Genomic DNA, 42,091 nt, shown 5'->3' on the forward strand with positions numbered 1-42,091 from the left:
CGTTCGTGTCAGGAGCACGGTTCGTCGTCCCGGAGGTAGTTGGGCCCGGGCGGGCCGTAGTGCTTGTTGATGTCGGCGGCACCCGTGCGGGCCTTGTCCACGAGCGTTCCCGCGGTGACCATCGCCTTGGTGGGCAGCCGGTCGGCGTCGAGCGTGCGGGAGCGCAGGAACGCGTCGTCCGGGCCCAGAGCGGCGTCCAGCCGGTCCCGGATCATCGCCAGGCCCGTCCGCAGCGGCAGCAGCCCCCGTTCGGCCAGCCCGAAGGCGGGGGCGGCGGCGCACAGGTGCAGGGTGATCGTGACGAAGACGCGGGCGAGGGCTTCGGGGTCGCGCGTGGTCATGCGCGGGTCTTCGAACCCGGTGGCCGCGTCGGCGGCGGCGGGGCCGAGGGCGCCCGCCAGCCGGTCGGGGTCGACCAGGGCCCCGTCGTTGTCCTTGAGCAGCAGCGACGGTGGTCCGTCGCCGTCGATGACCAAGGACACGTTCTGTTGGTGCGCCTCAAGGGCGATGCCGTAGCGGAAGAGGGTGACGTTCCAGCGCAGCAGCACGTCCAGGTAGGCGCCGAACAGGGCCGGGACGTCCCAGCGTTCGATGACGTGCCCGCCGTCGGGTGTCCTGGCCAGCAGGGCCGCCACGGGCACCACGTGCGCGTTCGCCGCGGCCTCGGGGAGACGGCGGACAAGGTAGGCGAGCATGGGGGAGCCGGCGTGGCCGAACGTCTGCTCGTCGGCCAGCAGCACCGGCAGGTCGGGTTCGCGGTCGAGCACCCGGCGAAGCAGGCGTTCGGCCAGTGCCCCGTCCGGCAGCGTGCGGGGGACGATGGTGCGCCGGTTGCGCAGGCCGAGCGTGCTCGTCGGCAGCGGCATCTTCACGTGGGTGAGCGGGTCGACGGCGACCGTGCGCATCGAGAGCGTGGGGGCGGCCTCTATCCGAGGGTGGGGTGCGATGGTCACGTCCTTGTGCTCGGACAGGTGCCCCACCGAGAGAGGGTGCACCGGGAACAGGACGCTGTCTGCGTGGGCACCCACCTCGTCCGGGGTCGGCCACCACGGGGGGAGGGCGCCGGTGGTCGTGGCGAGGCCCCGGGGGACCGCGGCCCAGCGCAGGGGGAAGGACGGGGCGAACTCGGGGGCGTAACGGCGCTGGTCGGCTTCGGTCAGGCCCGTCCGGGCCAGGCCGGTCGGGTAGACGGGGTGGTCGTTGTAGGCCGCGAGCGTGTCGTAGTACGTGCCGGGGCCCAGGCGGTGCCCGTCGGGTACACGTGACAGCCGGGCCATGACCTCGGGGCGTGCGTGCTCGTGCAGGCGCAGGGTGGCGAGTGCTGCGCGGCACTCGCGTTCGAAGGCCGGGATGTCGTCGCGCGGGTCCGCCACGTGGCGGGCGATGCGCAGAACGTCGTCCAGCGTCAGGGGCTGCCCCGGTTCCACCGCCAGGTCGCAGAGGAAGCGGTCGCGGCGCAGCCTGACGGCCGGTGCGCCCGGCACCGCCAGGAACCGCCGCCCGCTGTCGATGAAACGGCGCAGATTGCCGTAGTCCTCGCGCAGCAGGGTGTCCAGGACGCGCGTGGCGAGTGCGTGCTCGGTCACGTGACCGTCCACGTGTGGGCGGCGCGGAAGCGGGCTATGGCGGCTTCGACGTCGTCCCGGGCCGGTCCGATGGCCCGGATGGTGCCGAGGTAGTCGCGGTTGGTGCGGGTCAGCTCGAACGTCTCGCCCACGGTGCGCTGCGGCAGGTACGACAGGCGCACCGCGCCGTCGGTCAGTTCGACGGCGCCGGGGGCGGCCGTGAGCGTGCCGCCGCGGTCGGCGATGACGACGTCCGCCACGGCGTGCCCGTCGGCGGCCGCCGGGGTGGCCGGCAGCGGTTCGCCCAGGTGCACCCGCAGGATCAGCTCGTGCAGGGGGACGCCCAGCAGGTCCGCCAGCAGGAAGTCGCAGTGGTCGCCGATGAGCCGGTAGTTCACCTCGATCAGGCGCGCCCGGCCCTCGTGCACGACGAACTCGGTGTGGCAGACCCCGAAGCCCACGCCCAGGGCCTGCAGCTGCGCGAGAACCTGGTCGGTCTCAGGGGGCGGCGGCGCCCACTCCAGGCGTTCCTCGATGAAGTGCGGGGGAGGGGACAGCCGTGTGCGGAACGAGCCCAGCACCCGCAGTTCGCGGCCGTCGCCGAGCGTCTCCAGGGTGTGCAGCGCCCCCGGCAGGAACTCCTCGGCCACCAGGGGGTCGGACCGGCGTGCCCGTATCTGCGCGCGCCGCGCCGCAAGCTCGTCGGGGCCGTCCACCAGGTAGACGTCCTCGCTGGCCACGCCTTCACGCGGCTTGAGGACGAGCGGATAGGGGGCGTCCGGGGGGACGTGGTCGGCGTCGGCGGAGAAGACCGGGTCCAGCTCGGCCAGGTGGTGGCGCATGAGCGCCTTGTTCTTGGCGCGGGTCGCGGCGCGCCAGTCCTTGCCGGGGAGCCCGAAGTAGGCCGCGGCCAGGGCGGTGGGGGCCTGCAGGAAGTCGCTGTTGGAGAAGACCGCGCGAGGCGCGCCGTCCAGGGCGGCGATGCACGCGACGATGTGCCGGTAGTCGGCGACGTCACACTCCACGACCCGGCCCGGGTACACGTCGGCGTGCTCGGCGGGCCGGTCGGTGAGCAGCACGACATCCAGGTCGTGCGCCTTCGCCAAGCGCAGGGCCGCGGGCAGGAACCCGTGGGTGACCGAGTCGGTGGTCTTGCCGGCGACGATGTAGAGCGAGGCGGCCACGGCGCCCCTTCCGTAAGTGAGGTAAGCCTTGCCTAACTCCTTGATCACCATAGCGGCGGGGCCCTACCCCGCGTGCGAGAAACGCCGTCGCGGCCCCAAGATGGGCGCATGGATCTCCTGGACCGGTGGACCGCTCTGGCCGGGCCGCAGACCCGCGTGGTCGGGGAACAGCTGGCCGCCCGCTATGCGGAGAAGCACCGCCGCTACCACACCGGCGACCACCTCACCGCCGTTCTCGACCTGGTCGACGAGCTGGCGCCCTACGCGGCCGACCCCGACCTGGTACGGCTCGCGGCGTGGTTCCACGACGCCGTCTACGACCCCGCCCGCGCCGACAACGAGAAGCGCAGCGCGCGCCTGGCCCGCCGCATGCTCGCCGACACCGACCTGGCGCCGGACGCCATCGCCGAGGTGGCCCGCCTCGTCGAGCTGACCGAGTCGCACGCCCCCGGCGAGGACGACCGCAACGGCCAGGTCCTGTGCGACGCGGACCTGGCCGTGCTGGGCTCCGATTCCGAACGCTATGCCGCCTACACCGCCGCCGTCCGCGAGGAGTACTCCTTCGTCCCCGAGGAGCTGTTCAGGGCGGGCCGGGCCGCGGTGCTACGGAACCTGCTCGACCTGCCCGCGCTGTTCCACACGCCGGTGGCGCGCGAACGGTTCGAGGAGCGTGCCCGGCACAACATCAGGACGGAGCTGGCGCTGCTGGACGGCTGAGGCGGCCCTCACGACGCGCGGGCGGTCTTGCGGCGGCGCAGCCCCGCGCGGGTGAGGCGCAGCACCAGTTCCTGGCAGCCCACGGGGCTGGCCCCCAGGGCGATCGCGGCCTCGTACAGTTCGGACGGGACGTCGTAGTGGTCGCGTTCGAACGCCCTGGGCGGCAGGCCCAGTTCCGCAGCGAACGTGTGCAGCTCCTCGAAGGACACGTCGCTGACCATGTGGGACCACACCCGGCCCCGGGCGGGCCACAACGGCGGGTCGATGAGGATCAAGTCACCTCCACGGTGCACCGGCGGCGGATCCCCTACAGTGCCAGACGGAACGACGTGCAAGGGGGCATGGTCCATGGACGTAGCCGGGTACATCCAGGCCAACAAGGCCGGATTCTTCGCCGACCTCAAGGAGTGGCTGGCGATCCCCTCCATCTCGGGGCACCCGGGCCACACGGAAGACGTCCGGCGCTCGGCGCAGTGGCTCGCGACGTACCTGCGCACCATGGGGTTCCCCACCGTGGAGGTGTGGGAGACCAAAGGCCTGCCCGCGGTGTTCGCGGAATGGCCCGCGGACGATCCGGACGCTCCCGCCGTCGTCGTCTACGGGCACCACGACGTCCAGCCGGTCGAGCCCCTGGACGAGTGGGACACCGACCCGTTCACCCCCGTCGAAGACGGCGACCGGCTCATCGGACGAGGCGCCTCCGACGACAAGGGGCAGGTGTTCTTCCACACCCTGGGCCTGCGCGCGCTGATGGCCGCCGCGGGCACCGCGGCCCCGCCCGTGACGATCAAGCTGCTGGTGGAGGGGGAGGAGGAGTCGGGCTCGGTCCACTTCGCCGAACTGCTGCGCGAGCACCGCGACCGGCTCGCCTGCGACGCCATCGTCATCAGCGACACCACCATGTGGTCGGCCGACGTCCCGTCCATCTGCACGGGCATGCGCGGGCTCACCGAGGTGGAGCTGTCGCTGTACGGGCCGGACACCGACCTGCACTCCGGGTCGTTCGGCGGCGCCGTGCCCAACCCCCTGCACGCGCTGGCGGACCTTCTGGCGGCCCTGCACGACGCCGACGGGCGCGTCACCCTGCCGGGGTTCTACGACGACGTCCTGCCCGTCACCGACGAGGAACGCGAGCTGTTCGCCCGGCTGCCGTTCGACGAGGCCGCCTGGCTGCGCACCGCCGGGAACAGCCGCGCCGCCCACGGGGAGAAGGGCTACACCACCCTGGAGCGCGTCTGGGCGCGTCCGACGGCCGAGGTCAACGGCATGTGGGGCGGGCACACCGGGCCCGGCGGCAAGACCATCGTGCCGCGCGAGGCGCACGCCAAGATCTCGTTCCGCCTGGTCGCGCACCAGGAGCCGCACAAGATCCAGGAGGCGTTCCGCGCGTGGGTGGCCGAGCGCACACCGCCCGGCATCAGGGCCGAGGTCACGGTCCCCGGCGGCGGGGTGCGGCCCTGCTTCTCACCGATCGACTCCCCCGGAGTGCGGGCGGCGCAGCGCGCCATGGAACGGGCCTTCGGCAAGCCGGTCCTGTTCACCCGGGAGGGCGGCAGCGGCCCCGAGGCGGACCTGGCCGACATCCTGGGGGCGCCGTTGATTTTCCTGGCCGTCGGCCTGGATGAGGACCGCATCCACGCCCCCAATGAGAAAGTGGAGATGCCGCTGCTGCTCAAGGGGGCGGAGGCGGCCGCCTACCTGTGGGAAGAGCTGGCCACCGCCCTGCGTTAGCGCTGCCATCGGGGCCCCGGGCCCCCGCCGATCCGCCTGCTGGAAGGACGCACTCGTTGCCGGAGCCGTACGAAACCCTGGAGTGGCTCGCGCTGGCGCGCGGCGACGTCGACCGCATGGCCGAACGCCGCCGCGACGACGCCTGGCTGCGGGAGGCGTGGGCCGACCCGGGGACGCGCGTCCTCGTCGTGGAACGTGGCAAAACGCTCGTACATGACGACGGGGACCCCCGGCTGCTGCTGTTCACCCCGGAGACGGCGCCCGAAGGGGACCGCTACCTGCTGGGGGTCGATGACGACGGCGTCGCCTACTTCGCCGTGGCCGCGCCCCTGCCCGTCGTGGAGGGCACCCGGCCGGCGGGCCTGCGGCGCGTGGGGGCCGTGCTCGAAGACCGCGACTCCGGGCTGCTCACCCACGCCGTCGCGCTGGAGCACTGGCACGCCACGCACCGGTACTGCCCCGGGTGCGGCGGCCCCACCGAACTGGCCGCCGCCGGACACGTGCGCGTGTGCCCCGCCGACGGCAGCGAGCACTTCCCCAGGGTGGACCCCGCCGTCATCATGCTGGTGCGGGACGAGCGGGACCGCGTGCTGCTGGCCCGCGCCCCCGAGTGGCCGGAGGACCGCCGCTCGATCCTCGCCGGGTTCGTCGAACCCGGCGAGTCGCTGGAGCAGGCCGTGGCCCGGGAGGTGCGCGAGGAGGTCGGCCTGCCCGTCTGGGACGTGCGCTACCTGGGCAGCCAGCCGTGGCCGCTGCCGCGCAGCCTCATGCTCGGGTTCTTCGCGCGCACGGACGGGGGCCACCCGCTGCGCCCCGACCCGGAGGAGATCGTGGACGCCGCCTGGTACACGCGCGACGAGCTGCGGGCGGCGATCGAGGCGGGCGAGGTGGTGCCGCCCGGCCCGCTGTCCATCGCCGCGCAGCTCATCATGCGCTGGTACGGCGGGCCGCTGCCCAAGATGCCGCAGTTCTGAGTGCCGCCCGGGGGCGGGCGCTCACTGGCCGTTCAGCTCGGCCAGGTGGCGCTTGACCTCCTTGGCGCTGGGGTTGGTCAGCACGACGCTGTCGCCGATGGTCACGGTCGGAACGGTCCGGTTGCCGCCGTTGACGCTCATCACGAACTCGGCGGCCGCCGGGTCGCGCTCGATGTCGATCTCGATCATCTCGATGCCGTCCCGGGCGAGCTGGCTCTTCAGCCGCCGGCAGAAGCCGCACCACGACGTGGTGTACATGGTGAGCTGCCCGGTGGACCGGGGGGTCTGGTCGGCGGTCGGGGTGGCCATCGGTGCTTCCGTCTCCTTCGGTCGGCTTGTCCGGCTCGTCCGGACGCGCTGACCGCGCCGGACGCCGTTACTGCGAACACCGAGCTACGGCGCCGCATTCCGGAGGTTATCCACAGGTCGCGCGGACGGGCCATCCGGTCCGCCGCGGCTGCCACGATGGGAGGCATGTTGGCAGACGGGGTTCTGGAAGGGCTCGATCCGGAGCAGCGCGCCGTGGCCGAGGCGGTGCGCGGCCCGGTGTGCGTGCTGGCGGGCGCGGGCACCGGCAAGACCAGGGCGATCACCCATCGGATCGCCTACGCCGTGCTCACCGGCGTGGTGACGCCGCAGCGGGTGCTGGCGGTGACGTTCACCAACCGCGCCGCCGGCGAGCTGCGCTCGCGGCTGCGCCGGCTCGGCGCGCCGGGCGTGCAGGCCCGCACCTTCCACGCCGCGGCGCTGCGCCAGCTGGTCTACTTCTGGCCGCGGGTGATCGGCGGCGAACCACCCAAGATCATCGAGTCCAAGGCCGCGCTGGTGGCGGACGCGGCGCGCGCCCTGCGGCTGTCCTACGGCCGCACCGAGCTGCGCGACCTGGCCGGCGAGATCGAGTGGGCCAAGGTGACCCAGACCCGCCCCGAGGACTACACCGCCGCGGTGGCCGCCGCCGCGCGCCGCCCCCCCGCCGACGCGGCCGACATCGCCCGCCTCTACGACATGTACGAGACGCTGCGCCGCGAACGCAACCTGCTCGACTTCGAGGGCATGCTGGAGCTGACCGTCGCGGTGCTCACCGAGCATCCCGAGGTGGCCCGGCAGGTCCGCGACCAGTACCGGTACTTCGTGGTCGACGAGTTCCAGGACGTCAACCCGCTGCAGATGCTGCTGCTGGAGGCGTGGCTGGGCGACCGCGACGATTTGTGCGTGGTCGGCGACCCCAACCAGACGATCTACTCGTTCACCGGCGCCACCCCCTCCTACCTGCTCGACTTCACCAAGCGCTTCCCGAACGCCAAGGTCGTCGAGCTGGTGCGCGACTACCGGTCCACGCCCCAGGTGGTGCGGCTGGCCAACGGCGTCATCGGCCAGGCGGCCGGCGAGGCGGCCCGGCGGCACCGGCTGGAGCTGGTGGCGCAGCGCCCCGACGGGCCCGACCCGGTCTTCGTGTCCTACGACGACGAGGTCGCCGAGGCCGACGACGTGGCCCGCCGCGCCCGCAAGCTCATCGACGAGGGCGTGCCCGCCCGCGAGATCGCCGTCCTGTACCGGGTGAACGCCCAGTCGGAGACCTACGAGGCCGCGTTCGCCGCGGCGGGCGTGCCGTACGTGCTGCGCGGCGCCGAGCGGTTCTTCGAACGGCCCGTGGTCCGCGAGGCGGTGGTGCGGCTGCGCGGCGCGGCCCGGGCCGGGGCCGACGCCGAGACCGACGGCATGGGCCTGGTCGAGACGGTCCGGCACGTGCTGACCGGCGCGGGCTTCACCGAACGGCCGCCCGAGGGCACCGGCGCGGTCCGCGAGCGGTGGGAGTCGCTGGCCGCGCTGGCCCAGCTCGCCGAGGACATGGCGGCCGCCGACCCGTCCGCCGGGCTGCCCCAGTTCGTGGCCGAGCTGGAGGAGCGCGCCGCGGCCCAGCACGCCCCCGCGCTGGAGGGCGTCACGCTGGCCTCCCTGCACGCCGCCAAGGGCCTGGAGTGGGACGCGGTGTTCCTGGTCGGCCTGGTCGAGGGCACGCTGCCGATCGTCTACGCCGAGACCCCCGAGCAGATCGAGGAGGAGCGCCGCCTGCTGTACGTGGGGGTGACCCGCGCCCGCGAGCACCTCACCCTGTCCTGGGGGCTGGCGCGTTCCCCCGGCGGCGGCCGGCGCCGCCGCCCGTCCCGCTTCCTGGACGGCCTGACGCCCGGCACCCAGACGCCCACCCCGGCGCGCGCCGACCGCTCCAAACGGCGCGGCGGCCGGGGCCCGCAGCCGTGCCGGGTGTGCGGCCGCCCGCTGACCGCCGCGATCGAACGCAAGCTCGGCCGCTGCGAGGACTGCCCCGCCCAGATCAACGAGGAGCTGCTGCTCGCCCTGCGCGAGTGGCGCGCCCGCACCGCCGGCGAGCAGCGGGTCCCGCCGTACGTGGTGTTCACCGACGCCACCCTGCAGGCCATCGCCGAGCACGACCCCGAGTCCCTGGAGGACCTCGCCCGCATCCCCGGCGTCGGCCGGGTGAAGCTCCAGCGCTACGGAAACGACGTGCTGGCCCTCTGCCAGGGCGCCCCGCCGCCGGGGGCGATCCGGACGGTGCGGGGTGAGATCCCTGCCACACCGGGGGGTTTGGGAGACTATCGGCCGTGAAGGAGTCCCTGAAGGAGCTGCTCGATCTGCTGGACCTGGAGCAGATCGAGAACGACATCTTCCGCGGCCGCAGCCCCGAGGCGCGCCAGCAGCGGGTGTTCGGCGGGCAGGTCGCGGGCCAGGCGCTGGTCGCGGCGGGGCGGACCGTCCCGGTCAACCGGCCGGTGCACTCGCTGCACGCCTACTTCATCCGGCCCGGCGACCCGCTGGTGCCGATCGTCTACACCGTGGACCGGGTCCGGGACGGGCGGTCCTTCACCACCCGCAGGGTGCTGGCCATCCAGCACGGCAAGGCGATCTTCAGCCTGTCGGCGTCGTTCCAGATCGTCGAGGACGGCCCGACCCACCAGGCGGCCATGCCCGAGGCGCCCGACCCGGAGACGCTGCCGAACGCGCTGGACCGGCTCACCCCGATCTTCGGCGAGCGGGCCGCCGCCGAGTTCGTCGGCCGGCGCCCGTTCGACGTCCGGCACGCCACCCCGCTCACCTGGGAGGCCGCCAAGGACCCGGCGCTGGCCACCCCCGAGTCCAAGGTGTGGCTGCGGGTCGACGGCGAGCTGCCCGACGACCCGATGCTGCACGTGTGCCTGATGACCTACGCCTCGGACATGACGCTGCTGGACACCGTCCTGCTCAACCACGGCCTGGCCTGGGGCGACAAGCGCACGATGGGCGCCAGCCTGGACCACGCCATGTGGTTCCACCGCCCGTTCCGGGCCGACGACTGGCTGCTGTACTACCAGGACACCCCGTTCGCCGGCGGCGCCCGCGGCCTGGCCCGCGGGCAGGTCTTCACCCGCTCCGGGGAACTGGTCGTGTCGGTGATGCAGGAGGGGCTGATCCGGGTCGGCGACTCCTGACGAGCCGGCCTCTGCCGTCGTCCTCAGACGCGCGGACGGGCACCGCGCGGTGTACCCGATCATCTGCCGGGCACGGACGGCCGCGCTGCGCGGACACCGTCCCCCCTTCCCATCGGCACCCGGCGGGAAGGCCGGCACGCACCCCGGCCCGGAGGGCGGCGGCCGAAGCTCCGCGGCCGCGAGCGGCCGGTGGTTTTCGGGTGAAGGGCGCCGGGTATCCCGGTTCCGGCCAGTGCGGTGCCTTCGGCATCCCCTTAGACGATCGCCGCGCCGCACCGGTTCTGTCCGCAACGGGTGAATTCACCCACAAAACCGCAGGTCAAAAATACCTTGATTGGTTCGAGCGAGTACCCGTACGCTCGAACGCGAGCATTCAGACGGCCCTGCCGACCGGATCGTGTTCCGGGTCGGGGCCCCGAGGAGCCAGAGAGGTGGTGTGCAGTCCGGTGATCTCGACGACCTTCCGCAACGCGAAGCCGGCCACCCGGACCATGCCGCGTCCTGGCGCCCTGCCGGCGTATTCCGGCGTGTTCGCCGGCGCCGCCTCGGGCTCCCTGCCCGGCGGCGAGGCGGCTCTGGTCAATGGCGGAGCGTGGTCCCTGCGACTGCGCGCATCCGCCGATCAGCGCGATCTGTGCCGCGTGCAGCGCGTCCGGAACAAGCAGGGGTGGAGTGTCTTTGAACGGCTTCTCGAAGGCGACGACCTCATGGTTCCGGCCCCGTCCCACGTGGGCGCCTCCTTCATCGCCATGAAGGGTGGCGTGTCGGGTCCGCATCCCTGGAGGCGACCGGTCTAGCAGCACCGGAGAGCCCCCAGGGCCGCGGATCCGCACACCGGATCCGCGGCCCTTCTCTTTTGCCCAGACAACCCACCGACACGACCGTTGAGATCCAACGAGAGGAAGCAAGGGTGACCGTGATGCAGGGGGCGCTCGCGATGAGCGAGGAGGACCTCACGCTTCCGTGCCGGACCGACCCGGAGCTGTTCTTCGCCGAGGACCCCGCCGACGTCGAGCTGGCCAAGTCGCTCTGCCTGGAGTGCCCGCTCCGCAAGGCGTGCCTGGCCGGAGCCCTGGAGCGCAAGGAGCCCTGGGGCGTGTGGGGCGGCGAGCTGTTCGTCCGCGGTGTCGTCGTGCCGCGCAAGCGGCCGCGGGGGCGTCCGCGCAAGAACCCGCTGCCGGACGGAGCCGGGGTGTGACACCCGGGGCGGCCCGCACCGGGCCGCCGAAGACCGCAATGCCGACACTCAGCCGCGTAGGCCGGGGAGTGCGGCTCCCACCAGGGGGCCGCACCCCCGGCCACCAGGGGGACATCATGACCATGGACGTCCGGGACCGGGCACCCGCGCCCGCGGTGCGGGGCCGGACCCTCACCCTCGACGAGGCGGCGCGCCGCCGGGCCGCCGCCCGCGAGCTGGCCGTGCGCCGCGCCCGCCGCGACGACCGCGTCCGGCCGGCCCGGGTCCGCCGGGCCCTGCTCGGCTGACCGCGCGCCGGAGTCCGCGGCCCACGGGGGCGGCCGTGGACGGACGGCACGCGCCAGGCGTTACCGGAGCCCGCCGGTCGCAGGCGCCCGACGAGCCCGTTCTTCGGGATGGTTTGACGGGCGGGGCGCCTCCCGGCGGGCGGGGAGAGCGCCCGGCGGTCCTACGCCTCCGCCGGGCGCTGCGAGAAGCGGGGCCCCGCGCACCTCGTCAGTGCGCGGGGCCCCGCTCCGTGCTCCGGGAGGCCGGCGGTCAGCCGGCGAGTTCGTCGTCGTCCGGCCGGTCTGCGTCCACCGCGTCCGCAGCGTCGGGCGCCTCGGAGCCGTCGGCGAAGCCGGGGATCCAGCGCAGCGACTCGGCGCGGGCCGGGATCTCGCACTCCAGCTGGCACAGCACACCGGTGCCCGCCGACAGGACGCGGTGCACGATCACGTACTCGGGCGGCAGGTTCAGCTGGCGGACCACATTGGTCGGCCGCAGGTCGGTGACGCGGGCGGCCATGTCGCGCAGCCACTCGCGGGTGAACTTGAACGTGTCGGTGATGAACGGCTCGGTGATCGGCGCCAGGAACGCGTGCAGCGCCTCGGCGTCGATGGTGACGCCCTCGCGGATGAAGTCCTCGCGGCGCAGCGCGTCCTCGATCTCGTCGATCCCGGCCGTGGTGCCGATGCGCAGCAGCCGCCCCAGCCGGTACTGGAACTCCGGTGCGATGCGGTCGACGGCGCCGAAGTCCATCACGCCGAGCCGGCCGTCGTCCAGGATGCGGAAGTTGCCCGGGTGCGGGTCGCCGTGCAGCAGGCCGCTGCGGCGCGGGCCGGACAGCAGGAAACGGCAGTACAGCAGGGCCGCGTGGTCGCGTTCCTCCTGGTCGCCGTCCGTGATGATCTTCGAGAGGGGGACGCCCTCCATCCACTCGGTCACCAGCACGTCGTCGGCCTGCGCGACCACGGCGGGAATGTAGAAGTCGGGGTCGTCGGCGTACGCCTCGTGCACGATGCGCTGCGACTCGGCCTCCAGGGCGTAGTCGAGCTCCTCGGCGACGCGTTCGCGCAGCTCGGCCAGCATCGACTTGACGTCCAGGCCCGGCATCAGCACGGCGAACAGCTTGGCCAGCCGCGACAGCTGGTTGAAGTCGCTGAGCAGCGCCTTGCCCGCCCCCGGATACTGCACCTTGACGGCGACCGCGCGGCCGTCCTCCCACACGCCGCGGTGCACCTGCCCGATGGACGCGGCGGCCGCGGGGGTGTCGTCGAACTCCCGGAAGCGGTCGCGCCAGTCCTCGCCGAGGCCGTCCGCCAGCACCCGGTGGACGGTGGCGGCGGGCAGCGGCGGCGCGGCCTCCTGCAGCCGGGTCAGCGTGGCCCGGTAGGGGCCGGCGATCTCCGGCGGCAGCGCCGCCTCGAAGATCGACAGCATCTGGCCGAGCTTCATCGCCCCGCCCTTGAGCTCGCCGAGCACCTTGAACAGCTGCTCGGCGGTGCGCTGCTGGATCTCGACGGCGACCGCCTCGGCCGGCTTGCCGAAGGTGCGCTTGCCCACCCCGAGCGCGGCGCGTCCGGCGAAGCCGAGGGGCAGGGTCGCGAGTTTTGCGGACCGCGTCACCGCGCGGCGGGGGAGATCGCTCACGGTGACATTGTCGGGGATGGCGGTCGTTCGCGCCACAACGATTGCCGGGACGGGCCGTGGCCGGAGCCGCTCACCCCCGCGTGAACTGCGCCAATGAAGTAAGTGTGCGCTTTCTCACGTGGCGGTCCGGGGGCGGCGGCCGCCGCCTCGGGACGGGTCGCCGCGACCGCCGAGACGGACGGGGCCGGGTGGTTCACCGCTGTGCCGCGGCCCGTGCCCCGATCCGGCGCGGGGCCTGTGGTGGCGACGGTCCGTCCCGTGCCGCGGCGCCGCGCGTCCGCCGGGGGCATGGCCCGCGTCGCGGTCGCGGCGGCTCCTGCGGACGGCCATGCGCTCGGCCGCCAGGGACGCCACCACCGGCGCCGCCGTCTGCACCAGCCAGGTGACGGCCCTGGGAGGCAGTCCGAGACGCCGGGCCGCCCCGCGCGCCAGCGGAGCGAGCATCCGGCCCGCCATCCTGCCCAGCGCGGCCCCGGCGACGCCGCCCCCGATCCGCGCCACCGTCCACCGCCTGCCCGCCGACCGCTTCTCCGCGCGCCGCGCGCCCTTGCGGACGGCCCCGTGCGCACCGTTGGCCCCGTGCCGCGGCATGCCCGCGGCCCCGGGAACGCCGTGCCCGGGCGCCGTCCGTCTTCTCCGCCTGTACCTGATCACTGTGCCCCCCGAAGTCCGGTCCGGTGGAACGAGCCCGCACCCGCGGACCCCACCGACTGTGACCGATCCGTTACGTACCCCGTCGATCGCGGCGGAACGCTCCGGCCGGTCTCCGGCCGCGGAAGTGACGTTCGTCACGGGCGGCGCCGCCCCGCCGACCTCGCGGAACAGGGCGCAGGCCCCTGGGGGCAGGCCGCCGCGGGCCTGTGGACAAGATCGTCTTCCGCTGTGGAAACAGGGCGCGGACTGGTAAAAACAAGGGCCCTGACCTGCGGTGTTGCTAAACACCCCCTGTGGAGGACGCAAAAACTTAGGTACCGTTCTGGCGTGCCGCCAAATGTTGAGGTCCGTCGTAGCAGCCGACGCCGGCGGACGGTGTCCGCCTACCGAGACGGGGACAAAGTCGTGGTGATGCTCCCCTCGCGGCTCTCCAAGGCGGAAGAGGAACAGTGGATAGCCACCATCCTGGAACGGCTGGCGGAGAAGGAACGCCGCCGCCGTCCCACCGACGCCGACCTGCAGGCGCGCGCCTGTGAGCTGTCCCGCCGCTACCTCGGCGGCCGCGTCGAGCCGGTCAGCGTGCGATGGGTCGGCAACCAGCGCAGCCGCTGGGGCTCCTGCACGCCGGACGACGGCACCATCCGCCTGTCCACCCGGCTGCGCGGCATGCCCCCCTGGGTGGTCGACTACGTCCTGGTGCACGAGCTGGCCCATCTGATCGTCCCCGGGCACGGCCCCGGCTTCTGGGAACTGGTGGCCAACTACCCCAAGGCCGAACGCGCCCGCGGCTACCTGGAAGGCGTCGCGGCGGCCGCCCACCTGCCGCTGGAGGCCGAGGACGAGGAGCTGCGCGAGGTCGCCGGGTGACCGAGGCCCCGCCGCGGCGCGACCCGTACGTGGCGGTGCTGGCCACGCGGCAGGACGCCGGCGCCGGCGCGGCCCCGCCGGGCGTCGACCCCGGCGAGTTCCGGCTGGCGCTGCTGGAGGACACCTACGAGATCGCCGCCGGGCTCGACCTGGTCACCCCCGCGCTGGTCCTCGACCCGCCCGACCAGCCCGACGCCGAAGCGGTCACCTGGCCCGGCACGCCGATCGTCCGCGAACCCACCCTGACCGGCGCGTTCACCGCGCTGCACGCGCTCGGCGCCACCGAGGCGGTGCTGCTGGCCGCCGACGCCCCCGACCTTCCCGGACTGCACATCGGCAAGCTGCTGCGCGCCCTCGGGCACGCCCCGGCCGCCGCCTGCCGGGCCGACGGCGGCGGGCTCGTCGCCCTGGCCGCCCGGCTGCCGCTGCCGGACTGGCTGGCCGCGGCCCTGCGCGAGACCGGCCTCGACACCCCCGACGCGCTGGCCCGGCTGCGCGCCGCCGCGCCGCGTCCCGGCCTGGTGCCGCAGGGGCCCGCCTGGCACCGCCTGCGCACCCGGGACGACCTGGGCCGCCTCGACCCCGGCCTGGAAGGCTGGGAGAACACCCGCGCCCTGCTCGAAGGCCGCCCGCTCAGCCGCTGAGCGCCCGGGCGACCAGGCGGCGGACCACCTCGTCGGCCGTCTCGGGCAGCGCGTCCGGCGCGAACCACCGCAGATCCGCCGACTCCTCGCTGATCCGGTGCCGCGCGCCCGGCGGGGCGACCGCCGCGTACTGCACGTCCAGATGCCACGAACCCTGCGGATGGCAGCGCACCGCGTGCCGGTCGAGCTGGACGGGCCAGGGCCGCGTCAGCCGCAGCCCGGCGATGCCCGACTCCTCCGTCGCCTCGCGCAGCGCCGCGTCCGCCAGCGTCGCGTCGCCCGGCTCGCAGTGCCCGCCGAGCTGCAGCCATCCGCCGATCTTGCGGTGCAGGGTCAGCAGCACCCGCGAGGCGTCTGCGTCCAGCACGATCGTGCTGGCCGTGAGGTGGCCGGCCGCGCACTCCCGCCACATGCCGTCGCGGTGGCTCTCCAGGTGCCGCAGGAACTCGCGGCGCAACCGGTCCTGCTCGGAGTCGGGCGCCCGCCAGGCGTCCAGCACCCGCATCGCGTCCGCGCGCAGCGCGGCGCCAGGGGAGACGGAGGTCATGGGGCGCCGATCACGTCCTGCCCACGCGCGGATACCGGGAATTGGCCGGATGCCACCGCCGCCGCTCCTGGTCGAGCGGCCGCTGCCAGCACAGCCCGGCGGTCCGCGCCGCCCGGCGCCGGATCACGGCCGTGGCCGCCCCCGGCGCGTACACGCATCCGTTGACCCGGTGGCCGCCGCCGAAGCCGTGGCCGAACCCCCACCTCACGAGCGGGACCCGGAACCGTCGTCGCCGGCGCCCGTGCCGCCGGGGCCTTCGCCGCCCTCGTCCTTCTCGGCGTCCTTCGCGGCGTTCTTCCCGTCGGCCGGGCCTTCGGGGGCGTCCTTGCGCAGGTGCTTGGTGAAGGCCGAGATGTCCAGGTCGGCCAGGCCCTCCGCCTCGGGACGGCCGTGCACGTACCCCTGCGGGTCGTCCAGGTCGTCGGCGGTCGGCAGCAGGTCGGGATGCTCCCACACCGCGTCGCGGCCCTGCACCCCGCGCACCTCGGTGAGCATCCGCCACAGCGCCCCCGCCTCGCGCAGCCGCCGCGGCCGCAGCTGCAGACCGACCAGCGTGGCGAACGTCCGCTCGGCCGGGCCGCCGGTGGCGCGGCGCCGCCGCACCGCCTCGGCCAGCTTGACCGCGTTCGGCAGCCGGCCCCCGGCGACCTCGTTGACCACCGTGTCGACCCAGCCCTCGACCAGCGCCAGCGTCGTCTCCAGCCGGGCCAGCGCCGCCTTCTGCCGCGGCGTCTCCTCCGGCTGCAGCTGGATCTCGCCGCCCAGCGCCCGCTGGATCGCCTCCGGATCGCTCAGGTCCAGGCCCTGCACGGCCCGCTCGATGCCCGACAGGTCGACGGTGATGCCGCGCGCGTACTCCTCGACCGCGCCCAGCAGATGCGACCGCAGCCACGGGACGTGCGCGAACAGCCGCTGGTGCGCGGCCTCGCGCAGCGCCAGGTACAGCCGCACCTCGTCGGCCGCCACCTCCAGGCCCTCGCCGAACGCGGCCACCCCGGCCGGCAGCAGCGCGCCCACGCCGTCCGGCGCCAGCGGCAGCCCAACGTCGGACGAGCCGACCACCTCGCGGGCCAGCGCGCCGAGGGCCTGCCCGGTCTGACCGCCCACCATGGCCCCGGCCATCTGCTTGACCATGCCGATCAGCGGCCCCGCCATCGCCTGCACGTCGGCGGGGATGCCGCCCGAGCCCAGCGTGCCGCCCATCGACTCGACCATCCGCTCGGCGATCGGGTCGCACACCTGCCCCCACACCGGCAGGGTCTGCTCGATCCACTCCGACCGGCTCCACGCCTGCGGCTTCTGCACGCCCGCGGGCAGCGTGGTGCCCTCGTCCAGCCACAGGTCGGCCAGCCGCAGCGCCTCCTCGACCTGGCGGCGCTCGGCGTCCACAACCGAGGGGTCGCCCTGCTCCACCACGGAGTGGCGGGCTATGTTCTTGGCCAGATCCCAGTTCAGCGGCCCGGCGGCCCCGGCCCCGGGCTGCACACTGCCGATCATGTCGGCGAAGCGGTGCAGCATGTCGGCGAACTGCCGCATGTCGCCCATGGCCTGGAACGGATCCTGGGGCTTGTCCTTGTCGCCTCTGTCGTCGTCGCCGTCGCCGGGACGGTTGAAGCCGAAGGGAGTGCTGCTCATCGGTTCGCCCCTGGGATGCATGATGGGCTCATATCCGCAACGTTAGCCGGTCCCGGCGAACTCGCGTACACAGGGAAGGGGGCAGCTCCGTGGCAACGGGCAAGGTTCGCCCTCGGCGTAGCACCGGCCCGGTCGTCGCCGTGACCGGGGCGGCCGCCGGCGCGGGGCGGCTGCTGGCCGCCCGCCTGGCCGAGCGCGCCGAGATCCGCAAGGTGGTCGCGGTGGACGCGCAGCGCGGCGACGTCCAGGGCGCCACCTGGCGCGTCGTGGACGTCCTCGACCCGCTGCTGTCGCACCGCCTGTCGGACGTGGACGTGCTGGTCCACCTGGACGTCGACGCGTCCCCCGACACCGACCCGCGCGAGCGCCGCACCCACAACGTGCGCGGCGCGCAGACCGTGGTGACCGCCGCCGCGGCCGCCCGCGTGCGCCGCGTGGTCCTGGTCACCAGCGCCATGGTGTACGGGGCGTCGCCCGACAACCCGGTGCCGCTGCCCGAGGACGCCCCGCTGGCCGCCGAGGCCAACAGCAGCATCGCCGGCGACTACCTGGAGATGGAGGAGCTGGCCGGCACCGCCGCCGTCAGCCATCCCGGGCTGCGCGTCACCGTGGTGCGGCCCGCCGCGCTGGTCGGCCCGGGCGTCGACACCGTCATCACCCGGCACTTCGAGGCGCCCCGGCTGCTGTCGGTCAAGGGCTGCGCGCCCGGCTGGCAGTTCTGCCACATCGAGGACCTGGCCGCCGCGCTGGAGCTGGTCGTGGTGGAGGACCTGGACGGGCCGCTGGCGGTCGGCTGCGACGGCTGGCTGGGCTCCGACGAGGTCCAGGAGATCACCGGCAAGCGGCGCTTCGAGCTGCCCGCCGCCGTCACCTTCGGCATGGCGCAGCGGCTGCACCGCCTCGGCATGACCCCGGCGCCCGCCACCGACCTGCACTACGTCGCCTACCCCTGGGTCGTCGACTGCGCCCGGCTGCGGGCCGCGGGCTGGAAACCCGCCTACGACAACGCCTCGGCGCTGCGCGTCCTGCTGGAGGAGACCGCCGGGCGGCGCGCCGTCGTCGGCCGCCGGGTGGGCGGCCGGGAGGCCACCATGGCCACCGCCGCGGGCGCCACGGTCGCCGCGATCGGCGCCGCGGCCGCCATCCGCCGTGCGCGGCGCCGCCGCCGCTGACCGCCCGGCTCCCCGGAAACGCGAGGCCCGGGGCCGCCCCCAGGGGCGGGCACCCGGGCCCTTTGCGCGCGTGGAGGCAGGCGGGGTCAGCCTCCGGCCGACGGCGACGCCGACGGAGACGGACTCCCGGACGGCGACGGGCTCGACCCCGACGACGGGCGGGAACCGGCGGACGCCTGCTCCGACAGCGTCCGCTGCGCCGCCTGGATCCGCTTGTACGCCTCGCCCATCCCGGCGAAGTCGCCGTTGCGCTGCGCCTTGTCGAAGTCGGCCACGGCGTCCCGCAGCTCGTCGATGGCGCGCTGCGCCTCCGCGCTGAGCTGCACGTCGCCCTGCTGCTTGCCGTCCTCCCGCTGCTTGCGGTCGCCCTGGTCGGACGGCGGCGCGGTGGACCCGCCGCTGTCGCCGAACAGCTTGTCCAGCGCCTCCTGCAGCGTGTTGGCCGAGGCGATCCGGTCGCCGTAGCGCACCAGCACCAGCTGCAGCAGCGGATACGGCTGCTGCTCCTCGCCGCCCGCGGCCATCGCGTACATCGGCTCGACGTACAGCATGCCGCCCGCGAACGGGATGGTCAGCAGGTTGCCGGCGATCGTCCGGGTGTTGGCCAGCCGCAGCTGGGTCAGGATCTGCTTGACCTGCTGGTCGGTCTCGAACGAGTTCTGCACCTGCCCGGGGCCCTGCGACGGCGGGGTCCGCGGCGTCTGCAAGATCGTGATCTTGCCGTAGTCGGCGCCGGGCTCGGAGTTGACCGACATGAACGCCGCCAGGTTCGGCGTGCCGCGCGGGTTGAACACCGTGGTCAGCGCGAACTCCTCGGTGCCGCCGCCCGGCATCCGCAGGCTCTGGTAGTACGGCGGCTGGCGGCGCCCCTTGGCGCCCGGGTCCTCCGGCACCTCCCAGAAGCCCTCGGCGTTGTAGAACGCCGCCGGGTCGGTGACGTGGTACTTGGCCAGCACCTGCCGCTGCACCTTGAACAGGTCCAGCGGGTAGCGGAAGTGGCTCTCCAGCTCGGCCGGGATGCTGCCGCGCGGCTTCACCGTCCCCTTGAACACCTTCATCCAGGTCTTGGCGACCGGGTCCTGGGTGTCCCACTGGTACAGGGTCACCGTGCCGTCGTAGGCGTCCACCGTGGCCTTGATGGAGTTGCGCATGTAGTTGACCTGGTCGTTGGCCTGCCGCGCCACCGCCGACCGGGTGTCGGTGATGGTGTCGCGGGTGGCGTCGCCCAGGCTCATGCGCTCGGAGTACGGGTAGTTGTTGGACGTGGTGTAACCGTCCAGGATCCAGATGATGCGGCCGTTCACCACCGCCGGGTACGGGTCGCCGTCCAGGGTCAGCCACGGCGCGGCCCGCTGCACCATCTCCCGCGGGTTCCGGTTGTAGAGGATCTTGGCGCCGTCCTTGATCCCCCCGGACAGCAGCAGGTTCTTCTCCTGGAACTTCGTCGCGTACAGCAGCTTGTGGAACAGCGAGTCGATCGGCACCCCGCCGCGGCCCGCGTAGGTGGTGCTGGCCTGCCCGTCCTGGCTGTTGTCGGGGTAGTTCAGCTCCTGCTGGCCGCGGCCGCCGACCACCGAGTACAGCGGCGAGTACTCGCCGAAGTAGATCTCCGGACGCTCCACCTTGATCTGCGAAGCGGCGTTGACCGGCATGTCCTTGGTGAGGAACTCCGGCATGCCGCCCTGCGCGAACCGGTCGCCGTAGGCCGACACGAACCCGTAGCCGTGGGTGTAGACCATCCGGTCGTTCACCCAGCTGCGCTGGCCCGCCGGGGCGCTGGACAGCTCCCGCAGCGCCACCACCGCGGCCACCGTCTGGTCGCCGATCTTGTAGCGGTCGACGTCCAGCGAGTCGGGGAACCGGTAGAACGGCCGCACCCGCTGCAGCTGCTGGAACGTCGGGCCGACCACGGCGGGGTCGAGCAGCCGCACGCCCTTCAGCTCGTCCTTGGCCTGCTTCAGCTTGTCCGGATCGCTCTCGGCCTGCCCGCCGTACGGGACGACCTGCGCCTTGTCGACGCCGTACGCCTTGCGCGTGAACTCGATGTTGCGCTGGATGTACTGGCGCTCCTTGGCCAGCTCGTCCGGCCGCACCTGGAACTGCTGGATCAGCAGCGGGTACACCCCGCCGACCAGGATCGCCGACAGCACCAGCAGCGTGAAGCCCACGCCTGGAAGCATCATCCCGCGCCGGACGATGTTCCCCACGAACAGCGCCGCGCAGATCAGCGCGATCACCGCGAGGATCGTCTTGGCCGGCAGCAGCGCGTTGACGTCGGTGAACGACGCGCCGGTCGTCACCCCCCGCTCGGAGTGCACCAGCCCGTACCGGTCGAACCAGTACGCCACCGCCTTCAGCAGGATGAACAGCCCCGCCAGCACCGACAGGTGGGCGCGCGCGGGCGGGCTGGCCTTGTCGCCCGGGCCCTGCAGCCGCAGCCCCCCGTACAGGTAGTGGACGGCCACCGCGGCCAGCAGCGACAGCACCACGGTGGCGAACACCACGCCCAGCACCAGCCGCACGAACGGATAGGTGAAGACGTAGAACGACACGTCGCGGTGGAACTGGGGGTCCTTCACACCGAACGACGTGCGGTTGAGGAACGCCAGCACGACCGGCCACTGCCCGGCCACCGACGACCCCGCCAGCAGCCCCAGCAGCCCCAGCAGCCCCCCGGTGATCAGCCGCCGGCGCGGGTCGACCACCGTGCGGTAGCGCTCCAGGCCCTGCTGCTCCACCGACAGCGGCCGGTACGGCGGGCGCAGCCGGTAGGCGATCACCATGTTGGCGCCCACCACCAGCGCCACCAGCAGGCCCGACCCGACGAACAGCAGGATCCTGGCCCACAGCTGGGTGGTGTAGACCTTCGAGAAGTCGATCGAGCGGTACCACAGCAGGTCGGTGTAGACCGACGTGAAGATCAGATACGCGACCAGAAGCACTGCCAGGGTCACCAGGACCGGCAGCACCAGCCGGGTCCGGCCCGTGCCGAGCCGTCGCCCGAACCCGGGTGTCCGGAACGTCAAGGGCGGCCCCTCCGTTCAAGGTGTCGTCCCCACCGGCAGACCTGCCGGTGCTGTCTATGCAACTTATCGAGTCGGCCGGGGGTTCCCGCACGTGTACGCGAGGACCGTCGAGGAAAAGCGCGGTGCGTGCCCGCGGGGTCGCGGAAGGTGACCGGTGTCCGCCGTGGACGCGGGCGCCCCGCGCTCGCGCGAAGATGGACCCGTGAGCAGTCTTCTCGAAGAAGTCGTCCTGGACCTGGAACGTCACTCGGCGCAGGAGGGATGGGACGCCCCGCCCAAGCTGTACGCGCTGGTGCGCAGCTCCGAGCTGCGCCGCGCCGAACCCGACCTGGCCGACCGGCTCGGCCTGGCGCCCGACGTGGAGACCCTGGCCGCCCTGGAACAGGACCGGCTGCCCGACCGCGGCACGGTGGAGGAGTCGCTGGCCGCCATCGCCTGGCCGGACGCGGTCGAAGGCTGCGCGCTGGTGATCGAACGGATGGTGCTGCCGCCCGAGGCCGAGCAGGACATCCCCGAGGACGAGGCCGAGGCCGCCGCCTGGGCCGCCGAGCACCCCGACCGCGAGGACGTGCGCATGGTCGTCGGCGTCCTGCGCGACGGCACCCGCCATTCGGCGCTGCGGCTGCGCCGCCACGACAACGACGACGAGGTCCTGGTCGGCCCCGACCTGGTCCCCGGCCTGGCCGACGCCCTGGTCGCCACGTTCGAGCCCGACGTCGAGCCCGACGCCGCACCCGACGCCGCCGGATCCGACGCCGAACCCGGCGCGGCCGACCCGGCCTGACCGGCGGCCAGCCGCCCCGCGCGGGCCGGGTGGTGCACTCCGGGCGAACCGGGCGTGTCCTTCGGGCGGTAACCTGCGGAGCGTGAGCGAGGTCATCAGGCTGGTCGCCGTCCGAGACACCCCCCTGTCGGTCGCCGAGGTGCTCGAGGCCGTCGGTGATCCGGCGGCGGGCGGGACGGCCGTGTTCGTCGGCACCGTCCGCGACCACGACCACGCCCGCGCGGTCAGCCGCCTGTCGTACAGCGCCCACCCCACCGTGGAACGCGAGCTGCGCACCGTGATGGAGAAGGTCGCCGCCGACTTCCCGGTCAAGGCGCTGGCCGCCGTGCACCGGGTCGGCGAACTGGAGATCGGCGACCTGGCCGTGGTGGTGGCCGCGGCCTGCGCGCACCGCGGGGAGGCGTTCGACGCCTGCCGCAGGCTCATCGACGACCTCAAGGCCCAGGTGCCGATCTGGAAGCACCAGACGTTCGCCGACGGCGGCGACGAATGGGTCGGGGCCTGCTGACGGGGCGGCGCAGCCGCACACCGGTGCCCGCGGCCCCGGCGCCGCCGCCCGGCCCACGCCCCACCGACCACCCGACCGCCCCTCCGGCGGCCGCTTGACCTAGGAGCCCAGGAGCCGCACATGTCGTCTCGCCGCGCGGTCACCCTCGCCGTCGCCAGCGTCCTGGTCATGGTGCTGGCGCTGGTCGGCTCGCTGCTGCCGGTGCCGTACGTCGCGCTGATGCCCGGCCCCACCAGCAACACCCTCGGCGAGAACGACAAGGGCGAAGAGCTGGTCAAGATCGAGGGCCGGCGGGTGTACCCCGACGCCGGGCACCTGAACTTCACCACCGTCACCTACCGCGGCGGCCCCGGTTCGCGCATCGACCTGTTCACCGCCCTGCGCGGCTGGCTGGACGGCGACGTGGCGATCGTCCCCGAGGAGACGATCTTCCCGCGGAACGAGTCGCAGAAGCAGGTGGACGAGGAGAACACCCGGCAGATGCGCGACTCGCAGGAGACCGCCCAGGCCGCCGCGCTGCGCCAGCTGAACATCCCGATCTCCACCCGCATCGTCATCGACGCGGTGCAGAAGGGCCGTCCCGCCGACGGCCGGCTGCGCCCCGGCGACGAGCTGGTCGCCGTCGACGGCACCCGGGTCGAGCGCGTCGGCGCCGCCACCGAGCTGATGGGCAAGCGCAAGGCCGGCGACCCGGTCACCGTGACGGTCCGCCGCTCCGGCGCCGAGCAGAAGGTCACGCTGCGGACCGCCGCGGGCGACGGCGGCCGTCCCGTGGTCGGCATCGTGCTGTCCGACCAGTACAAGTTCCCGTTCAAGGTCGACATCAGCGTCGGCGACGTCGGCGGCCCCAGCGCCGGCCTGATGTTCTCCCTGGCCATCGTGGACAAGCTCACCCCGGGCTCGCTCACCGGCGGCAAGTTCATCGCCGGCACCGGCACCATCACCGCCGAGGGCGAGGTCGGCCCCATCGGCGGCATCCAGCAGAAGATGATCGCCGCCCGCCGCGCCGGCGCCACCATCTTCCTCACCCCCGCCGACAACTGCGCCGACGCCCTCAAGGCCCGCCCCGACGGCCTGCGCCTCGTCCGCGCCGACACGCTGAACGGCACCATCCAGGCGCTCAACGCCATCAACACCGGCAAGGGCGAGGTCCCCACCTGCCGCTGACCCGCCCCGTGCGCGCCGCGGCGGGGCACCGCGGGCGTCGATTTGGCCGATCTTCCGGAATGCCCTAGAGTTAGAGCCGTCGCCGCGGGGTGGAGCAGTTCGGTAGCTCGCTGGGCTCATAACCCAGAGGTCGCAGGTTCAAATCCTGCCCCCGCTACTAGGCAGGGGCCCCTGTTCGCAAGCCTTCGGTTTGCTTCCCGGGGGCCTCTTCGCTTTTCGCCCAGGGGGGCGACCCCCTGGAACCCCCGTCAGGGCAGGGGCCCCTGTTCGCGAGCTTTGGCTTGCTTCCCGGGGGCCTCTTCGCTTTTCGCCCAGGGGGGCGACCCCCTGGAACTTCCGCCCGATCCTCCTTGCAGGTAGGCGTTGCAAGCCTTCAGCTTGCCTTCCGGGCATTTCTCTCAAAGAGGGACCGCGTTGAGCGGGGCCCTTGTCCACGGGGCTTCGGGTTTGCTCGCCGGGGCCCTTCGCTTTCGCCAGGGGACTACACCCTGGGCGCCTGGTGCGGTCACGGGTCGTGATCTTCCGTTTGCAGGTCGGGGCGGTGGGAGCCGGTGCGCGGGAGATATCCAGGGGTTGGCCGGAAGCGGCTGCATAGATCTCGTCCGGCCTAGCCGGCAGATGTCAACAAAGCTCAAACTCGATGTTGACCTTCGGATAAGCCTCATATGACGATCACCTCGCTGCTCGGGGAGTGCCGCGCGCGTCCCGACCGAGCGGGGGCTCCTCGAGAACCCCCACCTTTCTGGAGGCGCAGTGAGGCGCAGAACCATCTCTGCGGTAGCCGCGCTGGCCCTCGGAGCGGGCCTGCTGGTCGCCCCGCCGGCGGCCGCCGCACCGGGCCGGACGCGCGGCCAGGACAAGATCGAGGTGTTCGCCGGAGAGCTCACCGCGGGCCAGTTCAAGCAGCTGAAGGCCCTCGGGCTCGACCACGAGGACATCGCGCACGGCAAGCCGTCGGGCGGCAAGATCCCGATCGAGGTCGCCATGAGCCGGGCGCAGGGCGAGGCGCTGCGGGCCAAGGGCGTGCCCCTCCGCCTCAAGACGGTCAACGGCCAGACGGCCAGCCAGCGGGCCAGGACGCTCGCGGAGCAGGGCAAGGTGTACCGGCCCTACTCCGGTGCCGGGAACATCCGCGAGGAGATCGTCAAGGCGGCCGCCGCCCACCCGAAGATCGCCAAGGCCGTCGACATCGGCACATCGCTGAAGGGCAAGCCGATCACCGCCGTCCGGGTGACGAAGGGCGCCCGCACCTACCCCGAGCGCGGCTCGCGTCCGGCCGTGGTCTACCAGGGCACCCAGCACGCCCGGGAGTGGATCACCGCGGAGACCGTGCGCCGCCAGCTGCACTACTTCCTGGACAACTACGGGAAGAACGCGGAGATCACCAAGCTGGTCGACACCACCGACCTGTGGTTCATCCCGGTCGTCAACGTCGACGGCTACGACCTGACGTTCGACCCCGACAACCGGATGTGGCGCAAGAACCTGCGCGACAACGACGGCGACGGCCGGCTCACCACGGCGGACGGCGTCGACATCAACCGCAACTTCCCGCACAAGTGGGGCTACGACAACGAGGGGTCCTCGCCGTCGCCCGACAGCCAGACCTACCGCGGCGCCGCGCCGGCGTCGGAGCCGGAGACCAAGGCGCAGGACGCCTTCGTCAAGCGGATCCGCCCCAAGTTCCTGATCAACTACCACTCGGCGGCGGAACTGCTGCTGTACGGCGTCGGCTGGCAGCAGCAGACGCCCAGCCCGGACGACCACATCTTCCAGGCGCTGCTCGGCGACGACGACAAACCCGCCGTCCCCGGATACGACCCGGACCTGGGCGCCGAGCTGTACATCACCAACGGCGACACCGACGGCCACATGACCGAGCGGTACGGGACGCTGACCTTCACGCCGGAGATGTCCACCTGCCAGACCGCCAGCGCCGCCGACCCCGACGACCAGTGGCGGCCCGAGGACTGCGCCAGCGTCTTCCACTTCCCGGACGACGAGAAGCTCATCCAGCAGGAGTTCGCCAAGAACCTCCCGCTGGCGGTCGCCACGGCCAAGTCGGCGCACACGCCCGACCGGCCCGTCTCCGTGACCGGCGTCACCACCCCCGACCTGGTCGCCGACACCTTCGAGGTGTCGCACGGCAGGACCCAGCCGGTCGCGGTGACCGCCCGCCGCTCGCTGAAGGACCTGAAGCTGCGCTACCGCGTCAACGGCGGCCGCGTGCGGTCCGGCTCCGTCCGCGAGTGGAAGGGCGGCGAGCGGTACGGCGACGAGGGACGGCACTACTACGCCGAATACCGCGGCACGGTCCGCGGCACCAAGCCGGGCGACAAGGTCGAGGTCTGGTTCGAGGCCCGCAAGCAGCGCACGAAGGTCTCCAGCCAGAGGTTCACCTACAAGGTCGCCAAGGACATCGGCGGAGACGTCCTGGTGCTCGCCGCCGAGGACGTCACGGGAGCCAGCCCCGACCAGGGCGCGACGGAGGCCAAGTACGCCGCCGCGTACGTCAACGCCCTCAAGGCCGCCGGGCACAGGCCCGACGTCTACGACGTCGACAAGAACGGCCGCAAGGCACCGCACCACCTGGGCGTGCTGAGCCACTACAAGGCCGTCGTCTGGGAGACCGGCGACGACATCGTCCCGCGCGCGCCCGGCCAGCCCGCCGGAACGGCCGCCAAGCTCGCCTTCGACCTGGAGCTCAGCGTCCGCGACTACCTCAACGAGGGCGGCAAGCTGCTGTTCACCGGCAAGTACGCCGGGTTCGCCCAAGGCGCCGACGGCGCGTACTACTACGAGCCGGACGCCCCAGGCCGGCCGGAGTGCACGCAGCCCTCCGACCCGCCCTGCCTGCCGATGCTCAACGACTTCCTGCAGTACTACCTGGGCGCCTACAGCTACGTCAGCGACGGCGGCACCGGCCAGGACGGCAAGCCGTACCCGGTCAGCGGCGCGGGCGGCGAGTTCGCCGGGTTCCAGGCCCCATTGAACGGCGGGGACTCGGCGGGCAACCAGGACCACACCGCCTCGTTCCTCAGCACGTCCAGCTTCCTGCCGAAGGACCGGTTCCCGCAGTTCGCCGCCGAGGCGCCGATCAAGTGGAACCGGCCGGGCGGCGCCCCGTACGACCCGCGGACCGGCGACTGGTACGCCTTCAGCGGCCAGGCCGACGTGTCGTACAAGCGGCTCACCCGCACGATCGACCTGACCGGCCGCAGCGACGGCAGGCTGACCTTCCACACCTCGTACGAGACCGAGGCCGACTGGGACTTCCTGTTCGTCGAGGCGCGCACGGAAGGCCAGGACGACTGGACGACCCTGCCCGACGCCAACGGCCACACCCGGCAGGGCACCGGCAACAGCTGCGCCTCGGGATGGCGGTCCCTGCACCCGCACCTGAACCACTACCAGGGCCAGGACTGCTCGCCCACGGGCACCACCGGCACCTGGCACGCGGCCAGCGGCAAGTCCAACGGCTACCAGGAATGGTCGATCGACCTGTCGGCGTACGCCGGTAAGAAGGTCGAGGTGTCGATCACCTACGTCAGCGACTGGGGCACCCAGGGCCTGGGCGTCTTCCTGGACGACGTCGCGATCACCTCCGGCGGGGAGACCCTCGCCGAGACCTCCTTCGAAAGCGACCTCGGCGGCTGGACCGTCGCCGGCCCGCCCGAGGGGTCGGCACCGGCGGCCAACGACTGGACGCGCAGCCAGAAGGCCTTCGAGGAAGGCGCCGGCGTCGTCACCAAGGACACCGTCTACGTCGGCTTCGGCCTCGAAGGGCTGTCCACCGAGGCCCGCAACGACTTCGTCAAGCGGGCGATGAGGCACCTCCTGTGAACCCTCGCATGTGAACGCGGCCCGTCCGGATGCGTCCGGGCGGGCCGCTTCGTGTCTGTCGGCCGCGGTCAGTGCGCTCGTCCATCAGCCGCCCGTGCACCTCCAGCACGTCGACCTGGCGTGGCTGGAGTTCGAGAAGCCGGACCTGCGCCGCGCCGAGATGTTCGCCCGCGACTTCGGCTTCGCCGTGGCGACCCGCACACCCGACGCGCTGTACCTGCGCGGCACGCTGCCGGGCATGTCCTGCCTGGTCGTCCGGCGCGGGCCGGTGTCCCGGTTCGTGGGGCCGGTGTCCGCCGCGGCCGACAGGCCCGACATCCGCGACCTGGTCCGGCCCCATGACATCGCCGCGCCGTCGGTCGGCGCGGGGCCAAGCGGCCCGATGGCCCCGGCGATGCAGCCGTTCACCGCGATGTCCGACGACAACGTCAAGGTCACCGCCATCCTCGTCGAGCCCCCCGCCGGTGTTCCCGTCCTTCGCGTTCCGGTTCGACACCGAGCACGGATCGGCGGCGACACCACGATCACCCCCGACACGGCCACTTTGGCGCGCGGCGCCGACGTCCTCGTCCACGAGGTCATCGACCTGCAGATCGTCAAGGCCGCCCGCAACCTCACGCCCGACCAGATCCAGCACCACATGAACAGCCACAGCGACGTGACGCGGGTCGGCCGGGAGGGCGCGCAGAAGGCCGGTGTCGGACGGCTCGTCCTCAGCCACCTCGCCCGGGCGGCAAGCGGCTCGTCCCGGACGCGGTGTGGAAGCTCAAGGCGGGCAAGGGCTACGACGGCCGCGACGTCGCCGGCAACGACGGCATGACCATCCGCGTCTGACCGCCGCCGGACTGGCGCTGTCCCAGCCGCGACCGGGCAGGACATGGGCCGCGGGTGCCGGTGCCGGGAGCGTTCATCCCGCATGGGCACGGCGCGCGCCGACACACCGCGGCCCCTCCACCCGAGCGGCACGAACGAAATTGGTTTGCACGCCACCCCCGGGACCCATAGAGTTAAGACCGTCGCCGCGGGGTGGAGCAGTTCGGTAGCTCGCTGGGCTCATAACCCAGAGGTCGCAGGTTCAAATCCTGCCCCCGCTACTAGGCAGGGGCCCCTGTTCGCAAGCCTTCGGTTTGCTTCCCGGGGGCCTCTTCGCATTTCGGCCGGGGGCGACGCCCTCGAACCCCGACAGGCCCCTGGGGGCTTTGCAGTTCCCCGGGCTTTCTCGCTCATAGGGGCCGACACCCAGGACCGCCTACCCGTGCGGGTTCGACTCGGCGTCCTCGGCCTGTGCGGGTGTCTTCCACCAGCTACCGGGGGAGCCTTCTCTAGGTGTTCCGTCAGCCAGGTGTCGGGCTTGTGACATCGGTCAGTACGTCGCTGCTGGACGTGCGCGGCGCCGCATACCCCAGCCACGCCACGACCGCGATACCGGGGTCGGGGGTCACCGCGTGCGCCTGCCGCCATAGCGCGCTGCCCCGCCCGCGGGGGGGCGGACCACGGCTTGCCGGCCCGGTCGTCGAAGTACGAGAGCGTGGTGTCGGCCCCCAGGACCAGGAGCACCACGCGTCGTGCGCGTGCCAGGTCAGCTTGATGACTTCGGGGAGACGCCTGGGACCTCGTCAGGTCACGTTGCGTGCGCTCCCTGGGCTCCATAGGCCCTTGGCTTGCTTCCTGGGGTGCTTGGGGCTCCTGAACGCGTGCCCGGCCGTTCGTCCCTTGTTCCGCGGCCCCGGTCGGGGCCTCGGCCTATGTCGGTGCTTGTTCGCTGACCTTGGTGGCGCTTCCGAGAGGTGTTCTGTCCGCCGGGGGTTGGACTTGTGCGCGGTGTCTTCCCCCTGCTCCTAAAGGGTTCCGGGAACACTCGTCCAGTCCATGGGGACGCTTCGTGAGTTCCCAGAGGGGTTCGTTACCTGGGCCCCGAAGGGGCCTGCCGGTTGTTCGCCCGTCGGGTTCGGGGGCTTCGCCTGTGTCAGGTGCTTGTTCGCTGGCCTTTGGGGGTGATTCCCCGTCGGGGGGGCGGGCTTGGGGGTTGGGGCAGGGCAGAGGGGTTGTGTGGGGGAGCGGTGGGGGTTCTTATGCTGGGGGCGTGCGTAATGTTGGGGCGGCGGCGCTGGATGCCGTGTGTGTGCTCGTGTTCGTGACGATCGGGCGGGCGTCGCATGAGGAGGCGGCGAGCCTGACCGGGATCGCGGGCACGGCGTGGCCGTTCCTGGTGGGGCTGGCGGTGGGCTGGCTGGTGACGCGCGCGTGGCGGCGGCCGGAGGCGTTCGTGCCCGCCGGTGTGGGGGTCTGGGCGTCCACCGTGGCGGTGGGCATGGTGCTGCGGGTCGTCTCGGGGCAGGGGACGGCGGTCTCGTTCGTCGTGGTGGCGTCGCTGTTCACCGCGCTGTTCCTGCTGGGGTGGCGGGGCGTCGCCAAGGCGGTGCGCAGGCCCGCGCGGGCCTGAGGCCGCTGATCGTTTCGGTTGACGGGATGCCTCGGCGCTGGTGAAGTTACCCCCGAGTTTTTACTCGGCGGGAAGGAACGTCATGGCATCTGCCCTGCGGGACTGGCTGGACAAGCCGAATGTCGAACGCGGCGTTCACCTGGCGACCGACGACGGCGGCTGGGAGTTCCGCGACTACGGGGAGCTGGCCGCGGCGGCGCGGCGCACGGCCGGGGCGCTGCTGGAGACGGGCGTGGCCCCCGGCGACGTGGTGTGCGTCGTCCTGCCGACCGACTTCACCTGCGTGGAGACCTACTTCGCGGTGTGGGCGGCCGGTGCCACGGTGTGCCTGCTGACGCCGCCGCTGTTCCAGGACGGCGACGAGTACGTGGCGCACGTGGCGGCGATCCTGCGGCAGGCCCGGCCCCGGGTGACGATCGCGTCGCCGGACCTGGCCCCGCTGATCGGGCGGGCCATGGCGGACGCGGGGCTGCCCGGCGAGCCGTGGATCCCCCGGCAGGCGGAGCGGGAGGCCGAGCTCAGGGAGCCGGGGGAGCCGGCCCTGCTGCAGTTCACCTCCGGGTCCAGCGGCGCGCCGCGCGGCGTCATGGTCACCTGGGAGAACCTGCAGGCCAACGTCGAGCTGATCACCCGGACGGCCGGCTTCCAGGACGACGACACGGTGGCGTCCTGGCTGCCGCTGTACCACGACATGGGGCTGATCGGCTGCTTCATCACGCCGATCTCCCGGCAGGCCGGGCTGCGGCTGATGCGGCCCGACCAGTTCATCCGCGACCCCGCGCGGTGGCTGCGGTGCTTCGCCGAGGCCAGGCACACCGCGGCGCCGCCGTTCGCGTACGCCTACTGCGCGCGGCGCGTCAAGCCCGAGCAGCTAGAGGGCGTCGACCTGTCCGGCTGGCGCACCGCGATCATCGGGGCCGAGCCGATCGACCCGCACGCGCTGGAGGTCTTCGCGCAGCTGGTGGAGCCGTTCGGGTTCTCCCGGCACACGTTCATGCCCGCGTACGGGATGGCGGAGACCACGCTGCTGGTCACCGCGGACGCCCGCCGGGACGACCCGCTGGCGGTGCGGCCCGACCCCGAGTCGCTGGAGTTCGGGCGGAAGGTGAGCGTCCTGGACTCCCACACGCTGGGCCCCGCGTCGGTGGGCGCCAAGGCGGGCTGGGTGGTCGGCTGCGGCACGCCCCAGCCGGACGTGCCGGTGACGATCGTGGACGACGACGGGCGGGAGCTGCCCGAGGGGCATCTCGGGGAGATCGTCGTCGGCGGCGCGTCCGCCTGCCCCGGCTACTACGCGGGCGCGGAGGGCAAGTCGACGCGGTTCGGCGACGGGCTCGTCTACACCGGGGACGCGGGCTTCTTCCACGAGGGGCAGCTGTTCGTGCTCGGCCGGATGGGCGACAGCATCAAGGTGCGCGGCCGGTCGGTGTACGTGGAGGACCTGGAAGCCAAGATCGCCGAGCTGACCGGGCTGGGCAAGGGCCGGATCGTGGTCGTCGGCGTGCCCGGCGCCGGCACCAAGGGGCTGGCGCTGTTCGCCGAGACGAACGACGCGCCGTGGGCCGGCGACGTGCGGGAGACGCTGCGCCGCAGGCTCGGCGCCGACGTCGAGCTGACGATCGTGGTGGGCGGCGGGCTGATCCAGCGGACCTCCAGCGGCAAACCGCGCCGCCGCCACATGTGGGAACTGCTGCAGGCGGGGAAGATGCCCGGGGCGCGGATCGTCCCGCCGACGTAGATCGTTGACCGGCGGCGTCGGTTGCGGACACGATGTCCATGACGTTGTGAAAGGCCGACGATGCCCGCTGTGACGACATCTCTGCTGCGCCTGGGCGCCCGCCTCGGGGCGACCGCGCAGAACGCGCTGGAGGTGGTCCGGTTCGGCGGGCTGGACACCGGCGAGGACGCCGCGCCGTACGAGGTGGTCGGCGCCCGGCGGGTCTACCGGCTGCGGCACTACTACCCCGGCGACGGCGAGGGCCGGCCCGTGGTGCTGCTCGTGCCGCCGCTGATGATCACGGCGGAGGTGTACGACATCTCCTCGCGGGTCAGCGCGGTGCGGGTGCTGCGGGAGCTGGGCGCCGACCCGTGGGTGGTCGACTTCGGCGCGCCGGAGCGGGAGCCGGGCGGGCTGGAGCGCACCATCACCGACCACGTGCTGGCCGTCAGCGACGCGGTCGACCGGGTCCGGAAGGCCACCGGGCGGGACGTGCACGTCGCGGGCTACTCGCAGGGCGGCATGTTCGCCTACCAGGCGGCGGCGTACCGGCGCAGCGAGGGCGTCGCGTCGCTGGTGACGTTCGGCAGCCCGGCCGACACCAGCGTGGGGCTGCCGTTCGGGGTGCCCGCCTGGCTGGCGGCCGAGGGCGCGGGCCGCATCCCCGAAGGCTTGATCCGCGGCTTCGCCGTACCCGGCTGGGTGCTGCGCACCGGCTTCCAGCTGCTCAGCCCGGTCAAGTCGGTGCGCAGCCGGGTCGGCTTCGTGCTGGCGCTGCACGACCGGGAGCGGCTGGCGCCGCGCGAGCGGCAGCGCCGGTTCATCGAGCGCGAGGGCTGGGTGGCCTGGCCCGGCCCGGCGCTGGCGGAGTTCATCCGCCAGTTCGTCGCGCACAACCGCATGCTGACCGGCGGGTTCGTCATCGGCGACCGGGTGGTGACGCTGGCCGACATCACCTGCCCGGTGCTGGCGTTCGCCGGCGAGGTCGACGAGATCGCGCCGCCCGCCATGGTGCGGGCCATCGGCCGCGCCGCGCCCCGCGCCGAGGTGTACGGGGCGACCCTGCGGGCGGGGCACTTCGGGCTGGTCGTGGGGAGCCTGGCCGTCTCCCGGACCTGGCCCGCCGTCGCCGAGTGGGTCAGGTGGCGCGACGGGGACGGCGACCTGCCCGAACTCGTGCGCCCGCTGGAAAGCGAGGAGCGGGCGGCGGCGTCCCCGCCGGGCGGCGCGGCCGCGTACGGGCTGCAGCTGGCGGCCGGCATCGGGGTGAACGCCGCCCGGTCGGCCGTGGTGACGGCGGCGCGGGCCGTCCAGGGGATCGGCCAGATCGCGCGGGAGGCCGGGCAGAACCTGCCCCGGCTGGCGCGGCTGGAGCGCATCCAGGCCGACACGCGCATGTCCATGGGGCTGCTGCTGGACGAGCAGGCCGACCGCGCCCCCGACGACGTGTTCTTCCTGTACCAGGGGCGCGCGTACACGCAGGCCGCCGCCAAGGGGCGCATCGACGCGGTGGTCCGCGGGCTGATCCACATCGGGGTGCGGCAGGGCGACCCGGTGGGGGTGCTCATGGAGACGCGGCCCACCGCGCTGGCGCTGGTGGCGGCGCTCAACCGGCTGGGCGCCGTGGCGGTGCTGCTGCGTCCCGACGGCGACCCGGCGCGCGAGGCGGCCCTGGGCGAGGTGGACCGGATCATCGCCGACCCGCAGAACGCCGAACGCGCCGCCGCGCTGCCCGGCGTCCGGGCGTACCTGCTGGGCGGCGGCCGGGCCCGGGGCGACCGGACGCGCGGCCTTCTCCTGGCCGACGCGCCGATCGATGCGCCGACCGATGCGCCGACCGATGCGCCGACCGATGCGCCGACCGATGCGCCGACCGACGCGCTCACCGACATGCTGACCGACATGCTGACCGACATGGAGCGCATCGACCCCGACCGGGTGGCGGTGCCCGGCTGGTACCGGCCCAACCCGGGACGTGCGGGCGACCTGGCGTTCGTGTGCTTCACCGGCGACGGCGAGCACCTGCGGGCCCACCGGATCACCAACCGGCGCTGGGCGCTGTCGGCGTTCGGCACCGCGTCGTCGGCGTCGCTGTCGGCCGCCGACACCGTGTTCAGCATCACCCCGCTGCAGCACCCGTCGGCGCTGCTGATGAGCCTGGGCGGCGCGGTGGCGGGCGGGTCCCGGCTGGCGCTGGCCACCGCCTACGACCCCGAGACGTTCTGGGACGAGGCCCGCCGCTACGGCGTGACGGTCGCGTCCTACACCTGGACGCTGCTGCGCGACCTGGTGAACGCGCCGCCGCACCCGGGCGAGCGGCACCACGCCGTGCGGCTGTTCATCGGGTCGGGCATGCCGCGCGGGCTGTGGCGGCGGGTGGAGGAGCGGTTCGCGCCCGCGCGCGTCCTGGAGTTCTACGCCACCACCGAGGCCGAGGCGATCCTGGTCAACCTGACCGGCCGCAAACCCGGCTCGCTGGGGCGCCCGCTGCCCGGCAGCGCCCGGGTGCGGCTGGCCCGCTACGACCTGGAGAACGGGCGGCCGGAGCAGGGCCCCGACGGGTTCGCCGTCGAGTGCGCGCCGGACGAGATCGGCGTGCTGCTGGTGCGGGTCGCGCCCGGGGCCGCCGCGTCCGCCCGCCGCCCGCTGCGCGGCGTGTTCGCGCCGGGGGACGCGTGGCTGTCCACCGGCGACCTGTTCCGCCGCGACGCCGACGGCGACTACTGGCTGGTGGGGCGGGAGACCGAGCTGATCCGCACGGCCGAGGGCATCGTCCCGCCCGGCCCGATCCGCGACGCGCTCGGCGACCTGCCGTACGTGGACGCGGTCGCGGTGTACGGGGTCCCGGCCGGGGACGGCACCGAGGCCGTCGCGGCCGCGATCAGCCTGCGCGACCCGGACACCGAGGTCAAGCCGGTCGATCTGGCCGAGGCGCTGCTGCGGGTGCCGCCGGAGATGCGGCCGGCGCTGGTCCGCGTGGTCGACGAGATCCCGGTGACCGGCGGGCGGCGGCTGCGGACCGACTCGCTGCGCGCGGAGGGCATGCCGCGTCCGGGGCAGGGGCGGGTCTACGTCCGCGACTCCGCGGGCGGGTACCGGCCGCTCGCCTGACCGGCCCCGCGCCTTCGGGACGGTCCGTCCCGACCATCCCTGGACGCGCACTCGTCCGGTGCGTTACAACAAAGCTACATAAATCGCGTTTTTGTAGCTTCCCCCTTCGGGGGCCTGGGAGGGTCCATGGCCGCCAGCATCCTCGCCCCACCGCCGCCCGGGAGCGGGCTCAAACCCGTGCCCGGCGTCCCGGGCCTGCCGTTCATCGGCAACACCCTGCAGGTGATGCGCGACCCGTTCGGGCAGGCGCGCAAGCGCTACGAGCAGTACGGCCCGGTGTCGTGGGGCTGGCTGCTCGGCCAGCGCACGGTGACCGTCCAGGGGCCCGAGGCCGCCGAGACCGTCCTGGTCAACCGGGACAAGGCGTTCGCCAACGGCCCGGCGTGGAGCTACTTCATCGGGCCGTTCTTCCACCGCGGCATCATGCTGCTCGACTTCGACGAGCACCTGCACCACCGGCGCATCATGCAGCAGGCCTTCACCCGGGACCGGCTGCGCGCCTACATGGAGCGCATGGCGCCGAGCATCGCCGCGGGCCTGGACGCCTGGGAGCCCGGCCGGGGCTTCACCGTCTACGACCACGTCAAGCAGCTCACCCTCGACCTGGCCACCGACGTGTTCATGGGCGTCGAGCTCGACCGCGCCGAGGCCGACCGGATCAACGGCGCGTTCATCGACGCGGTCCGCGCGGGCACCGCCTACGTGCGCTTCTCGGTGCCCGGCCTGCGCTGGCACAAGGGCATGCGGGCCCGCAAGGCGCTGGAGGAGTTCTTCTACCGGCACCTGCCGGCCAAGCGGCGCGACGGCGGCGACGACCTGTTCGCCGCGCTGTGCCAGGCCGAGACCGACGACGGGCACCGCTTCACCGACGAGGACGTCGTCAACCACATGATCTTCGCGTTGATGGCGGCGCACGACACCACCACCATCACGCTCACCACCATGGCCTACCACATGGCCAAGTACCCCGAGTGGCAGGACCGGGCGCGCGAGCAGTCGCGCGCGCTCGGCAAGCCGGTGCTGGGCTTCGCCGACCTGGACGCGATGACCACCGTGGACATGGTGATGAAGGAGTCGCTGCGGATGGTCGCGCCGGTGCCGGCGCTGCCCCGCCGCGCTGTCAAGGACACCTCCGTCCTCGGCCACCACATCCCCGCCGGAAGCCTCGTCGTCGTGCCGCTGCTCACCAACCACCACATGGCCGAGTGGTGGCCGGAGCCGGAGAAGTTCGACCCCGAGCGGTTCTCGCCCGAGCGCCGCGAGGACCGGGTGCACCGGTTCGCCTGGGCCCCCTTCGGCGGCGGCGCCCACAAGTGCATCGGCCTGCACTTCGCGGGCATGCAGGTCAAGAGCATCATGCACCAGCTGCTGCTCCGCTACGGCTGGAGCGTGCCGGGCCGCTACGAATGGCCGCTGGACACCACCTCGCTGCCGTCGCCCAAGGACGGCCTGCCCGTGCACCTGTACCGGTTGGAGGGGACCCGATGAGCAAGGTCGTGCTGATCACCGGAGGCGCCCGCGGCATCGGCCTGGCCACCGCGCGGGCCGTCCGCGCCAAGGGCGCCGACGTCGTCATCGGCGACGTCGACGAGGCCGCCGCCAAGGAGGCCGCCGACCGCATCGGCGTGCGCGGGCTGGCCCTCGACGTGACGTCGCGCGAGTCGTTCACCGCGTTCCTGGACGCGGCGCAGGAGGCGGCCGGCCCGGTGGACGTGCTGGTCAACAACGCGGGCATCATGCCGATCGGGCCCGTCACCGAAGAGAGCGACGCCGACGCCCGCCGCTGCATGGACGTCAACGTCCACGGCGTCATGCTCGGCACCAAGCTCGCGCTGGAGCGCATGCTGCCGCGCGGGCGGGGCCACATCGTCAACATCGCGTCGCTGGCGGGCGTGCTGCCCACCCCCGGCCTGGCCCTCTACAACGCCAGCAAGGCGGCCGTCGTCGCGTTCACCGAGGCGACCCGGCTGGAGGTGCGCGACCGGGGCGTGCACGTCAGCGCGGTCCTGCCGACGTTCACCAACACCGAGCTGGTCGCCGGGACGCGCAGCCCCAAGGGGCAGCGCAACTGCGAGCCCGAGGAGATCGCCGCCGCGGTCGTCGACCTCATCGGCCGCCCGCGCCCGCAGGTGGTGGTGCCGCGCCGGCTGGGCGCGCAGGTGCGGCTCGGCGCGCTGTTCCCCGACGCCCTCAAGCGCGCCATCTCCCGCCGCTACGGCCTGGACCGCATCTTCCTGGACTACGACCCCGAGGCGCGCCGGGCCTACGACGCCCGCATCCGCGCCTAGCCTCCGGGCGGCCCGCCGCGGCCGCCCCGGGTCAGCGCACCCGCGGGCGGCCGTCGCGGGCGAAGGCGCGGCGGGCGTGCGGGAAGTAGCGGACGGCCTCCGGCAGCAGCGGCCACAGCGGGCCCATGCGGCGCACGGCGGCGGCGAAGCGGCGGTAGCGGCGCTCGTCGGCGGCGCTCCACGGCAGGCCGAGCAGCTCCCGCGCGCGGGGCGGCAGACCGCCGACGGTGAGGAAGCGGGCGACGGCGTCCAGCGGCGGGCTGACGCGGCGCCACAGGCCGCGGGGGACGCGGCGCGGCGCGGGCAGGCCCTTGGTGACGTACCCCACGCCGTAGCGGGCGGTGCGGTGCGGCTCGACCACCTCGTCCATCATGCGCTTCCAGTACGCCTGGAACGCCTCCCAGTCCTCGGGCATGGCCCGCTCGCTCACCCCGTACATGCGGAACCACGTCTTGGACTCGGCGTAGATGCGGCGCCGGTCGGCGTCGGTCAGCGGGCGGACGAACGTGTCGATGCCGTACATCAGGTGGTCGACGAACGTGGCGTGCGCCCAGTAGTAGGTCTCCGGGTCCAGCGCGTGGTAGCGGGAGCCGTCCGGCATCGTGCCCTTGACGTCGCGGTGGTAGTCGCGGACGCGGCGCCCGGTCTCGGCGGCGCGCGGCCCGCCGTAGACCGTGTCCATGATCGGGCCGACGGAGCGGCGCAGCCGGGCGAACGTCTCGGCGAAGAACACCGAGTGGTCCTGCACGCCCTGGCCGAGCGCCGGGAGCATGTTCTGCAGCACGGCCGCGCGCGGCCCCACCAGCATCAGCCGGGTGTCGCCGAAGTACCGCCAGGTGAGCGAGTCGGGGCCGAGCGGCGGGTCGGCCGGGGCGTGGTCGTCCGTCATGCGCACCGCCAGAGAGGGGAAAGGAACAGAGCAACATGAATTGTAACTTCGTGTTCGGCCGGTAGGGTGCGGGCTATGACCACCGATGCGTCCGCGCAGGCCGGGCTGCTGACCAGGCTGCGCACCGGCGGCCCCGACACCGACGACCTGGACGCCCGGATCCTGGACGCCGCGCTGGCGGAGTTCGAGACCTACGGGCTGCGCCGCGTCAGCGTCGAGGACGTCGCCAAGCGGGCCCGGGTCGCGCGCACCACGATCTACCGGCGGTTCACCAACAAGGAGCAGCTGCTGCAGGCCGTGATCCTGCGCGAGGTCCGCCGCTTCCTGACCGCGATCGCCGAGGCCACCGAGGGCCTGCCGACGCCGGAGGAGGCGGTGGTGGAGGGGTTCGTCGTGGGGCTGCGCGGCGCCCGCACCCATCCGCTGATCACCCGGGTGCTGCAGAGCGAGCCGGACGTGTTCGTCGACCAGCTCGGCATGAACGGCGGCGCGGTGCTGCTGGCCGCCCGCGACATCCTGGCCGACCGGCTGCGCCGGGCCAGTCCCGGCTCCGCCGAGGACTACGCGACGGTCGCCGAGGTGCTGCTGCGGGTGGCGCTGTCGCTGCTGCTCGTCCCGGGCGGCGGGCTCAGGCTGGACGACGAGGACGACATCCGCGCCTTCGCCCGCGCCCACCTCACCCGCATGCTCCGCCCCGTGGAGGGCCGCGCGCCGCAGGCCGCCGCGCCGTGACGCGGCCCGGGCCCCGCGCGTCCCGGCCCGGGCGCCGGTCGCGTACGCTCGGAAATACTCGAACTTCGTTCTAGTTCGTAGGAGAGCGTATGCGGGCGATCGTCGAGACGCGGTACGGCAAGGTGCGGGGGCGCGCCGACAACGGGGTGACGGCCTTCCTCGGCATCCCCTACGCGGCGCCGCCGTTCGGCCCCCGGCGCTTCAAGGCGCCGCAGCCGCCCGAGCCGTGGGACGGCGTACGCGACGCCACCGCCTACGGCCCGACCGCGCCCAAGCCCGGCTACCCGCGCCCGTACGACATGCTCCTGCCCGACCCGGACATCCCCGGGGAGGACTGCCTCAACCTCAACGTCTGGACCCCCGACCCCGGCGGCTCCGGCATGCCGGTCATGGTGTGGATCCACGGCGGCGCGTTCCGCAACGGGTCGGGCGCGGTGCCGGTCTACAACGGCGCCGCCTTCGCCCGCGACGGCGTGGTCTGCGTGACGATCAACTACCGGCTGGGCGTCGAGGGCTTCGCCCACCTGCCCGGCGCACCGGCCAACCGGGGGCTGCTGGACCAGATCGCCGCTCTGGAGTGGGTGCGCGACAACATCGCGGCGTTCGGCGGCGACCCGTCCCGCGTCACCGTGTTCGGCGAGTCGGCGGGCGGGATGAGCGTGTCCACGCTGCTGTCGCTCGACCTGGGCCTGTTCCGGCGGGCCGTGGCGCAGAGCGGTGCGGGCTCCATCGCCCAGACCGCCGACGACGCGCTGCTGGTCACCAAGGAGATGGCCGCCCGGCTCGGCGTCGAGCCGACCGCCGAGGGGTTCGCCCGGCTCGCCCCGGCCGAGATCATCCCGGTGCAGGCGGCGGTCGCGGCCGAGGTCGCCGCGTTCCCCGACCCGAACCGGTGGGGCGCCAGCACCGCCGCCGGGGGCATGTCGCTCACCCCGGTGATCGACGGCGACCTGCTGGAGCGCCGCCCCGAGGAGGCGGTCGCGGCCGGCGCCGGCCGCGGCGTCGACCTGCTCACCGGCTACACGACCGAGGAGTTCCGGCTGTTCCTCATGCCGACCGGGCTGGCCGACGCGCTCACCCCCGACACGGTGGACCTGGTCGCCGCCGGCATGGGCGTCCCGCCGCACGTCGTCGCCGGCTACCGCGAACGGCACGCCGACCTGACCCCCGGCGAACTGCTCGCCGCGATCATCACCGACAGCATGTTCCGCATCCCGGCCAACCGGCTCGCCGAGGCCCACGCCGCGCACGCGCCGACCTGGATGTACGAGTTCGCCTGGCGGTCGCCCCGCCCGGACCTCGGCGCCTGCCACGCGCTGGAACTCGGCTTCGTGTTCGACAACCTGCACTCCGCCGACACCGAGGGCATGGCGGGCCCCAACCCGCCGCAGCGGCTGGCCGACGCCATGCACCGCGCCTGGGTGGACTTCGCCGCCCACGGCGACCCCGGCTGGCCGCGGTTCGACGCCGACGCCCGCCGCGTCAAGGTCTTCGACGCCGTCGCCGACGAGGTCGTCCGGGACCCGCGCGGCGACGACCGCAAGCTGTGGGGCTAGCCGAGCAGCCGGTCGACGACGTGCTCGGCGATCGCCAGTGACGAGGTGGCGGCCGGGGACGGGGCGTTGCGGACCGTGACCACGGGCCCGAGGCGGCCGATGCGGAAGTCGTCGACGAGGGAGCCGTCCGGGTCGACCGCCTGCGCCCGCACCCCGGCCGGGGCCGCCACCACGTCGGCGGCGGTCAGCTCGGGGACGAACGCGCGCGCCTGCGCCACGAACGCCCGCCTGGACGCCGACCCGTACATCTCCTTCAGGCCGGTGCGCCAGTGCCGCCGCGCCAGCCGGCGGAAACCGGGCCAGCGCAGCGTGTCCCACACGTCGGCCGGGCGCACGTCCCGCCACCGGTAGCCCTCGCGCGCCAGTGCCAGCACGGCGTTGGGGCCGACGTCGACGCCGCCGTCCACGCGCCGGGTGAAGTGCACGCCGAGGAAGGGGTACCGGGGGTCGGGCACCGGGTAGATCAGGCCGCGCACCAGATCGGTGCGGCCGGGCCGCAGCCGGTAGTACTCCCCGCGGAACGGCACGATCGCCGGGGCGGGGAAGTCGCCCGCCAGGCGCGCCACCCGGTCGGACTGCAGCCCCGCGCACACCACCAGCAGGTCGAACGTCAGCTCCTCGGCGCGGGACGCCACCGCGACCCGCTCGCCCGCCCGGCGCAGCCCGACCACCTCGAAGCCGAGCCGCACCCGGCCGCCCGCCGCCGCCACGTCGTCGGCGAACGCCCGCGCCACCGCCGGGAAGTCGACGATCGCGGTGCTGGGGGAGTGCAGGGCCGCCACCCCGGCGGCGTGCGGCTCCACCTCGCGCAGCTCCGCGGGCGACAGGCGGCGCAGCCCCGGCACGCCGTTGGCGGTCGCGCGGCGCTCGATCTCCGCCAGCGGCGCCAGCTCGGACTCGTCCCGCGCCACGACGACCTTGCCGCACTCCACGTACGGCAGGCCGCGCTCGGCGCAGTACTCCTTCAGCAGCCCGATGCCGCGCCTGCACAGCGTCGCCTTCAGCGAGCCGGGCGCGTAGTACAGGCCCGCGTGCGCGACGCCGCTGTTGTGGCCGGTCTGGTGGGCGGCGATGCGGTCCTCCTTGTCCAGCACCGTCACCTCGGCCCCGGGCCGCACGAGCGTCAGCCGCCGCGCCACCGCCAGCCCGAGGATCCCCGCCCCCACCACCCCGATGCGCATCTCCGTCACGCCGCCGAAGATACGCCCGACCGCCCGGCGACGTGTCCGGCGACCGGCTCTACATCGCCGGCGAGTGCGGGTCCGGGCCGACGCCGGCCGACCGCTGGGGCCTGACCGCGGGCAGGATCACCGAACCGGAGGGCAGCGGCGCGACCGCCTGACCCGAAGCCGCGAGCCGCCGCCGGGTCAGCCGCCGCCCAGGCGCTTGCGGCCCTGGGCGCGCAGCCGGCGGCGCTGCGACGGATCCAGCATCAGGTAGCCGACCACGGGCAGGGCGACCACGCCCAGCACGATCAGCAGCGCGATGAGGGGGCCGAGGATCTTCAGGGCGACGAGTCCGACGGCCACACCGCCGATGACGAGGACCACCTTGGGCATTGCCACACCTCCGAGGCTCTTATCCGGCGAACGGCCGCGGCGGGCCGCCGGTTCCGGATCCGGGCCCTTTCCACGATATATCGCGTGCCGGGCCCGCCCCCAGCCCCCGAGGCGCGGCCCCTAGGGCGTGTCCGGTGGATCATGCGTTGATCCAGAACAAGGCGGTGACCAGCACGATCGC

38 protein-coding genes and 2 tRNA genes (1 of these 40 running past the window's edge) are annotated in these 42,091 nt (G+C 73.5%); 25 read left to right on the forward strand and 15 right to left on the reverse strand.

Annotated features, from left to right (window positions below; translation table 11 throughout):
• The 3 genes in view from ABD879_RS07660 to ABD879_RS07670 are tightly spaced (each overlapping or abutting the next) and all read right to left on the reverse strand, a layout consistent with a single transcriptional unit that may run on beyond the window.
• Nucleotides 1-18: the 5' portion of an IucA/IucC family protein gene (locus ABD879_RS07660; protein ID WP_345018844.1), read on the reverse strand. 1,644 nt of this gene lie to the left of the window's left edge; only the first 18 of its 1,662 coding nucleotides appear in the window; the start codon lies at nucleotides 16-18; its stop codon lies off the left edge, out of view.
• The gene (locus ABD879_RS07665) at nucleotides 9-1,586 is read right to left on the reverse strand and encodes an IucA/IucC family protein (RefSeq protein ID WP_345018846.1); all 1,578 of its coding nucleotides are present in this window, start codon (nucleotides 1,584-1,586) and stop codon (nucleotides 9-11) included. The genes ABD879_RS07660 and ABD879_RS07665 overlap by 10 nt, the downstream gene beginning before the upstream one ends.
• The gene (locus tag ABD879_RS07670) at nucleotides 1,583-2,749 is read right to left on the reverse strand and encodes an ATP-grasp domain-containing protein (RefSeq protein WP_345018847.1); all 1,167 of its coding nucleotides are present in this window, start codon (nucleotides 2,747-2,749) and stop codon (nucleotides 1,583-1,585) included. The genes ABD879_RS07665 and ABD879_RS07670 overlap by 4 nt, the downstream gene beginning before the upstream one ends.
• A 108-nt stretch (nucleotides 2,750-2,857) precedes the next feature.
• Between ABD879_RS07670 and ABD879_RS07675 the strand changes: the two genes are divergently transcribed.
• Nucleotides 2,858-3,466, forward strand: a complete 609-nt coding sequence (locus tag ABD879_RS07675; RefSeq protein ID WP_345018848.1) for an HD domain-containing protein — start codon at nucleotides 2,858-2,860, stop codon at nucleotides 3,464-3,466.
• Nucleotides 3,467-3,474: 8 nt separating this feature from the next.
• Here ABD879_RS07675 and ABD879_RS07680 read toward each other — a convergent pair whose 3' ends face one another.
• Complete coding sequence (locus ABD879_RS07680) at nucleotides 3,475-3,741, reverse strand: DUF4031 domain-containing protein (RefSeq protein WP_345018850.1); 267 nt, start codon at nucleotides 3,739-3,741, stop codon at nucleotides 3,475-3,477.
• A 73-nt stretch (nucleotides 3,742-3,814) separates the two neighbouring features.
• On the opposite strand from ABD879_RS07680, the gene ABD879_RS07685 reads away from it, so the two are divergent.
• Together ABD879_RS07685 and nudC are read left to right on the forward strand one after the other, a co-directional pair.
• Nucleotides 3,815-5,197 (forward strand): dipeptidase, encoded by a 1,383-nt coding sequence (locus ABD879_RS07685; RefSeq protein ID WP_345018852.1) that lies wholly within the window; start codon nucleotides 3,815-3,817, stop codon nucleotides 5,195-5,197.
• 116 nt (nucleotides 5,198-5,313) lie between these two features.
• Nucleotides 5,314-6,171 (forward strand): NAD(+) diphosphatase, encoded by an 858-nt coding sequence (nudC, locus tag ABD879_RS07690; protein WP_345018912.1) that lies wholly within the window; start codon nucleotides 5,314-5,316, stop codon nucleotides 6,169-6,171.
• A gap of 21 nt (nucleotides 6,172-6,192) precedes the next feature.
• On the opposite strand, the gene ABD879_RS07695 is transcribed toward nudC, so the two are convergent.
• Complete coding sequence (locus ABD879_RS07695; protein WP_345018854.1) at nucleotides 6,193-6,480, reverse strand: mycoredoxin; 288 nt, start codon at nucleotides 6,478-6,480, stop codon at nucleotides 6,193-6,195.
• Between the two features lie 165 nt (nucleotides 6,481-6,645).
• On the opposite strand from ABD879_RS07695, the gene ABD879_RS07700 reads away from it, so the two are divergent.
• The 5 genes from ABD879_RS07700 (at nucleotide 6,646) to ABD879_RS07720 (ending at nucleotide 11,144) form a co-directional block, all read left to right on the forward strand.
• A complete protein-coding gene (locus ABD879_RS07700) occupies nucleotides 6,646-8,799 on the forward strand; it encodes an ATP-dependent DNA helicase UvrD2 (protein WP_345018856.1) in 2,154 nt (717 codons plus the stop codon).
• A complete protein-coding gene (gene tesB / locus ABD879_RS07705) occupies nucleotides 8,796-9,659 on the forward strand; it encodes an acyl-CoA thioesterase II (RefSeq protein WP_345018858.1) in 864 nt (287 codons plus the stop codon). Before ABD879_RS07700 ends, tesB begins: the two co-directional genes overlap by 4 nt.
• Nucleotides 9,660-10,105: 446 nt before the next feature.
• Entirely contained in the window at nucleotides 10,106-10,456 is a 351-nt protein-coding gene (locus tag ABD879_RS07710; RefSeq protein ID WP_345018860.1) for a hypothetical protein, read from the forward strand.
• Nucleotides 10,457-10,578: 122 nt separating this feature from the next.
• Nucleotides 10,579-10,857, forward strand: a complete 279-nt coding sequence (locus ABD879_RS07715; protein ID WP_285492367.1) for a WhiB family transcriptional regulator — start codon at nucleotides 10,579-10,581, stop codon at nucleotides 10,855-10,857.
• Between the two features lie 116 nt (nucleotides 10,858-10,973).
• Nucleotides 10,974-11,144: a hypothetical protein gene (locus ABD879_RS07720; protein ID WP_345018862.1), complete on the forward strand. Its 171-nt coding sequence runs from the start codon at nucleotides 10,974-10,976 to the stop codon at nucleotides 11,142-11,144.
• Between the two features lie 250 nt (nucleotides 11,145-11,394).
• On the opposite strand, the gene ABD879_RS07725 is transcribed toward ABD879_RS07720, so the two are convergent.
• Together ABD879_RS07725 and ABD879_RS07730 are read right to left on the reverse strand one after the other, a co-directional pair.
• On the reverse strand, nucleotides 11,395-12,768 hold the full coding sequence (locus ABD879_RS07725; RefSeq protein ID WP_345018864.1) for an ABC1 kinase family protein: 1,374 nt from the start codon (nucleotides 12,766-12,768) through the stop codon (nucleotides 11,395-11,397).
• A 114-nt stretch (nucleotides 12,769-12,882) separates the two neighbouring features.
• On the reverse strand, nucleotides 12,883-13,359 hold the full coding sequence (locus ABD879_RS07730) for a hypothetical protein (RefSeq protein WP_345018866.1): 477 nt from the start codon (nucleotides 13,357-13,359) through the stop codon (nucleotides 12,883-12,885).
• Between the two features lie 438 nt (nucleotides 13,360-13,797).
• Here ABD879_RS07730 and ABD879_RS07735 point away from each other — a divergent pair, with 438 nt between their 5' ends.
• Nucleotides 13,798-14,289 carry a M48 metallopeptidase family protein gene (locus ABD879_RS07735; RefSeq protein ID WP_345018868.1) on the forward strand — a complete coding sequence of 164 codons (492 nt, stop codon included), beginning with the start codon at nucleotides 13,798-13,800 and terminating at the stop codon, nucleotides 14,287-14,289.
• The gene (locus tag ABD879_RS07740; RefSeq protein WP_345018870.1) at nucleotides 14,286-14,933 is read left to right on the forward strand and encodes a hypothetical protein; all 648 of its coding nucleotides are present in this window, start codon (nucleotides 14,286-14,288) and stop codon (nucleotides 14,931-14,933) included. Before ABD879_RS07735 ends, ABD879_RS07740 begins: the two co-directional genes overlap by 4 nt.
• On the opposite strand, the gene ABD879_RS07745 is transcribed toward ABD879_RS07740, so the two are convergent.
• From ABD879_RS07745 to ABD879_RS07755, 3 genes are read right to left on the reverse strand one after another with little or no spacing between them, the layout of a single operon-like run.
• Nucleotides 14,923-15,480 carry an NUDIX hydrolase gene (locus ABD879_RS07745; RefSeq protein WP_345018872.1) on the reverse strand — a complete coding sequence of 186 codons (558 nt, stop codon included), beginning with the start codon at nucleotides 15,478-15,480 and terminating at the stop codon, nucleotides 14,923-14,925. The two genes, ABD879_RS07740 and ABD879_RS07745, sit on opposite strands and share 11 nt — an antisense overlap.
• Before the next feature lie 10 nt (nucleotides 15,481-15,490).
• Entirely contained in the window at nucleotides 15,491-15,688 is a 198-nt protein-coding gene (locus ABD879_RS07750; RefSeq protein ID WP_345018873.1) for a hypothetical protein, read from the reverse strand.
• Nucleotides 15,685-17,115, reverse strand: a complete 1,431-nt coding sequence (locus ABD879_RS07755; protein ID WP_345018874.1) for a zinc-dependent metalloprotease — start codon at nucleotides 17,113-17,115, stop codon at nucleotides 15,685-15,687. Before ABD879_RS07755 ends, ABD879_RS07750 begins: the two co-directional genes overlap by 4 nt.
• Nucleotides 17,116-17,255: 140 nt before the next feature.
• Between ABD879_RS07755 and ABD879_RS07760 the strand changes: the two genes are divergently transcribed.
• Nucleotides 17,256-18,287, forward strand: coding sequence for an NAD-dependent epimerase/dehydratase family protein (locus tag ABD879_RS07760; RefSeq protein ID WP_345018876.1), 1,032 nt, complete (start codon nucleotides 17,256-17,258; stop codon nucleotides 18,285-18,287).
• Between the two features lie 86 nt (nucleotides 18,288-18,373).
• On the opposite strand, the gene ABD879_RS07765 is transcribed toward ABD879_RS07760, so the two are convergent.
• Nucleotides 18,374-21,313, reverse strand: coding sequence for a UPF0182 family membrane protein (locus tag ABD879_RS07765; protein WP_345018878.1), 2,940 nt, complete (start codon nucleotides 21,311-21,313; stop codon nucleotides 18,374-18,376).
• A 202-nt stretch (nucleotides 21,314-21,515) separates the two neighbouring features.
• Between ABD879_RS07765 and ABD879_RS07770 the strand changes: the two genes are divergently transcribed.
• From ABD879_RS07770 to ABD879_RS07800, 7 genes are all read left to right on the forward strand, one after another.
• On the forward strand, nucleotides 21,516-22,097 hold the full coding sequence (locus ABD879_RS07770) for a PPA1309 family protein (protein WP_345018880.1): 582 nt from the start codon (nucleotides 21,516-21,518) through the stop codon (nucleotides 22,095-22,097).
• 82 nt (nucleotides 22,098-22,179) lie between these two features.
• Nucleotides 22,180-22,605, forward strand: a complete 426-nt coding sequence (locus ABD879_RS07775; RefSeq protein ID WP_345018882.1) for a molybdenum cofactor biosynthesis protein MoaE — start codon at nucleotides 22,180-22,182, stop codon at nucleotides 22,603-22,605.
• 120 nt (nucleotides 22,606-22,725) lie between these two features.
• Complete coding sequence (locus ABD879_RS07780; RefSeq protein ID WP_345018883.1) at nucleotides 22,726-23,772, forward strand: YlbL family protein; 1,047 nt, start codon at nucleotides 22,726-22,728, stop codon at nucleotides 23,770-23,772.
• Between the two features lie 83 nt (nucleotides 23,773-23,855).
• Nucleotides 23,856-23,929: transfer RNA gene (locus ABD879_RS07785), tRNA-Met, on the forward strand.
• Between the two features lie 596 nt (nucleotides 23,930-24,525).
• Nucleotides 24,526-27,615, forward strand: a complete 3,090-nt coding sequence (locus tag ABD879_RS07790; protein WP_345018885.1) for a M14 family metallopeptidase — start codon at nucleotides 24,526-24,528, stop codon at nucleotides 27,613-27,615.
• 94 nt (nucleotides 27,616-27,709) lie between these two features.
• Complete coding sequence (locus ABD879_RS07795) at nucleotides 27,710-28,435, forward strand: hypothetical protein (RefSeq protein WP_345018887.1); 726 nt, start codon at nucleotides 27,710-27,712, stop codon at nucleotides 28,433-28,435.
• A gap of 200 nt (nucleotides 28,436-28,635) precedes the next feature.
• Nucleotides 28,636-28,709, forward strand: a tRNA-Met gene (locus tag ABD879_RS07800).
• A 240-nt stretch (nucleotides 28,710-28,949) separates the two neighbouring features.
• On the opposite strand, the gene ABD879_RS32910 is transcribed toward ABD879_RS07800, so the two are convergent.
• The gene (locus ABD879_RS32910) at nucleotides 28,950-29,204 is read right to left on the reverse strand and encodes an alpha/beta hydrolase (RefSeq protein ID WP_425549623.1); all 255 of its coding nucleotides are present in this window, start codon (nucleotides 29,202-29,204) and stop codon (nucleotides 28,950-28,952) included.
• 494 nt (nucleotides 29,205-29,698) lie between these two features.
• On the opposite strand from ABD879_RS32910, the gene ABD879_RS07805 reads away from it, so the two are divergent.
• From ABD879_RS07805 to ABD879_RS07825, 5 genes are all read left to right on the forward strand, one after another.
• Nucleotides 29,699-30,058 (forward strand): DUF3054 domain-containing protein, encoded by a 360-nt coding sequence (locus tag ABD879_RS07805; RefSeq protein WP_345018888.1) that lies wholly within the window; start codon nucleotides 29,699-29,701, stop codon nucleotides 30,056-30,058.
• Nucleotides 30,059-30,140: 82 nt separating this feature from the next.
• Nucleotides 30,141-31,796 carry an AMP-binding protein gene (locus ABD879_RS07810; RefSeq protein WP_345018890.1) on the forward strand — a complete coding sequence of 552 codons (1,656 nt, stop codon included), beginning with the start codon at nucleotides 30,141-30,143 and terminating at the stop codon, nucleotides 31,794-31,796.
• A 69-nt stretch (nucleotides 31,797-31,865) separates the two neighbouring features.
• The gene (locus tag ABD879_RS07815; RefSeq protein WP_345018892.1) at nucleotides 31,866-34,886 is read left to right on the forward strand and encodes an alpha/beta fold hydrolase; all 3,021 of its coding nucleotides are present in this window, start codon (nucleotides 31,866-31,868) and stop codon (nucleotides 34,884-34,886) included.
• A gap of 126 nt (nucleotides 34,887-35,012) precedes the next feature.
• Nucleotides 35,013-36,374, forward strand: coding sequence for a cytochrome P450 (locus ABD879_RS07820; RefSeq protein WP_345018894.1), 1,362 nt, complete (start codon nucleotides 35,013-35,015; stop codon nucleotides 36,372-36,374).
• Nucleotides 36,371-37,174, forward strand: coding sequence for an SDR family oxidoreductase (locus ABD879_RS07825; RefSeq protein WP_345018896.1), 804 nt, complete (start codon nucleotides 36,371-36,373; stop codon nucleotides 37,172-37,174). The genes ABD879_RS07820 and ABD879_RS07825 overlap by 4 nt, the downstream gene beginning before the upstream one ends.
• A gap of 31 nt (nucleotides 37,175-37,205) precedes the next feature.
• Here ABD879_RS07825 and ABD879_RS07830 read toward each other — a convergent pair whose 3' ends face one another.
• A complete protein-coding gene (locus ABD879_RS07830) occupies nucleotides 37,206-38,063 on the reverse strand; it encodes an oxygenase MpaB family protein (protein WP_345018897.1) in 858 nt (285 codons plus the stop codon).
• A 75-nt stretch (nucleotides 38,064-38,138) separates the two neighbouring features.
• On the opposite strand from ABD879_RS07830, the gene ABD879_RS07835 reads away from it, so the two are divergent.
• Both ABD879_RS07835 and ABD879_RS07840 read left to right on the forward strand, forming a co-directional pair.
• Nucleotides 38,139-38,795, forward strand: coding sequence for a TetR/AcrR family transcriptional regulator (locus ABD879_RS07835; RefSeq protein WP_345018899.1), 657 nt, complete (start codon nucleotides 38,139-38,141; stop codon nucleotides 38,793-38,795).
• Nucleotides 38,796-38,884: 89 nt separating this feature from the next.
• On the forward strand, nucleotides 38,885-40,351 hold the full coding sequence (locus tag ABD879_RS07840; RefSeq protein ID WP_345018900.1) for a carboxylesterase/lipase family protein: 1,467 nt from the start codon (nucleotides 38,885-38,887) through the stop codon (nucleotides 40,349-40,351).
• On the opposite strand, the gene lhgO is transcribed toward ABD879_RS07840, so the two are convergent.
• Together lhgO and ABD879_RS07850 are read right to left on the reverse strand one after the other, a co-directional pair.
• A complete protein-coding gene (gene lhgO, locus ABD879_RS07845) occupies nucleotides 40,348-41,532 on the reverse strand; it encodes an L-2-hydroxyglutarate oxidase (RefSeq protein ID WP_345018914.1) in 1,185 nt (394 codons plus the stop codon). The genes ABD879_RS07840 and lhgO overlap by 4 nt on opposite strands.
• Before the next feature lie 186 nt (nucleotides 41,533-41,718).
• Nucleotides 41,719-41,910 carry a hypothetical protein gene (locus ABD879_RS07850; protein WP_345018902.1) on the reverse strand — a complete coding sequence of 64 codons (192 nt, stop codon included), beginning with the start codon at nucleotides 41,908-41,910 and terminating at the stop codon, nucleotides 41,719-41,721.
• Between the last annotated feature and the right edge of the window lie 181 nt (nucleotides 41,911-42,091).

Origin of the sequence: Actinomadura keratinilytica (genome assembly GCF_039539665.1) — a bacterium.
Lineage (GTDB): Bacteria > Actinomycetota > Actinomycetes > Streptosporangiales > Streptosporangiaceae > Spirillospora > Spirillospora keratinilytica.

Bases quoted from the DNA above. Each gene is read 5' to 3' on its own strand.
- ABD879_RS07715 (WP_285492367.1), top strand. From the start codon at position 10,579: ATGCAGGGGGCGCTCGCGATGAGCGAGGAGGACCTCACGCTTCCGTGC.
- ABD879_RS07720 (WP_345018862.1), top strand. From the start codon at position 10,974: ATGACCATGGACGTCCGGGACCGGGCACCCGCGCCCGCGGTGCGGGGC.
- nudC (WP_345018912.1), top strand. From the start codon at position 5,314: ATGGCCGAACGCCGCCGCGACGACGCCTGGCTGCGGGAGGCGTGGGCC.
- ABD879_RS07745 (WP_345018872.1), bottom strand. From the start codon at position 15,480: ATGACCTCCGTCTCCCCTGGCGCCGCGCTGCGCGCGGACGCGATGCGG.
- ABD879_RS07830 (WP_345018897.1), bottom strand. From the start codon at position 38,063: ATGACGGACGACCACGCCCCGGCCGACCCGCCGCTCGGCCCCGACTCG.
- ABD879_RS07825 (WP_345018896.1), top strand. From the start codon at position 36,371: ATGAGCAAGGTCGTGCTGATCACCGGAGGCGCCCGCGGCATCGGCCTG.
- ABD879_RS07810 (WP_345018890.1), top strand. From the start codon at position 30,141: ATGGCATCTGCCCTGCGGGACTGGCTGGACAAGCCGAATGTCGAACGC.
- ABD879_RS07685 (WP_345018852.1), top strand. From the start codon at position 3,815: ATGGACGTAGCCGGGTACATCCAGGCCAACAAGGCCGGATTCTTCGCC.
- ABD879_RS07755 (WP_345018874.1), bottom strand. From the start codon at position 17,115: ATGAGCAGCACTCCCTTCGGCTTCAACCGTCCCGGCGACGGCGACGAC.
- ABD879_RS07695 (WP_345018854.1), bottom strand. From the start codon at position 6,480: ATGGCCACCCCGACCGCCGACCAGACCCCCCGGTCCACCGGGCAGCTC.
- ABD879_RS07835 (WP_345018899.1), top strand. From the start codon at position 38,139: ATGACCACCGATGCGTCCGCGCAGGCCGGGCTGCTGACCAGGCTGCGC.
- ABD879_RS07780 (WP_345018883.1), top strand. From the start codon at position 22,726: ATGTCGTCTCGCCGCGCGGTCACCCTCGCCGTCGCCAGCGTCCTGGTC.
- ABD879_RS07700 (WP_345018856.1), top strand. From the start codon at position 6,646: ATGTTGGCAGACGGGGTTCTGGAAGGGCTCGATCCGGAGCAGCGCGCC.
- lhgO (WP_345018914.1), bottom strand. From the start codon at position 41,532: ATGCGCATCGGGGTGGTGGGGGCGGGGATCCTCGGGCTGGCGGTGGCG.
- ABD879_RS07840 (WP_345018900.1), top strand. From the start codon at position 38,885: ATGCGGGCGATCGTCGAGACGCGGTACGGCAAGGTGCGGGGGCGCGCC.
- ABD879_RS07730 (WP_345018866.1), bottom strand. From the start codon at position 13,359: ATGCCGCGGCACGGGGCCAACGGTGCGCACGGGGCCGTCCGCAAGGGC.
- ABD879_RS07820 (WP_345018894.1), top strand. From the start codon at position 35,013: ATGGCCGCCAGCATCCTCGCCCCACCGCCGCCCGGGAGCGGGCTCAAA.
- ABD879_RS07675 (WP_345018848.1), top strand. From the start codon at position 2,858: ATGGATCTCCTGGACCGGTGGACCGCTCTGGCCGGGCCGCAGACCCGC.
- ABD879_RS07850 (WP_345018902.1), bottom strand. From the start codon at position 41,910: ATGCCCAAGGTGGTCCTCGTCATCGGCGGTGTGGCCGTCGGACTCGTC.